The sequence below is a fragment of the Kitasatospora sp. NPDC004615 genome (genome assembly GCF_042873545.1).
Classification (GTDB): Bacteria; Actinomycetota; Actinomycetes; order Streptomycetales; family Streptomycetaceae; genus Kitasatospora.
In genome coordinates this window covers 55,381-113,051 of record NZ_JBIALQ010000015.1, presented here as the reverse complement: position 1 = coordinate 113,051, position 57,671 = coordinate 55,381, and the positions used below count along the sequence as shown (strand labels likewise).

The following is a 57,671-nucleotide window of genomic DNA, read 5'->3' as shown; positions in this document are numbered from 1 at the left end:
ACACCAACGCGTTCCAGGTGATGTCCGTGAACGGTGTGCCGCAGCCCTACACGCACCGCGAGGACACCGCCGTGGTGCCCGCCTCGTCCGGCGGGGTGCCGGGGAAGATCGTGATCCGGATCCCGTTCGCCGACTACCCGGGCAAGTGGATGTTCCACTGCCACATCGCGGCCCACGAGGACCTCGGGATGATGAGCTACCTCGACGTCGTGCGCTGAGGTCCCGTCAAAAAGACAACCGCCGCCCGGCCCGTGGGAGGTTCCACGGGCCGGGCGGCGGGCGTCCACGGGGGTTCAGGTCTTCTGCGGGTCCGCGGTCTTCAGGAGCGGGGGCACCGCCTCGTCGGAGTCGGCGCTCTCGGCGCCGGTGCCGGGCGGCACCGAGCGGAGCAGCAGGGGCGCCATCAGGACGGCCAGCGCGGTGAGCACCAGGCAGATGGTGCTGACGTACTGGAGCGCGTGGGTGAAGGCCTCGCGGGCGGTGGACAGCGCCTGGGCGCCGACCTCCTGCGGCAGGCGGGAGACCTCGGCGACGGCGGAACCGATGGTGTCGCGGATGGCGGACTCCGACTCCGGGGAGAGCCCGTCGGACGCGAGGCCGTCGGCGACCTGGGTGCGGTAGACGGCCGTGCCGACGCTGCCGAGGATCGCGATGCCGGTGCCGAGGCCGATCTCCTGGAGCGTCTCGGAGACGGCGGAGATCGCGCCGGCCCGTTCCGGCGGTGCGGAGGCGATCATCATGTCGGTGCCGAGCGCGATGGTGGGCGCCACGCCGAAGTTGAGCAGTCCGAGCGCGACCATGACGGTGACCAGGCCGCTCCCGGCGGAGACCTGGGTCAGCACGCCGAAGCCGGCCAGGGCGATCGCCAGGCCGATGGTCATCACGTACGCCGAGCGCATCCGGGTCAGCGCGAGCGGGGCGAGCAGCGAGCCGACCACGCCACCGATGCTGGCGGGCAGCGAGCTCAGGCCGGCCTTCAGCGGGGACAGTCCGACGACCATCTGCAGGTACTGGGCGACGAACAGCTGCGAGCCCGACATCACGAACAGGGCGATGCCCATGGTGGTCATGGAGGCGGAGAAGCTGCGTTCGCGGAACAGCTTCAGGTCGATCAGCGGGTGGCTCAGCCGGCGCTGCCGGACGGCGAACACCGTGCCGGTGGCGAGGCCGAGGAGGAGCGCCGCGACGGACAGCGGCGCGAAGCCGTCGGCGGCGAGCTTCTTCAGGCCGAAGACGGTGGCCAGCAGGGCGAGGGTCAGCAGGCCGACGCTGGCGAGGTCGATCCGGCCGGGGTTCGGGTCGCGGTACTCGGGCAGCAGGATCGGGCCGAGGATCAGCAGCAGGACCATCGCGGGCACGCCCAGCAGGAAGACCGAGCCCCACCAGAAGTGTTCCAGCAGCGCGCCGCCGACCAGCGGGCCGATCGCGCCGCCGACCAGGAAGCAGGCGATCCAGATGCTGAAGGCCAGGGCGCGCTGCTTGGCGTCGAAGAACATGTTGCGGATCAGCGACATCGACGACGGCATCAGGGTCGCCCCGGCGATGCCCAGCAGGGCCCGGCTGAGGATCAGCATCTCGGTGTTCCGGGAGAACGCCGTGAGCAGCGAGGCGGCGCCGAAGCCGGCGGCGCCGAGGAGGAGCAGGCGACGGCGGCCGATGCGGTCGCCGAGGGTGCCTGCGACGATCAGCAGGCCGGCTATCAGGAAGCTGTAGATGTCGACGATCCACAGCAGTTGGAGTCCGCTGGGGTGGATGTCGGCGCTGAGGTGCGGCACCGCGAGGTGGAGCACGGTGTTGTCGAGGGTGATGAGCAGCGCGGGTAAGGCGAGGACGCCGAGGGCCGTCCACTCGCGCATTCCGGCACGCTTCACGGGCGGCTGGGATGTCGAAACGGGAGTCATATGAGCAGCCTATTCACTCGTGAACCACGTCATGTCCGGTTGAGCCCGAAGTGGCTGAGGAACGGCCCCGACCCGTCGATCGTCGGTAAATGTGGTGAAAAGTCCAGCACAAGGCACCGTCTTTTGAAAGGATCGTGGCGTCATTGGCCGGCCCGTCGATGACGGACGCGGGCCTGGTTGTTCTAATGGACGAGGAAGTCAATGGAACTCGACACATCGGCACCGGACCTTCACGGAAAAATCGCGTTGGTCGCGGGTGCCACCCGGGGAGCCGGGCGGGCCATCGCCGTTCAGCTCGGCGCGGCGGGCGCGACGGTCTACGTCACCGGCCGCACCACCCGGGAGAAGCAGTCGGAGTACAAGCGCTCCGAGACGATCGAGGACACCGCGGACCTGGTCACCGCGGCGGGCGGCAAGGGCATCGCGGTGCCCACCGACCACCTGGTGCACGAGCAGGTCCGGGCGCTGGCCGAGCGCATCGACGCCGAGCAGGGGCGGCTCGACGTGCTGGTCAACGACGTCTGGGGCGGGGAGAAGCTGTTCACCTTCGACCAGTCGGTCTGGGAGCAGAACCTGGACAACGGGCGGCGGCTGTTCGAGCTGGGCGTGCAGACCCACGCGATCACCAGCCACTTCATACTGCCGTTGCTGGTGCGCAACCCGGGCGGACTCGTGGTCGAGATGACCGACGGGACGGCCGAGTACAACGAGACGCACTACCGCAATTCGTTCTTCTACGACATGGTCAAGAACGCCGTGGTGCGGATGGCCTTCGCGCTCGCGCACGAGCTGAAGCCGCACGGCGGGACGGCGGTGGCGCTCACCCCGGGCTGGATGCGTTCGGAAATGATGCTCGAAACCTTCGGCGTCACCGAGGAGAACTGGCGCGACGCGCTGGCGGTGGAACCGCATTTCTGCATTTCGGAGAGCCCGGCGTTCGTCGGCCGTGCGGTCGCCGCGCTGGCCGGTGACCCGGACGTCGCCCGCCGGAACGGCAAGTCCGTCTCCAGTGGGCAGCTGGCCCGCGAGTACGGCTTCACCGACCTCGACGGCTCGCAGCCCGACTGCTGGCGGTACCTGGTCGAGGTCCAGGAGGCCGGCAAGCCGGCCGACCCGGCCGGCTACCGGTAACCGGCAGGCGGCACCGGTAACCGCCACGCGGGGCCGGTGCCGCCCAACTCCCGCCGTCAGGAAGGGAGTCGGGCGGCACCGGCTCGGCAGCACCGAATCAGGCGCCGCGCGTCGCGACGATCACCAGGTACCCGATGTCCGGGCTGGCCGCCGCGCGTCGCATCAGGTCGATGTACTGGTCGACCGGTTCCGGGCCGTCGATCCGGGCGAGTTCCTCGCGCCGGGCCGCAACGGCGTCGGCCATGATCGACCCGGTCCGGACCACCTTGTCGCTGATGTCGCGGATCTCGACGTCGACGAACCCGTTGCCGGCCAGCAGCCCGGCGTACTCGTCCGCCGTGGCGTACGGGCTGACGTGGTAGGCGGCGCGGATCTCGTCCAGCACCTTGCGGCCCTCGGGGCTCATCGGCGGGCGCTCGACGGTGTCGGCGATCACCAGCCGCCCGCCGGGGCGCAGCACCCGGGCGGTCTCGGCGAGGGCCCGGTTCCGGTCCGGCACGTGGAGCAGCGATTCGAGCGCCCACGCGCCGTCGAACGAGCCGTCCTCGAACGGAAGGTCCGTCACGTCGGCGTTGCGGAAAGTGGCCACGTCCGAGCGGCCGGCCTCCTTGGCGCGTTCGTTGGCCTGCTCCACCTCGACGTCGGCGATGGCGATGCCGGTGACGCGCACGTCCCTGGCCGCGACGAGCTGGAGCGCGGGCTTGCCGACGCCGCAGCCGATGTCGAGGATCGCGGCGCCGGGGGCGGGGTCGAGCAGGGTGACCATCAGGTCGTTCAGCCGGGCGGTGGCGACCTCGACGGTGCTGGTGTCGGCGTCGTCCTCCCAGTAGCCGTAGTGCAGGTTCTCGCCCCACACGTTGTTGAGAACCTGGGCGAGCCCTTCGTAGAAGCTCGCGACGCCTTCAACACCCGATAATTCCGCAGCCATCTTGGTCTCCCTGTCGTATCTGCGGCACTGTGCCCCCGGAAATTTCGAACCGGCCGGTAACACCGCGGCGGCCGTGGCGGTCCGCGGTGGAAGAACGGCCGGGAAGCTCCCCCCGGGGTTGATCGGAATCCTGCCCTCGCGCAGGAGCAAACTCAAGACCCGGACAGTGCCGGTGCCGATCAGACGGGTCGGATCGACAGGGCGTGGCGGAACACATTGCGCGGATCATAGGTGTTCTTGACCTGTTGCAGACGTGCGTAGTTCGAGCCGTAGTACAGCGTGGACCACGGGGTGCCGGAGGTGTTCCACGCCGGGTCGGCGAGGTCGGAGTCCGCGTAGTTGATGTATGCCCCGGCGTTGATGGCGTTGGGCGCCGGAACGCCGCCGGTCGTGGCGTAGACGTCCCGGTAGATGTTGCGGATCCACGCCGTGTGGACGGCGTCCTCCGCCGCGGTACGCCAGATGCCGGGGGTGAAGTAGACGCGCAGGATCGAGTCGCGGTGCGAGTAGGCGGTGGCGTCCGTGGCGACGCTGTTGATCTTCCCGCCGACGGCGGCCAGGTTCACCTGGGCGCCCGGGTTACTGATCGAACTGTCCGTCAGGTACTGGTAGATCGTTCCTATCTGCGCGTCGGTGTAGCTCTTCTTCAGGTCCGCGGTCTTGTCCTTCTGCCGCCCGGCGCCGCCCCAGTACCAGTTGTCCCGGTCGAGCCACGCCAGCGAGTACTTCTCGTCCGAGGCGACCGTGAGGGCGGCGCCCGCGGTGACGGTCGCGAAGAACGCGTCGAGCATGGCCTCGCCGCCCACGACGGTGTCCTCGATGCCGGCCATCAGGCCGATCACGCCGGCCGCCTGGTGCGAGGCGGAGAGCGACGCCCAGATCTGGACGCCCGGCGTCCCGGGGGCGCTGTTGTACTCGAACCACTGGCTGTAGTTGCGGACGAGGGTGGTGAACGCCTGCTTCGACAGGTTGTTCCACGACCACTGCACGTTCCGGACCTTCTGGTTCCCGGCCCGGGGCATGATCTTGCTCGGGTCGGTGGAGGTCACGCCCGGCGAGCGCAGCCAATACCGCGTCACCACACCGAAGTTGCCGCCGCCACCGCCGGTGTGCGCCCACCACAGGTCCCGGTTCGGGTCGTTGGCCTCACGCGTCGCCACGATGGTGCGGGGCAGCCCGTCGGCGCCGACCACGACCACCTCGACGGCGTAGAGGTGGTCGACGGCGATCCCGTGGATCCGGGAGTAGAAGTTGTAGCCGCCGCCGAGGATGTGCCCGCCGAGGCCCACGTCCGAGCAGCCCGCGGACGGGATCTGCACGCCCCATCCCATGAAGAGGGTGTGCTGTGTCGGCGACACGATCGCGCCCGGTCCCACGCAGAACGCGTTGCGCGAGGCGTCGTAGTAGACGTCCGACATCTGGGAGAGATCAATCAATTCCTTGATGTCGGAGTTCGCCGTGAAGTTCTCCAGGCAGTGGCCCCCGGAGCGCACCGCGACCCGCCGGCCGGCCGCGACGGCGTTGCCGAGCGCGGTGGCGACGTGGTCCTTGGTGGTCGCGATGGTCACCCGGTCCGGCTGGCCGACGAACCGGGTGTTGTGCGCGCGCAGGAAGCTGTCGTACCGGGCGTCCCCGGGCTGAACGAGGGTGGACCCGAACGGCGGTGTGCAGGCTCCCGCGGCGGCTGCGGGCCCGGCGCCGGCGACGAGGTCCGCCGTGACCAGGCCGGCCCCGGCGATGGCGGCGGCACCGGTGAGCAGTCCCCGGCGGCTCAATCCAGACATGGCTGCGACTCCTTGCTGTGTGGTGACGTTCCTGTGTGGTGACGTTCCTGTGTGGTGACGTTCGTCGTGACGTTCGTGGTGACGTTCGTGATGGCGGATGAGAGGTGCGGCGGAGGTCAGCGCCGGCGGGCCGTGATCACGGCCATGCCGCTGGGCAGGACCTTCGTCTCCTCGGCCTCCAGTCCGGCGTCGGCGAGCAGTGCGGCGAAGGCGGCGCGGGTGCGTTCGCGCCCTCCGGAGGCGCCGAAGAGGGAGAGCATGTAGAGGTCCATGACGGCGGGCAGCCGGTGCGGTACGGACTGCCCGGTGCCCGGGTCGACCGTGGTGGCGTCGGTGACGAGGTCGACGACCATCAGGCGGCCGTGGTCGGGCATCGCGGCGGCGCAGGTGCGCAGGATGTCCGTCGCCCGGTCCTGGCCCCAGTCGTGCAGGATGTGGCTGAGGATGTACAGGTCCGCGCCCGGCGTGACGTGCGCGAAGAAGTCCCCGGCGACGGCCGTGCAGCGGCGGGTGAGGCCCTCCTCGGCGATCCGCTTCTCAGCGAGCGGGACGGTGCCGGGCAGGTCGAGGACGGTGCCGGTGCTTCCCGGGGTGCGCTTGAGGAGTTCGCACAGCAGGTGGCCGTTGCCGCCGCCCACGTCGACGATCCACGGGTAGCGTTCGAAGCCGACCGCGTCGAAGACCTCGTCCAACTCCAGCCGCAGGCCCGCCTCCTGGGAGCGGTCGAACACCTCGCGGCGGTCGGGCCGCTGTTCCAGGTGGTCGAAGAGGTCGCGGTCGAAGTGCCGGCGGAACGCCGAATCGCCGGTCCGGACGGTGTGTTCGAGGTCGGTCCAGGTCAGGCCGACCTCCTGCGCGAGCAGCAGGGCGGTGGGCTGCGCGGTGCCGGGGGTGGTCGGCAGCAGGGTGGCGCCGAAGGGCGTCAGGGAGTAGCTGCCGTCGGTCTCCTCGGCGAGGACGCCGAACGGCACCAGGCCGCGCAGCAGGCGGTCCAACGCGACCGGGTGGGCGCCGAGTTGGTCGGCCAGCTGCTCGGCGGAGCGGGCCCGGCCGGCCAGCGCCTCGGGGACGCCGAGGCTGACGGCCGTGCAGAGCGTGCGCGACACGAGCTGGCCGTAGAGCAGCATGCGCATCCGGGTGGCGTTGTCGTGCGTCGTGGGGTCGAGCATGCCGTCACCTCGATCAGGGGGATGGGGACTTGGGTACGGCCGGGCCGGGGCCGCCCCGGGAGGGCGGCCCCGACGGATCCGGGCTTCGGGCGGGCGGTGGCTACTTGGTCGCCACGATGACGCCGTGCGGGGTCCAGCCCGGGAACGCGATGCGCTCGACGGTGCTGAAACCGGCGTCGAGCAGGCACTTCTCGTGCTGCGCCCAGGAGTAGATCATCCCGCCCTCGGCCGGGATCGCGGCGAAGTAGACGCTGTCCAGGGCGGCGACCACGGGGCCGTCACCTTCGTCGTTGGACATCGAGTTGAAGATCACCAGCTGGCCGCCCGCGGGCAGGGCGTCGTAGGCGCGGCGGAGCAGCTCGGTGTTCTCGTCCAGCGTCCAGATGACCAGCTGGTGGGCGAACATCACCACGTCGCAGCCGGTGGGCAGCGCGTCGACGAACATGTCGCCGGTGATCACCGAGACCTGGTCGCTGACGCCGGCCTGGGCGATCTTCTTCTCCGCGATGGTGCCGGAGGCGGGGATCTCGAAGACCGTGACCTTCAGGTCCGGGTTGGCCTTGGCCAGCGCGATCGCGTTGACCGCGTCGCCGCCGCCGCAGTCCAGCAGGTGCTTGCGGCCGGACAGGTCGAGCTCGGTCACCAGGTGCTTGTTCGCCAGCTCCGACCAGGACCGCATGTACTTGTAGAAGACCTGCTCCATGTGCGGGTTCTCGGCCAGCCGGTGGTACAGGTCGCGACCGGAACCGCGCACCCGGCGCAGGCCGACGTTGCGGTTCTCGCGCAGCGAGTCGGTGAAGTCGAGCTGGCCTTCGTAGACGATGTACTGCTCGAACGCGACGGTGTCCTTGAAGCGCTCCCAGTCGCCCTCGTCCATCAGGTCCAGGACGACCTGGGCGAGGCGGTAGCGGCCGTTCTCCTTGACGACGATGCCGAGGGAGGTGCAGCCGAGCAGCAGGATCTCGACCGCGCGGTCCTGGAGTTCGAGCGCGTCGCGGATCTCCTCGCGGGTGAGGTCCGTCCGCTCGGCGAGCAGGTCGGGCAGGCCCAGCTCGCAGGCGGCGTTGAGGTACTGGAAGGCCGCGTGGCCGAAGAGGATCCGGGACAGGCCGTCCATGTCCAGTGCGGGGACGGAGGTGGTGCCGTGCGTTTCGGGCGCGGTGGTGGTCATGGATACCTTGCCTTTCGGGGACGGGTCGGAACTGCTCGGGTCTTGTTGATCGGATCGGGTCGGGTCACGCGTCCGGGGCGTCCGGGAGCGAGCCCGCCCGGAGGCGGTGGAACTGCTCGATGACGCCCACCGCGGGGCGGCTCGAGCGGCTGGTGGCGAGGAGACTCGGCGACTGGCGGCCCACGAAGTGCTCGCACACGCCCTTGTGCGCGTCGTAGGTGTCGTCCAGCGCCGACCGGAAGTCCGCCAGGGTCTCCGGGCGGCGGGCGGCCAGCCAGGACCACGCGTCCCGGGAGTCCGTCAGGTCGGCCACCAGGGCCTCGTGGTCGCGCCAGCGCAGTCCGCTCATCTGCGGGGGTGCGACCGGCGGCATCAGGGTGGGCCGGATCTCGGCCTGGTACTGGTCCGCCGTGGCGTCCCCCGCGAAGCGCAGGGCGGCCCGGCAGGCCCGCATCACCCGGGTCGCCACGGCGGCTGCGGTGGCGGCGAGTTCCTCGTCGCCGGCGTCCGCGGCGGCCCGCAGGCTGCGCAGGGCGATGGTGCCGCCCTGCGCGAACACCATGAACACGTGGTGTCCGCGCACCCAGCGCCGCAGGCCGTCCAGCGGCGCCGGCTCGCCCGAACTGTCGGGCTCGGGCGTGGCGAGCTGCGCGGGGAGGCGGGCCGGGTCGGCCAGCCAGCCGTGCAGGACGTCGAAGCCGTCGAGCAGCTCGCCCCAGTCGGGTGCGTCGAGGTTGGTGCCCCGCTCGTCGGCCAGTTCCAGGACGCCGAGTTGGGCGTTCAGCAGCGCGGCGGAGAGCAGCGCGACCGGCTCGCCGTGGTGACGTTCGATGCCGAACGCCAGGTCGTTGTCCCGGTTCGGCCGCGACTCGCGCGGGTCGTCGCCGACCGGGTCGCTCGGCACCGTGCCGAGCAGTTCCCGGGCCGCCCGGGCGGCGGCGTGCAGCCCCGCCGACCCGGCCCGGTTCGCCGGGTCCGCCAGCCGGGCGGCAACCTCGGCCAGCACGGCCGGGCGGGCGGCCACGAGGGCCGGCGCCGAGTCGGGAAGCTCCTCCGGGCAGGCCATCGGGAACGGGACGGTGGCGACCTCGGGCAGGTAGTCCGTCATCGGTTCACCGGGACTTGAGCAGCGGCTTGCCGAGCGGGAGGCGCTTGGCACCGGTCGCGCTGTGCATGGCGCTCGCGAAGATGTACATGCCGAGCGCGATGAACAGGAACATGGTCCCGATGCCGATGTAGACCAGCCACGGGTCGCTGGGCTTCAGCGGGTGGTTGATGGTCTGGTCGATGGCCTGCTCGATGGCGCCAAAGATGACCATCAGCGTGAGCGAGACGACGATGAAGAGGAAGGTGAACGCCCGCGGCAGGCGCAGCGTCGTCACCGTCAACAGGATGATCACGATCGCCCAGACCAGCACGAAGTTGGCTGTCGCCTGGCGCTGTTCGACGTTCTCGAAGGTGCCCATCCAGTTGTTGTTCAGCGCGATGCTGAGCACCGAGAAGCTCAGCCAGAACGTCCCGAACAGGCCGTAGACCGCGGCGAACACACCGTCGCCCAGGCGCATCGACCAGGCGGCGGCCATCAGCAGAAGGATCGCGCTGCTGAACACCATGGTCGGCAGCGAGGCCACCAGGGAGTTGGCCGGGATGCTGACGTCCTTCAGGTAGAACGCGAGGGAGAGCGAGCCCAGCAGGAAGCCGCCGAAGCCGATCATCGCGGCCTGGGGCGAACGGGGGCCGGTCGACGACTCGTCCTCCGGTGCGGGGGCGGGCGTCATAGCGGCGGAAACGGAGGCGGAGGCGGATACGACCGCCTCGAGGGTCGGGTTTTCCTGCTTCATCGTCGGTTGTCTCCTGGTCGTGGTCGTCTGGTCGTGGTTCGTCGGGACCGCGGACGTGGTCGAAGCCGCCGGGTGGCAGCAGGTCAGCCGGCGCTGCCGCCGAGGACCCGGCGCACCCGCGGGATCGCCGCCGGGGCCTGCCAGGACGCCGGCTCCGGTAGTCGGCGGGCCAGTTCGGCGAGGACGGGGTGCTCGAAGATCAGGTCGAGCGGGACGTCCGTGCCGGTGCGTGCGGAGAGCCTGGAGGCGACCCGGGTGGCGAGGAGGGAGTGGCCGCCGAGGTCGAAGAAGTCGTCCTCGGCACCGACCTCGGGGACGCCGAGCAGCTCGCGCCAGATGTCGGCGACCAGCTGTTCGGACGGCGTCTGCGGTGAACGGCCGCTCCGCCTGAGGGAGTTGTGGTCTATGGCCGGGAGTGCGCCGCGGTCGATCTTGCCGTTGGGGAGGAGGGGGAACTCGGGCAGCTCGACGAAGCTGCCCGGGACCATGAACTGGGGAAGCCAGGTACGCGCGTGGGCGGCAAGGGCGGCCCGGTCCAGCTCGCCGGTACCGGGCACCAGGTAGGCGACCAGGCCGAGGACGCCGGAGGCGTCCTCGCGCGCCACCACCACCGCGCCCGCGACGTCGGGGTGACGGCGCAGCACCTCCTCCACCTCGCCGAGTTCGACGCGGTGGCCGCGCACCTTCACCTGGCCGTCGGCGCGGCCGAGGTAGTCGAGCTTTCCGTCCGGACGCCAGCGGACGAGGTCGCCCGTGCGGTAGAGCCGGCCACCGTCCGACGCGGGCAGATATCGCTCCGCCGTCAGGCCCGGACGGCCGAGGTAGCCCCGGGTCACACCCGCGCCAGAGAGGTACAACTCCCCCACCGCGCCCAGCGGCACCGGCCGGAGAGCCGCATCGAGCACCAGCGCCGAGGTGCCGTCGACCGGCACGCCGATCGGGGTGCGAGCATCGGCCGGGTCCGTCGCCGTCCAGGTCGAGTAGGTCGTGTCCTCGCTGGGGCCGTAGAGGTTGTTGACCTTCTCCACGCCCGGGAGTGCGTACAAGTCCCTTACCAGGCCCGGCGCCAGAGCCTCACCGGCGAGGTTCACCCACCGCACCGACGCCGGCATCGCACCCGCCAGAGCCAGCTCACGCGCGGCCGACGGCACGGTGTTCACCAGCGTCAGCCCCGCGTAGCGGGAAGGGTCCGTCACCAGGTCCAGCACCCCGGTGGGTGCCAGCACCGCACACCCGCCCACCGTCAACGGCGCGAAGATCTCGAACACCGACAGGTCGAAGGAGACCGACGTCGCCGCCAGAGTCCCGGCCAGGATCTCCGCCGGGAACACCCGCCCCGCCCACGACAGCATCGCCGCCACCTGCCGGTGCTCGATCACCACCCCCTTCGGCCGACCCGTCGAACCCGACGTGTAGATCACGTACGCCACATCGTCGATCGAGCCCACCTGTGAGGGCCTGGCCGCGCCGGCCGGCGAAAGCTCGTCCAGCGAACGCAGCACCACCGAGGCACCGGAGTCCGCCACCATGAACGCCACCCGCTCGTCCGGGTAGCCGGGATCCACGGGCACGTAACCCGCGCCGGACTTCAGCACACCCAGCAGCGCCACGATCAGGTCGGACGTCCGGGGCAGGCACACGCACACCAGATCCCCGGGGCCAACTCCCTGCGCCCGCAGCGCGTTCGCGACCCTGTTCGCCCGCGCCTCCAGCTCGCCGTACGTCAGCTCACCGTCAACGGCACGCACCGCCACCGCACCCGGCGAACGATCGACCTGCGCCTCCACCAACTCCTGCACGCGGCAGCCGCGTTCGGGAGTCGTCGACGCCGTGGTCCAGCCCTGGCGGCGTGCCGTCTCCACCTCGCCCGCCACGTCCAGCTCGGCCAGCGGCGTCCCCGGGCGAGCGGCCAGGGCCTCGATCACGACCGCCAGGCGGTCCGCGATCAGCTGGGCGGTGGACGGCTCGAACAGGTCGGTGTTGAAGACCAGGTGCCCGATGATCCGGCCGTCCCGCTCCTCCGCCTGAACCACCAGGTCGTACGGCGTGGTGCGGATCGGCATCGGCGCGGGCTCCATCCGCAGGCCCGACAGTTCGTAGCGCGGCGGTGTGCCGTTGACCGCGAGCAGCACCTGGAACAGCGGGCTGCGGCTCCGGTCGCGCGGCGGGCGGACGGCCCGGATCAGCTCCTCGAACGGGATCCGCTGGTGCTCCCGGATTCCGTCGACAGCCTCGCGCGCCGCGCCGAGAGCGTCGGCCAGCGTGCCGTCCGGGGCCAGCGTCAGGCGCAGCGGCACGGTGTCGACCAGGTAGCCGACCACGTCCGCGGTGGCGGGGTGGTCGCGGCCGGCGGCCGGGGTGCCGATGGTGACATCACACTGACCGACCGCCTTGGCGAGGACGACGGCCAGGGCCGTCGCCAGGACGGTGAAGGCGGTCGTCCCGCCGGCCCGGCACGCGGTTGCAAGGGCGTCGTCGGGCAGCGCCAGAGCAACCCCGGCGCCGTCGTAGGTCTGCTTCGCCGGGCGCGGCCGGTCGGTGGGCAGGTCGAGCGCCGGCGCGCCGGCCAACTGACCGCGCCAGAAGTCGAGTTCGGCCGGGGCCTCGGCCCGCTGCCAGTCGGCGACGTCCGCGTACTGAACAGCCGGGAGGACGGTGGGCGCGGCGGGCACGGAGCCGTACAGCGCGGCGATCTCGCGCAGCAGGAGGTCCAGCGACCAGCCGTCGGCGATGACGTGATGCAGGCTCATCACCAGGACGTGGTGTTGCCGCTCAGTACGCACCAGCGTCACGTGCCACAGCGGCCCGGAGGTGGGATCGAAGGCCCGCCGGCTCTCCGCCTCGATCACCGAGCGCCAGTCGGCGGTGTCGACGCTGGTGAGCGGGACCTCCACGGTGGGCGAGACCACCTGGCGCACCTCGCCGTCCACCTCGCGCAGCGACGTCCGCAGCACCTCGTGGCGGCGGGCGAGTTGCTCGAGGGCCGCACGGAACGCCTCCGCGTCCAGGTCGCCGTCGATGTGGACGGCGCCGCGCACGTGATAGGCGAGGTTCGCCGCCGCGTCCAGGCGGCACAGGACCCACAGGCGTTCCTGGCCGAGGGAGGCCGGGAGAACAAAGGTGCCGTCGGGGCCCGGGATCCGCGGGACGACCGGGATGGCCTCGCGCTTTCCGCCGGAGACCGGGAGGTGGCCGGCGAGATCGGCGAGGACGGGGTGCTCGAAGACCAGGTGCAGCGGGACGTGGGCGTCCAGGGCCTCGCCGAGGCGGTGGGTGAGGCGGGTGGCGAGCAGGGAGTGGCCGCCGAGCTCGAAGAAGTCGTCCTCGGCACCGACCTCCGGGACGCCGAGCAGCTCGCGCCAGATCTCGGCGACCAGCTGTTCGGACGGCGTCTGCGGTGAACGGCCGCTCTGCCGAACGGAGTTGGGGTCTATGGCCGGGAGCGCGCCGCGGTCGATCTTGCCATTGGGGAGAAGCGGGAACTCGGGCAGCTCGACGAAAGCACCCGGCACCATGAACTGGGGTAGCTGCCCACGGACGAACGCCGCGAGCGCAGCGGGGTCGAACTCCTCGTCGCTGAGCACGACGTAGGCGACCAGACCCAGCGAACCGGAGGCATCCTCGCGCGCCACCACCACCGCACCCGCCACATCGGGGTGACGGCGCAGCACCTCCTCCACCTCGCCGAGTTCGACCCGGTGGCCACGCACCTTCACCTGACCATCGGCCCGGCCCAGGTAGTCCAACTTGCCGTCCGGACGCCACCGCACCAGATCACCCGTGCGGTAGAGCCGGCCACCGTCGGACGCGGGAAGATACCGCTCCGCCGTCAGGCCCGGACGACCCAGATAGCCCCGGGTCACACCCGCGCCGGACAGGTACAACTCCCCCACCGCACCCAGCGGCACCGGCCGCAGACCAGCGTCCAGCACCAACGCCGACGTACCATCCACCGGCACACCGATCGGCGTCCGCACATCGGCCGGATCCGTCGCCGTCCACGTCGAGTAGGTCGTGTCCTCGCTCGGACCGTAGAGATTGTTGACCTTCTCCACACCCGAGAGCAGATACAAGTCCCGCACCAGACCGGGCGCCAGAGCCTCACCGGCGAGGTTCACCCACCGCACCGACGCCGGCATCGCACCCGCCAGCACCAGCTCACGCGCCGCCGACGGCACCGTGTTCACCAGCGTCAGCCCCGCATACCGCGACGGATCCGTCACCAGATCCAACACCCCGGTCGGCGCCAGCACCACACACCCACCCACCGTCAACGGCGCGAAGATCTCAAACACCGACAGATCGAACGACACCGACGTCGCCGCCAGAGTCCCGGCCAGCACCTCCGCCGGAAACACCCGCCCCGCCCACGACAGCATCGCCGCCACCTGCCGGTGCTCGATCACCACACCCTTCGGCCGACCCGTCGAACCCGACGTGTAAATCACGTACGCCACATCGTCGATCGAGCCCACCCGCCCGGGCCGCGAAGCACCCGCCGGCGAAAGGTCGTCCAGCGAACGCAGCACCACCGAGGCACCGGAGTCCGCCACCATGAACGCCACGCGCTCGTCCGGGTAGCCGGGATCCACCGGCACGTAACCCGCGCCGGACTTCAGCACACCCAGCAGCGCCACGATCAGGTCGGACGTCCGGGGCAGGCACACGCACACCAGATCCCCGGCACCGACACCCTGCGCCCGCAGCGCGTTCGCGACCCGGTTCGCCCGTGCCTCCAACTCCCCGTACGTCAGTTCACCGTCAACGGCACGCACCGCCACCGCACCCGGCGAACGATCGACCTGCGCCTCCACCAACTCCTGCACGCACAACGGCGATCCGGCCACGGCGGGCGCAGCCGCCAGCGCCTCGCGCCGCGCCGCCTCCACCGCGCCGGCCACGTCCAGTTCGGCGACCGACAGGTCGGGGCAGTCGGCCAGTGCGGCCACGGCGGCGGCCAGCCGTTCCGGGAACAGTTCGGCGGTGGAAACGGAATACAGGTCGGTGTTGTAGGTGAGGTGGCCGGTGATGGCGGCCTCCCCGCGCTCCAGGTGCAGCGAGATCTCGAACTGGGTCTCTGCAGGCGGGAGTTCGATCCGGTCGACGCGCAGGCCGGGGAGGTCCAGCGCGCGGGCCGGGGTCTCGTTGACGGCCAGCATGACCTGGAAGAGCGGGCTGCGCCCCTGGCCGTGCGAGGCGGCTCGAGTAGTCCGGACGATCTCCTCGAACGGCGTCCCGGCGTGCCGGTGCGCCGTCATGAGGGCTTGGTGGGTGTCGCGCAGAGCAGTGCCGAGGGTGGCGGCGGGGTCCAGCGAGCAGCGCAGCGGGAGGGTGTTGGTGAAGAAGCCGAGGAGTGCCGCGGTGTCCGGGTGGGTGCGTCCGCTGGTCGGGATGCCGATGGTCAGGTCGCGGTTGCCGGAGACGGCGCTCAGGACGAGCGTGACGGCGGTCGCGACGACTGCGAAGGCTGTGGTGCCGGTGGTCCGGGCGAGCCGGTCGACGGTGTCGGCGGGCAGGATGACGGGCACAGCAGCGCCGTGGTGGGTCGTGCGGGCGGAGCGGGGGCGGTCGGTCGGGAGGTCGAGGTCCCGGGCCCCGGCGAGGTGTTCGCGCCAGTGGGCGAGCCCGGCATCGTCCGGGGGTGCGGCGTTCTCCCACGTGGTGAAGTCGCCGTACTGGAGGGCGGGCAGCGCGCGGCCGGACGGGTCCTGGTACTCGGCGGCGATCTCGCGCAGCAGGAGGTCCAGCGACCAGCCGTCGGCGATGGCGTGGTGGAGAGAGAGCAGGAGGAGGTGTTCGCCGGCGGCGCGGCGCACGATGCGGGCGCGGAAGAGCGGTCCTTCGGCGAGTTCCACGGTGGAGTGGCGCCACTGGTCGAGCAGTTCGGCCTCGGTCTGATCCGGGGTGTCCGGCTCCACCGTCGGGTCCCACTGCCAGGTGGGGTGCACGACCTGGACGATGTCGCCGCTCTCCTCGCGCAGGGTGGTGCGCAGGATCTCGTGCCGCCCGGCGACCGAGCGGACGGCCTCCGCCATCCGTTCGGCGTCGAGCGGGCCGGTGATCCGGGCGCCGCCGTTGAGCAGGTAGGCGAGGTTGGCGCTCGGGTCCAGGGAGCAGAGCAGCCAGAGGCGCTTCTGGCCGGACGACGCGGGGAAGACGAGGGTGCCGTCGGGGCCCGGGATGCGGGGGACGACGGGGATGGCCTCGCGTTTCCCGCCGGAGACCGGGAGGTGGTCGGCGAGATCGGCGAGGACGGGGTGCTCGAAGACCAGGTGCAGCGGGACGTGGGCGTCCAGGGCCTCGCCGAGGCGGTGGGTGAGGCGGGTGGCGAGCAGGGAGTGGCCTCCGAGCTCGAAGAAGTCGTCCTCCGCGCCGGCCTCCGGGACGCCGAGCAGCTCGCGCCAGATGTCGGCGACCAGGTTCTCGGACGGCGTCTGCGGTGAACGGCCGCTCTGCCGAACGGAGTTGGGGTCTATGGCCGGGAGTGCACCGCGGTCGATCTTGCCATTGGGGAGAAGCGGGAACTCGGGCAGCTCGACGAAAGCACCCGGCACCATGAACTGCGGAAGCCGACCACGGACGAACGCCGCGAGCGCAGCGGGGTCGAACTCCTCGTCGCTGAGCACGACGTAGGCGACCAGACCGAGGACGCCGGAGGCGTCCTCGCGGGCCACCACCACCGCGCCCGCCACATCGGGGTGACGGCGCAGCACCTCCTCCACCTCGCCGAGTTCGACCCGGTGGCCACGCACCTTCACCTGACCATCGGCCCGGCCCAGGTAGTCCAACTTGCCGTCCGGACGCCACCGCACCAGGTCACCCGTGCGGTAGAGCCGGCCACCGCCGGACGCGGGCAGATACCGCTCCGCCGTCAGGCCCGGACGACCCAGATAACCCCGGGTCACACCCGCACCCGACAGGTACAACTCCCCCACCGCACCCAGCGGCACCGGCCGCAGACCAGCGTCCAGCACCAACGCCGACGTACCGTCCACCGGCACACCGATCGGCGTCCGCACATCGGCCGGATCCGTCGCCGTCCACGTCGAGTAGGTCGTGTCCTCGCTCGGACCGTAGAGGTTGTTGACCTTCTCCACACCCGACAGCAGATACAAGTCCCGCACCAGGCCCGGCGCCAGAGCCTCACCCGCCAGGTTCACCCACCGCACCGACGCCGGCATCGCACCCGCCAACACCAGCTCACGCGCCGCCGACGGCACCGTGTTCACCAACGTGACCCCCGCATACCGCGACGGATCCGTCACCAGATCCAACACACCAGTGGGCGCCAGCACCACGCACCCGCCCACCGTCAACGGCGCGAAGATCTCGAACACCGACAGATCGAACGACACCGACGTCGCCGCCAAAGTGCCCGCTAGCACCTCCGCCGGGAACACCCGCCCCGCCCACGACAGCATCGCCGCCACCTGACGGTGCTCGATCACCACACCCTTCGGCCGACCCGTCGAACCCGACGTGTAAATCACGTACGCGACGTCATCGACCGAACCGGCAACCGAGGGCCGGTCGGCTACGGGCGCATCAGGAACTTCAAGAACATCCGCCAGAGACCGAATGACCAGTGCCGCATCCGCGTCCTCCACCATGAACGCCACCCGCTCATCGGGGTAGCCAGGGTCCACCGGCACGTAACCCGCGCCGGACTTCAACACGCCCAGCAGCGCCACCACCAGGTCGGAGGTCCGCGGCAGACACACCCCCACCAGATCCCCGGCACCGACTCCCCGCGCCCGCAAGGCATTCGCCACCCGGTTCGCCCGCGCCTCCAGCTCCCCGTACGTCAGCTCACCGTCAACGGCACGCACCGCCACCGCACCCGGCGAACGATCGACCTGCGCCTCCACCAACTCCTGCACACACAGCGGCAGTTCACCCACCGCAGGCGCGACGGCCCAAGCCTCGCGCCGCGCCGCCTCCACCGCGCCGGCCACGTCCAGCTCGGCGAGCGGCGCGTCCGGCCGCGTCACCACGGCCGCCAGGGCGGTGCCGAATCGCGCCGCGAGCAGCTCGGCGGTGTCGGGCTCGAAGAGGTCGGTGTCGTAGCCGAGGAAGCCGGTGATGGCGTCCTCGCCCTGCCAGAGGTAGAGCTCCAGGTCGTTGCGCGCCGTTCCGGGCGCGGTGACCAGGGGGCGCAGGGGCAGCTCGCCGAGGCGGAGTTCGGGGAGTTGCGGCTGGAGCACGAACAGCACGTCGAACAGCGAGCCGCCGCCCTGCCCGACCTGTTCCGCGACGGTTTCGAACGGCACGTGGGAGCGCCCGTAGGCGTCGAGGCAGGTGTCGCGGACGGCGCGCAGGACGTCGCGGGCGGTGTGCGCGGCGGAGGTGTCGGTGCGCAGCGCGAGCATCGTGGCGAGCGGGCCGACGGCGCCGGGGGCGCGGTGGCGTTCGCGGGTCGCGATGGGTGAGCCGACGGTGATGTCGTGCTGTCCGGCGGTGCGGGCGAGGGTGAGGTGCAGTGCCGCGAGCAGGACCATGAACGGCGTGGCATGCTCGGCCTCGGCGAGGCGCCGGACTTCGCGCAGCTGGTCCGCTTCGACGCTCAGGCCGACGTGGGCGGAGCGGAAGCGGCGGGCGGCGGGGCGGGGCCGGTCGGTGGGCAGGGAGAGCGGTTGGGCGCCGGCCAGGCGTTCGCGCCAGGCGGCCAGGTCGGCCGGGTCGGCGGTGGCGGGGACGGCGGGCAGCGGCGTGGCCGGGCCCGGGGGACGACCGGTGTAGAGGGCGTCGAGTTCGGCGAGGGCGACGCCGAGGGACCAGCCGTCGGCGACGATGTGGTGGGCGAGCAGCTGGAGTCGGGCCGTGCCGTCGGGCAGTTGCCAGAGGGCGGTGCGCCAGAGCGGCCCGGTGGCGAGGTCCATGGGGGTGGCGGCGCGGGTGTCGGCCTGGGCGCGGGCGGTGCGGCGGGCGGTGGCCGGGTCGTCCGGGGTGAGGTCGACGACGGTCAGGTCGGGGCGGGCCTCGGTGGCGACGGTGGCGCGGTCGACGGCCGGGAAGGTGGTGCGCAGGGCGGCGTGGCGGCGGGCGAGTTCGGTGAGGGCTGCGGCGAGCCGGTCGGGGTCGACGGTGCCGGCGATCTCGGCGTCGAAGCGGAGGACGTTGGCGGCGGTGCCGGGGTGGATCTCCTCGAAGAGGCGCAGTCCGTGCCGGATCGGGCCGATCTCCGTCCCGGTGTCCGCTTCGGCCGGGAGGGCCCGCCACTTGGCGAGCAGGGTGCGGCCGAGGTCGGCGGGAATCCGGGAGCTGTCGGACACGGTCGGGGCCTCCGTCTCGTCACCATGGCGGGCGGGCGTGCGAAGCATTCGCGGCGTGCGGTTCGTTCAAGGGGGGCTGTGAGGGTCAGCTACCAGCGAGCAGGGCCTTCGCCCGGTCGACGGCGTCGGAGGGTCGCATCCCGCCCTCGGTCCAGCGTTCGTTCAGCCGGGCGGTCAGTTCGCGGGGGGTCTGCGCGAGCAGGACGTCCTCGACGGGCACGGGCAGGGTGAGCGCGTCCTCGGCGACGGCCGCGATCTCGGCGGCGCGCAGCGAGTCGCCGCCCATCGTGGTGAGGGCGTCGTCGGGGCCGCAGTCGGAGACCTGGCAGACGGCGGCGAAGACGGAGGAGAAGAAGGCGGTGAGCGCGCCGGCCTCTTCCGCGCCGATGGCGGCCCGGTCGGGGGTGACGGTGCGGCCGGCGAGTTCGCCGGCGAGGTGGCGGGTGCGGGCGAGGCCGTGCTGGATCTTGCCGCTGGTGGTGCGCGGGATGGTGCGCGGCGGGCAGAGCACGACGGTGTGCACGCGGGCGCCGGTGGCGGCCAGGACGCGGGCGCGGAGGTCGGCGGCGAGGCGCTCGGGGTCGTGGTCGTGTCCGGCGACCTCGACGGCGAGGACGATCTCGTCGTCGGCGCCGTGGAAGGCGGCGGCGGTGGGCCGGACGGCGGGGTTGTCGCGGACGGCGGCGGCGCACAGGTCGTGGGCGTGGTGGTTGACGCCGTTCTGGATGAGCACCTCTTTGCGGCGGCCGGTGACGGTGAGCCGGCCGTCGCGGAGTCGGCCGAGGTCGCCGGTGCGCAGGTGGCGGGTGCCGTCGAGGTGGCCGTAGCCGTCGGTCGGGGTGCCGGTCTGCCAGGTGTCCCAGTAGCCGTCGCTGATGCTCGGTCCGGCGAGCCAGATTTCGCCCTCGGCGCCGTCGGGCACGGCCGTGCCGGTATCGGGGTCGACCAGGGCGAGCCGGTGGCCGTCGACGACCGGCCCGCAGTCGACCCGGCCGTCCGCGTCGGTGTCGTCGTGTCCGGTCCAGTGGCGGCCGGTGACGATGAGGGTGGCCTCCGCGAGTCCGTAGCAGGGCAGGAAGGACTCGGGGCGGAAGCCGTACGGGGCGAACCGTTCGGCGAAGCCGGTGATCGTCGCGGGGCGGATGGGCTCGGCGCCGTTGAAGGCGAGCCGCCAGGTGCCGAGGTCGAGGCCGGTGAGGTCGGCGCGGTCGGCGCGGCGGACACAGAGGTCGTAGGCGAAATTCGGTCCGCCGGTGTGGGTGATGCCGAGTTCGCTGATCTGCCGGAGCCAGCCGATCGGGTCCTTGAGGAAATGCACGGGCGACATCAGGCGTACCGGGAATCCGCCGTGGATCGGGGTGAGAATGAATCCGATGAGCCCCATGTCGTGATAGGGCGGCAGCCAGGAGACCACCCGCGCGGTTTCGTCCAGACGGAAAACCTCGGTAATGGACCGAATGTTGGCCAGGATATTCCGGTGGCGCAGTACGACGCCTTTCGGCTTTCCGGTGCTGCCCGAGGTGTACTGGATGAGCGCGACGTCCTCGGGGTCCGGCGCGTCGGCCAGCAGGCGCTCGGGGTCGGCGGGGGCGGCGCCGGTGGCGTCGTCGAGGGTGACCACCGGGGGCAGGTCCTCGGGGCGCAGTCCGGCGGTGAGCAGGCCGAGCACGGCGGGGTCGGCGAGCAGGGTGGTGGCCCGGGAGTCCTCGAGGATGCGGGCGAAGCGGGCGGTGATCCGCTCGGTGGAGCCGAAGATCGGCGGGTAGGCGGGCACCGCGGGGACGCCGGCCAGGAAGCAGGCCCACAGCGCGGTGACGAAGTCCAGGCCGGGCGGGAAGAGCAGCAGCGCGGGGCCGCCGCGTCCGTCCGCGCCGCGCAGCAGCGGGGCGAGGGCCGCGGCCCGGTCGAGCAGCTCGCGGTAGCCGATGGTGTCGACCCGGCCGTCGTCGTGCAGGTACTCGTAGGCCTGCCGGCCGCCGCGGGCGAGGGCCTGCTCGACGAGCGTGTGGACGAGCGTGGGGCGGGCGGGGATCGACATCGGCGAGCTCTCCATTTCCCTGGTCCGGCCGGTCGTTCGGCATTCCGGTGGGTACGGCTGCGGGCTGCACCGGCGGCCAAGAGAAATTAAAGATGTTCGGTCTCTCAGCCAGGTCTCACTTCCTTATCCGCCGCCTCTCACGCCGAACGGTTGTCATTGACGGGCCCTGCGGCATAAATGGTAGGTATTGAGGGCCGCGCGGTGGCCGGGCCGGATTCGACGGTCCGGCGGAGTGCCGCCGGCGCTTTTCCGCGGCCGCTTTTCCGGGCCGTACCGTTCCAGGCCCCGCCGGCCCGAAGCATGCCGGTCAAGCCCGCCGTTCCCACGGCCCGCCGTTTCTTCGAAGTTCTCCGAGTTCCGCCGTCCCCGAGGGAGGTACGGGTGCGCCCGGTCCGACCAAGTTCCAGCTGGTTCACGTCGTTCGGCGCGCCGGCCGATCCGGAGTGCGAAGTGGTGTGCTTCCCGCATGCCGGCGGGGCGTCGGCGCTGTTCCGGAACTGGCAGCGGCACACGGCGGCGCTGGCCGTCACGGCCGCGCGCCTGCCGGGCCGGGAGGGGCGGCTCGGGGAGCCGCCGCTGCGGGAGATGTCGGCGCTGGTCGACGGCGCGGTGGCGGGCCTGCGGGCGCCGCGCACCGGGCGGCGGTACGCGCTGTACGGGCACAGCATGGGCGCCCTGGTGGCGTTCGAGCTGGTGCGGCGGGTGCGGGAGCTCGGGCTGCCGCTGCCGGTGGCGCTGTTCGTCTCGGGCCGGGACGCCCCGCAGTACGGCGACGCGGAGCAGGTGCACCGGCTGCCGGACGGCGAGCTGCTCGACCGGCTGCGGGAGTGGGACGGCATGGAGTCCCAGGAGCTGCCGCAGTACGACGAGTTGGTGCGGCTGATGCTGCCGACGATCCGGGCGGACCTGACGCTGGCGGAGACGTACCGGTATGTGCCGGGGCCGCCGTTGCCGGTGCCGATCCGGGTGTTGCGCGGCTCGCACGATCCGCTGGTGCGGCCGGGGAACGCCGGCTGGGACCGGCAGTCCTCGGTGGACTGCGCGGTGCGGGAGTTCACCGGCGGTCATTTCTTCGTGCAGGACCACGAGAGGAGCGTCGTGGAGTTCGTGGAGACCTCGCTCGCCGGGTTGCCGGTGCGGGAGCCGGCCAGGAAGGGGAGCGGGGCCCGATGAGCAGTTCGTCCTATGTCGGCGGCGTCGGCGGCGGGGAGGCCCGCGACTACGGCGACCACTTCGTGCTGCCGGCCGCGCCCGCCCAGCGGAGTCTGTGGTTCGTGTGCCAGCTCGATCCGTCGAGCAACGCCGCGTACAACGTGTGCAGTGCGGTGCGGCTGGTCGGTGAGCTGGATGTGGTGCTGCTCCAGCGGGCCGTCAACGCGGTGGTGGCGCGGCACGAGAGTCTGCGCACCGGTGTCGGTCTGGTCGACGGGGATCCGCGCCAGGTGGTGCTGCCGGAGGCGCTGGTGCCGCTGCCGGTGGTGGACTGCTCGGGGCTGCCGGAGGACGGGGCGCGGGCCCGGGTGACGGTCCTGGCCCGGGAGCAGGCGGCGATGCCGTTCGCGCTGGACGCCCCGCCGCTGCTGCGCCTGGTGCTGGTGAAGGAGTCGGAGCGCCGGCACACGCTGCTGGTGACGATTCATCACCTGGTGTGCGACAGCTGGTCGATGGACGTGTTCTACGCCGATCTCGCCGCCGCCTACCGCGGTCTGTGTGCGGGCGGCGACGCCGGTCTGGTCGAGCCGCCGGTGCAGTACGCGGACTATGTCGGCTGGCTGGAGCGGCAGTTGACCGGGGAGCGGATGGAGAGTCTGCTCGAGTACTGGCGCACCGCGCTGGCCGGGACGGCCCCGCTGGAGCTGCCCGTGGACCGTCCGCGCGAGCAGCGCGGCGGTGCCGGCGGCCGGTTGGAGGAGCGGCTGGACGCGGCGACGGTGGCCGGTCTGGAGGGGCTGGCGAAGGATTCCGGCGGGACGCTGTTCATGACCCTGCTGACCGGGTTCATGGCCGCGCTGTCCCGGGTGACCGGTCAGGAGGACGTCGCGGTGGGCACGCCGGTCGCGGGCCGCCACCACCCGGATGCCGAGCAGCTGGTCGGTTTCTTCGCCAACACGCTGGTGCTGCGCGCCCGCCTGGCGCCGCACCAGGGGTTCGCGCGGGCCGCCGAGGTGGTCCGGGACGCCTGTGTCGGCGCGTTCTCGCACGACCGGATGCCGTTCGACCGGCTGGTGCAGGAGGTGCGGCGGGCGGGTGCGCTCGACCGCAACCCGCTGTTCGACGTGATGTTCTCGATGCCGGGCCCGCCCGCGCCGGGCGCCGAACTGGCGGGCCTGACCATGACGCAGGTCGAACTGCCCGTCACCGCCGCCAAGTTCGACCTGTGGCTGACGGTGCTGCCGGACGGCGACGGGCTGCGCCTGCAGCTCGACTACGACCGGGGCCTGTACGACGAGCCGACCGCGGCCGGCGTCCTGGAGCTGTACCGCCGGATCCTGCTGGAGGCGCTGGCCGCGCCGGGCACCCCGGTCGGCGCGCTGCCGGCCGGCCCGTCCGGCGGCCCGGGGTCGGTCCCGACCGCCGCGCCCGCCGATGGCTGTACGGTCCCGCAGCTGCTGGACGTCCGGGGCGCGGACGACGTGGTGCTGTCCTCGGCGGACGCCGTGCTCACCCTGGGCGAGCTGCGCGAGTGGTCGGCCGCGCTGGCCCGGCGGCTGCGCGCCGAGGGGATCGCCGGGCCGGGCGTGCGGGTGACGACGCCGCCGGTGCCGTCGGCGGGGCTGCTCGCCGTCGTCCTCGCGGTGTTCGAGGTGGGCGCGTCGGTCGGGTACGGCCAGCGGCACGACCGGGCGGGCGCGTTCGTCCGGCGGGCCGAGGACGAGCCGGGCGGCTGGCTGATCACCACCGGCCCGCGCTTCGACCCGGCCACCCCCGCCGTCCCGGGCCCCGACGACCCGGCGTGGCAGCCCGCCGACGGCGGCCCCGCGCTGACCCACCGGGCGCTGGTCGCCGGGCTGACGGCCGTCGCCGAACGGCTCGGGGTGACCGCGGACGACGACGTCCTGCTGCTCGACGGCGGCACGCCGCCCTCCCCCGTGCACCTGCTGATGCCGCTGGTGCACGCGCGGAGCCTGATGCTGTCCGGGCTCGACCCGGCGCCGGCCGGGCCGCCCTCGGCCTTCGTCCTGGCCGACCCGCCGACCTGGCGCCGGGCGCTCACCGATGGCTGGGCGCCGCCCGCCGGGACCAGGCTGGTGTGCGTGGGCGAGGTCCTCGAGCCCGACCTGGTCGACATGCTCGCCCGCACCGGCCTCCCGGTGGTGCTGGGCCGCCCCGCCCCCGCGCCGCTGGCCGTCCCGCCCGCGCTGGCGCCGCTGGACGCGTGGCGCGGCAGGCGCCTCGGGCCGCCGCTGCCGGGCACCGCCCACCTGCTGCTGGACGCCCTGGGCGGGCCGGTGCCGGACGGCGTGGTCGGCGAACTGCACCTGGCCACCGCCGCCGGGCCCGGGGTGCCGGTCGGGCTGCGCTGCCGGCGGACCCGGGACGGCGCGCTGGAGGTGGTCGGCCCGGGCGCCGGGTGGCTTTCGGTCGGCGACCGGGGGGTCCGCGCGGCGGAGGTCGAGCAGGCGCTGCGGGCCGTGCCGGGCGTGCGGGACGCGGCGGTCACCACCGACGCCGACCGCCGTCTGATCGCCTGGCTGGTCCCGGACCCGACCGTCCCCGCGGGCACCGAGCGCGAGCGCGACGCGTTCGCGGCCATGGTGCGCGCCCGCGCCGGAACAGCTCTGCCCGGGTCCGCCGCGCGGGCCGTGCTGGGCGTCCTGGACGCGCTGCCGACGGCCCCCGACGGCACGCCGGACCGCGGCGCGCTGCCGCCGCCGCCCGCACAGGTGCCGAGCGGCCCCGTCGAGAAGACCCCGCCGCGCAACGGGGAGGAGCGCCGCACCCTGGCGATCTTCCAGGAGGTGCTGGGCCGGCCCGCGGTCGGCGTGCACGACGACTTCTTCGGCCTCGGCGGGTACTCGCTGCTCGCCGCGAAGCTGCTGAGCCGGGTGCGCGCCGAGTTCGGCATCCAGGTGCCGGTGCGCGACTTCTTCCGCCGCCCGACCCCGGCCGGGCTGGCCGAGGCCCTGGCGGAGCTGGAACGCGCCCGCGACCGGCGGCCCACCTCGGACCAGGCGGTGCTGGCCCAGCTGGCCGACATGTCCGACGAGGAGATCGACCAGCTCTTGCGCCACCTGAACTGAACCACCTCATACCGGAACCACCACCGGAACCCACCACCACGAGGAGCCAGCGATGGGAATCGACGACGCCGACACGGTCTTCCAGGTCGTCACCAACGAACAGGACCAGTACTCGATCTGGTTCGCCGACCGCGCCCTGCCCGCGGGCTGGGCCACCACCGGAACGACCGGGACCAAGCAGGAGTGCCTCAAGCACATCGAGCGGGTCTGGACGGACATGCGGCCGCGGTCGGTCCGCGAACGCTCCGCCTGACCACCGCCGGCAGCGCCACCGACCGGTCACCGACAGCGCCACCGACACCGAGGACGGGAGTCCCCCCACATGAGCACACACGACGGCACCGCCGCCCTGACGCCCGACGAGAAGCGCGCGGTCCTGGCCGGCCTGCTCGACGGCTCGGCCAACGCCTTCACCAGCAACCTGACCCTGGAGCAGCGCCGGCTGTGGCTGCTCGTCCAGCTCGACGAGAAGCGCCCCTGGCAGACCAGTGACGCCGTCCGGCTCACCGGCCGGACCGACCCGGCGGTGCTGCAGCAGGCGCTCGCGGCCGCCGTCCAGCACCACGCGGTGCTGCGCACCACCTTCCGCACGGTGGACGGCAACCCGCTGGCGACCGTCAAGCCGGTGGCCTCGCTGCGCCTGCCGGTGGTCGAGCTCGACCCGGAGCGGCTCGACGAGGAGCTGGCCCGGGTCGCGGCCGCCGAGAGCCGCCGCCGCTTCGACCTGGCGCAGGGCCCGCTGGTGCGGGCCAGCCTGCTGCGGCTCGGCGCCGAGGACCACGTCCTGCTGCTGACCGTCCACCAGCTGGTCGCCGACCGCCCGTCGGTGCGCCGGCTCACCGACGAGGTGCTGACCCGGTACGCGGCGCTGCTGGACGGCGCCGACGCTCCGGCCACCGCCGCCGCCGTCGACCTGCCCGCCGTGTTCGCGGCCCAGCGTGCCTGGCTGGAGAGCGACGACGCCGAGAAGGACATCGAGTTCTGGCGGGCCCGGACGGCCGCGCTGACCACGCTGGAGCTGCCCACCGACCGGCCGCGCCCGCCGGTGAAGACCATCGAGGCCGACGCGGTGTCGGTGCCGGTGCCGGCCGCCCTGCACACCGTGCTGGGCGACTTCGCCGCCACGACCGGCACCACCCTGCCGGAGCTGCTGCTCAGCGGGTACGTGACGGCGCTCGCCCGGCACGCCCAGCAGCAGGACTTCGCCGTCGGTGTGCCGGTGCCGCCGGCCTGGCAGGACAGTGACGGCGGCCTGGTCGGGCCGCTGGAGAACACCCTGCCGCTGCGTTTCGAGCTGGAGGCCGGCGAGTCGCTGACCGGCCTGCTGCGCCGGTCCGAGTCGGTGCTGGCGGAGGCGCTGGTGCACGCCAGGCTGCCGTTCGAGCAGATCGTCGAGGCGGCCCGGCCGACCCGCGACCTGAGCCACACCCCGCTGTTCCAGGTGCTGTTCGGCTTCGAGGAGCAGTGGGCTTCGCGCGAGCTGCCCGGCGCGGTCGCCCGCCCGCTCGACCTGCCGACCACCTGGACGCCGCACGACATCGACCTGTACGCGGTGCGCAGGGACGGCGAGTTGACGCTGCGCGCGCAGTTCAACACCGCGCTGTTCGACCGCGACACCGTCACCCGGCTGCTGGAGCGCACCCTGCTGCTCCTGGAGTCGGCGCTCGCCGAGCCCGACCGCCCGCTCGCGGACTTCCCGCTGCTGAGCCGGGAGGAGCGCGACCACCTGGCCGCCTGGAACGCCACCCGTACCGAGCACGACGCCCCGCAGCTGCTGCACGAGCTGGTGGAGCAGGCCGCCGCCGCCCACCCGGACGCGGTCGCGCTCACCTCCAGCACCGCGGAACTCTCCTACGCCTCGCTGGACCTGCGCGCCGAGGCGCTGGCCGCCGAGCTCACCGCGCAGGGCGTCGGGGTGGAGACCCCGGTCGGTGTGCTCGCCGACCGCTCGGTGCACACCATGGTCGCCCTGCTGGGCGTGCTGAAGGCCGGCGCCGCGTACGTCCCGCTCGACCCGTCGTACCCGGCGGACCGGATCGCGACCATCGCCACGGACGCCGGGATCGGCCTGGTCACCGGTGACGCGGAGGCGCTCGCCGCGCTGGCGGCGAAGGTGCCCGCGCTGCGCACGCTGCCCGTCCCGACCGCCGACCCGGCGGGCCCGGTCACCCGGCCCGCCGTGCGCCCGGCCCCCGACAGCCTGGCGTACGTCATCTACACCTCGGGCTCCACGGGCCGCCCCAAGGGCGTGGCCGTCGAGCACCGGCAGATCGTGCACTCCACCCTGGCCCGCTCCGCCTGCGAGGGCCCGGGCCTGCCCGAGCGCTACCTGGTGCTCGCGCCGTTCACCTTCGACGCCTCCGGCGGCGGCCTGTACTGGACGCTGCGCCGCGGCGGGACGGTCGTGGTGCCGAACGAGGCCGAGGTGCTCGACCCGCGGCTGCTCGGCGCGCTGATCCAGGACAAGCAGGTCACCCACGTCGACGGCGTGCCCTCGCAGTACTCGGTGCTGCTGGAGTCCGCGCCGGAGGCGTTCGCGTCGGTGCGCACCACCGTGCTGGCCGGCGAGGTGCTGCCGCCCGGACTGGTCGGGGAGCACTTCCGCCGCTCGCCCGGCGTCGCGCTGTTCAACGAGTACGGCCCGACCGAGGCGACCGTCTGGGCGTCGGTGCACCCGGTGACCGCGAAGGACGGCGAGAGCGGCCGGGTGCCGATCGGCCGGCCCATCCCGAACACCCGGATCCACCTGCTGGACAAGCGCCTCAACCCGGTGCCGCCCGGCGTGCCCGGCGAGCTGTGGATCGGCGGCGACGGCGTGGTGCGCGGCTACGTCAACCGCCCCGGCATGACGGCGGCGGCCTTCCTGCCCGACCCGTTCTCCGAGCAGCCCGGTGCCCGCCTGTACCGCACCGGTGACCTCGCCCGTTACCGGGCGGACGGCACCATCGAGTTCCTCGGCCGGGCCGACACCCAGGTGAAGATCCGCGGCTTCCGGATCGAGCTCTCCGAGATCGAGAACGTCCTGCTGCGCCACCCGCTGGTCGCCGAGACCGCGGTGATCGCGCGGGAGGACCAGCCGGGCGTGCCGCGGCTGGTGGCGTACGCGGTGCCCGTGGTCGGCCGGGTGCTGACCAAGGAGGCGCTGGTCAAGCACGTGCTGGCGCAGGTGCCGGACTACATGGTGCCGAGCGCGTTCGTCACGCTGGAGAAGATGCCGCTCACCCGCAACGGCAAGATCGACACCGCCGCGCTGCCCGCGCCGGACCTCGGCACCGAGGACTTCGTCGAGCCGGGCAGCGAGCTCGAGGCGGAGATCGCCGAGACGTTCTGCGCGCTGCTCGGGCTGTCCCAGATCAGCGCCACCGCGGACTTCTTCGAGCTCGGCGGCAACTCGCTGCTGGTGGCGCGGCTGACCGCGCAGCTGTCCCGCGAGCACGACGTGACCCTGCCGGTCGAGCAGATCTTCCGGGTGCCCACCGTGGCCGGCATCGCGCAGGCCATCGAGGAGGACCGCCGCCAGCGCGACAACATCGACAGCGAGGTGCTGTACGCGCAGCAGCTCGCCGAGCTGCACGCGGAGATCACGCTGCCCGAGGAGATCGCCCCCGGCGACCTCCCGCACGCGGAGTGGTTCGCGCCCCGGCACGTCCTGGTCACCGGTGCCACCGGCTACCTGGGCGCGTTCCTCGCCGTGGAGCTGATCCTGCGCACCGAGGCCACCGTGCACTGCCTGATCCGCGCCGAGAACGAGGACGCGGCCTGGGAGCGGATGGAGCAGACCCTGCGCACCTACTCCGCGTGGGACGAGTCCTACCGTTCCCGGATGCGGATGGTCGTCGGTGACCTCGCCAAGCCCCGGCTCGGCCTGGACCAGCACGAGTTCGCGGCCTACGCGGGCCTGCTCGACGCGATCTACCACAGCGGCGCGGTGGTCAACTTCACCTACCCGTACGAGGCGGCGCGTCCGGCCAACGTCGAGGGCACCAAGGAGGTGCTGCGGCTCGCCACCACCACGACGCTCAAGTCCGTCCACTTCGTCTCCAGCGTGGACGTGTTCATGGGCACCGGCGCCGAGCGTCCGTTCACCGAGGAGGACCTGGACGGCCGGCCGATCCGCATCCCGACCGGCTACCCGCGCAGCAAGTGGCTCGCCGAGAAGATCGTCTACCTGGCGCGCGACCGCGGCATCCCGGTCACCGTCCAGCGCCCGTGGATGATCACCGGCCACACCCAGACCGGCGCCTCGCACCACACCGACTACCTGTACGTGTACCTGCGGGGCTTCCTCGACCTGGGCGTCCTGCCGCTCTACAACGACGTCATCAACGCCGTGCCCGTGGACTTCACGGCGCAGGCCATCGTCTACACCTCGCTGCGGGCGGAGAACTTCGGCAAGAACTTCAACATCACCAACCCGGCGCCCACCACCATGACCCAGTGCTACCAGTGGCTGCGGTCCTTCGGCTACGACCTCAACGTCGTCGACGAGGAGGACGCCCGCCAGCGGGCGCTGGGCGTCGACGAGGACCACATCCTGTTCCCGATGACGCCGCTGCTGCGGGTCGCCTCGATGCGGCACGCCGCGCTCGACCCGGAGCTGCAGAAGCAGATCAACCCGCAGGACGAGTGCCGGGTGCTCACCGAGGCGCTGGAGGGCTCCGGCATCGCCTGCCCGCCGGTCAACGAGGAGTGGGCGCACGACTGCTTCCGCTTCCTGGTCGAGGGCGGCTACCTGCCCGCGCCCGAGGACGTGGTGGTGCCGCCGGCGAGTGAGCGCCCGTGATCCGCCGCCTGGACATCGCTCCGGCCGACGGCGCGGCGCTCGCCACGCTCAGCCGGTCCGTGCTGCACGAGTACGGGTCCAGTACCGCTCCAGCCCTGCTCGACGACCTGCCCGCGCTGGCGCAGCAGTTGCCGGCGCGGCTGGTCCGGGAGCTGCGGGCGTTCCGGACCGCCGAGTCGGCGTCGGCGCTGGTGGTGCGCGGGCTCAAGGTGGACAACACCTCGATCGGCCCGACGCCGCTGGACTGGCGCGAGACGGAGCGGCCGGCCGCGGTCGCCGCGCACGAGGTGTTCCTGGTGCTCGCCACCGCGCACCTCGGCGACATCTTCGGCTGGTCGACCCTGCAGGACGGCCGCCTGGTCCACGACGTGCTGCCGATCCCGCAGCACGAGAAGGACCAGAGCGGGCACGGGACGGTGGAGCTGGCCTGGCACACCGAGGACGGCTTCCACCCGTACCGCTGCGACTACCTGCTGCTGCTCGGACTGCGCAACCACGACGCGGTGCCGACCGTGGTGTCCGGGATCGAGGACGTGGAGCTGACGCCGCGCCACCGCGCGGTGCTGGCCGAACGGCGGTTCCTCATCCGCCCGGACACCGAGCACCTCAAGTACGCGCGGTCGCTCACCGAGAGCACCGGGCGGCTCCACCCGATCCAGCGGATGGAGGAGGACCCGGAGCCGTGCGCCGTGCTGTTCGGCGACCCGGACCGCCCGTACCTGCGGGTGGACCCGGCGTTCATGTCGCCGGTGCCGGGCGACCGGGAGGCGGCGGCGGCGCTCACCGCGCTGACCGGCGAACTGGAACGGCACCTGGTCGGGGTCGCGCTGGGCGCCGGGGACCTGCTGGTGGTCGACAACTACCGGGCGGTGCACGGGCGCAGCGCGTTCGAGGCGCGCTTCGACGGCACCGACCGGTGGCTGAAGAAGGCGGTCGTCACGCGGGACCTCCGCAAGTCCCGCGACCACCGGAACGCTCCCGAGGAGCGCATCCTGCGGTGACGGCGGCCCGACCCCGCTGAATCCCCTCACGATCAGGAGGAACCGTGTCCGACCACCCCGCCCTCGCCATCGGCACGTGGCTCGTCACCGGCCCGCCGGACGTCCGCGCCCTGCGGGCCCGGATCGCCGGGCTGCGGCCGCCGGTGCGGCTCACCGTGCACGACCCGGCGGCGGGCGGGGAGACGGACGCGTGGGGCGAGCTCGTCCGCGACGAGCTCGCCGCCTCCCGCGCGGACGACGGCGAGGCCCGGGTGCTGCTGGCCCGGCTCGCCGCGGACCGGTTCCTCCTGATCGTGGTCGCTCCGGAGCCGGAGCGGTTGCTGCGATGGCTGCTGGACCCGTCCGAGACGGCGGCTCCGGAGCTGGCAGCTGCCGATCCGGCCGGGTTCGGTGAACTTCCCACCGTCCTGCGCACTGGTTCCGCGCCCTCCGGGTACGCGGCGACCGTGCACGTCGAAGCGGGACACCTCGCGTCCCGGCTGCGGGCCGCCGGGGTGTCCGCCGAGGCGGCGCTGGCCGCCGCCTCGGCGATCCTGCTGGCCCGCTGCGGCGGACCGGCCGAGGCCGACCTGCTGGTCGCGGGCCCGGAGCCGGTGGCCGTGCGGCTGGCGGTGGACGAGGCGGGCTCCGGTTCCGCCGCGCTCCGGGCCGCCGTGCGGGCCGTCGCCGCCGGCACACCGGCCGGACCGGAAACCCGGGCGGCGCTCGCGGTGGCCGCCGCCCCGCGGCGCGTGCCGGCGCGGATCGGCGCGTTCGAGGTGACGCCCGTCCGGGTCGCCGACGGCGTGAGCCGGCACGAGCTGCTGGTGCTGCTCGGCCCCGACGGGCTCGAACTCGACTACGACACCGGCCTGTTCGAGGAGGAGGCGGCGGCGGCGTTCGCCCACCGGCTGCTCGCCGTCCTCGCCGCGCTCCTCGACGACCGTCCGGTGCGCACCGTCACCGGTCTCGCGGAGCGCGAGCACGCCGAGCTCGGCGCCTGGTCGCGCGGCGCGGACCTCCCGTTCGAGGACACCTGTCTGCACACCCTCGTCGGGCGCCACGCGCAGCGGTCCCCGGACGCCGTCGCGGTCGTCTGCGGGGAGCGGGAACTGACGCACCGGGAACTCGACACCCGGGCCGCCCGCCTGGCCGCGCTGCTGCACCGCCACGGCATCGGCCGCGGTTCGCTGGTGGCGCTGATGGCCGGGCGCAGCGCCGATTCGGTGGTCGCGATGCTCGGCGCGCTGAAGGCCGGCGCCGCGTACCTCCCGATCGAGCCGACCCACCCGGCGGAGCGTATCCGCCACATCCTGCGCGACTCCGGCGCCCTGGCGCTGATCGCGGACGAACCCCCTGGCTTCGACCTGCCGGTGCCGCTGCTCCGCCCGGCCGACGCCGCCGGGCTTCCGGCCCGTTCCCCGCTGGTGCGGGTGACGCCGGACGACACCGCGTACGTCATCTACACCTCCGGTTCGACCGGCGCGCCGAAGGGCATCGCCGTCCACCACGGGGCGATCGTCGCCTCCACGGCCGCCCGGGCCGCGGCCGGTCCGGCTCCCGGGCGGGATCTGGTGCTGCCGCCGCTGTGCTTCGACGGCGCGGCGGGCGGCATGTTCTGGGCGCTGGCCAACGGCGGCGCGGTCGTGCTGCCGACCGAGACCGAGGCGCACGATCCGCACGCCCTGCGCGGCCTGCTGGAGCGGGCCGCCGTCACCCACGTGCATGCCGTGCCCTCGCACTACCGGATCCTGCTGCAGGTCGCGGACCCGGCGGCGCTGGCCCGCCTGGTGATGGTCGCGGTCGGCGGCGAGCCGCTCACCGCGGACCTGGTGGCCGAGCACCTGCGGTGCTGTCCGGGTGCCCCGCTGTTCAACGACTACGGGCCGACGGAGTGCGCGGTGTGGGCCACCACGCACCGGTGCGGGCCCGCCGAGGCGGCGGGGGCGGCGATCCCGATCGGCCGCCCGGTGCCCAACTACCGCGTCCATGTGCTCGATTCGCAGCTGCGGCCGGTGCCGCCGGGGGTGGCCGGGGAGATCTTCCTCGGCGGCCCGGGGGTGGCTCTCGGTTACCACGGCCGGCCCGCGCTCACCGCGGAGCGGTTCCTGCCGGACCCGTTCGCGCCGGGCCGCCGTCTCTACCGGACCGGGGACCGCGGTCTGTGGTCGCCCACCGGCCGGCTGCTCATCCTCGGGCGGGTCGACCACCAGGTGAAGGTGCGCGGGTACCGGATCGAGCTGGGCGAGGTCGAGTCCGCGGTGGGCCGGCATCCGGCGGTCGCCGAGTGTGCCGTGCGGCTGCACGGGCAGGGCGCGGCGGAGCGGCTGGTGGCGTTCGTGGCCCTGCGGCCCGCGGCGCCGGACGGCGGGGCGTCGGGCGCCGCCGGTGCGGCCGCCCTGCTGCGCCGGGCGCTCGCCGAGTCGCTGCCCGCGCCGATGCGGCCGGACCACATCGTGGTGCTGCCCGCACTGCCCCGGACTCCGGGCGGAAAGATTGACTCACAGGCGCTTCGGGGCATGGCGATCTCCGGCACGCGGAATTGACATCCGACCGATTCGAACAAACGAACAACCAGCGGCGCCGCAGGCAGCTGGAAGGTAAAGTGATGGATCAGGACGAGCAAAGCCGGAGAGCCACGGCCATCGACCTACCCCACGCCAACCTGCTTCATGCAGGGAACCTCACTGATCGTTGACACTACGTCAGTTGACGGAGTCAGGTGCCAACCCGGGTATGGACATGACAGCTTGTCCATTCTAGGATCCCTTTTCGGCCGTGTATCCCACGCACCCGTGGAGGATTGGCTCCGATGCAGCAAAAGGCTCTCTCCCCGACGTCCGGCCTTTTCACCGAGGAAACCCATCGCAATGGCCGCGACATATCATTTCGAATTCTCGGCCCCTTACAGGTCGTCATTGGCGGAAACACCGTCCGGGTCGGACGGAACCGCCAGCTGACCGTCCTCGCCGTACTCCTGCTCAACGCCAACAAGATCGTCCCGGTCAGCTCGCTGATCGACGCCGTCTGGCGCGCCGAACCACCGGCCACCGCCGACAAGCAGATCCAGACCTGCGTCTGGCGGCTGCGCAACGCCTTCGCCGCCGCCGGCGCCCCGGTCGACCTGATCGAGACCGAACAGGGCGGCTACCGCATCCGGCTCGGCGCCGAGGACCTCGACGCGGACGCCTTCGAGAAGACCGTCCGGCGGGCCCGCGACCTCGCCGCCGCCGGCCACCTGGAGGACGCCGCCGACGAGTACCAGAGCGCCCTCGCGCTCTTCCGCGGCCAGCCGCTCGCCGACCTCTCCGGCCCGCTCACCTACACCGTGGCCGCGCACTGGGAGGAACGCCGGTTCGCCGTCCTGGAGGAATGGCTGGACGTCGGGCTCGCGCTCGGCCGGCACGCCGAGCTGATCAGCGAACTCAAGCCGCTGGTCGCCGAGTTCCCGATGCGCGAGCGGCTCTGCGCGCAGCTGATGACGGCGCTCTACCAGTCCCAGCGGCGGGCCGAGGCGCTGCACGTCTACCGGGCCGGCCGGCACGCGCTGATCACCAAGCTCGGCCTCGAACCCGGCGCCCGGCTCCAGGAACTGCACCAGCAGATCCTGGCCGGCGAGGGCGTGGCGCCCCCGCCCACCGCCCACCGGACCCCGCGGCCCGACAAGACCCCCGCCCAACTTCCGCCCCGGGTCACCGACTTCGCGGGCCGAAGCGACATCTCCGAACGGATCGGCTGGGACTTACAGGCCGTCGGCGCCCCCCGGGTGATCGCCCTGGTGGGCTGCGCCGGTTCCGGCAAGACCGCGCTCGCCGTGCACGTCGGGCACAGCCTCCAGCAGCACTTCCCCGACGGCCAGCTCTACGCGGACCTGCGCGGCCAGTCCGAGCCGGTGCCCCCGCAGGAGGTGCTGCGCGGCTTCCTCGACGCCCTCGGCGTCCCCGTCCAGCGGATCCCCGCCGGACTCGCCGCCCGTGCCGCGCTGTTCCGCAGCGTCACCGCCTCCAAGCGGCTGCTGATCGTGCTCGACGACGTCTCCGAGAGCACCCGCTACGAGGCGCTGCTGCCGAGCGGCGAGAGCGCCGTCCTGTGCACCGGCCGCACCAGCCTGCTCAAGATCCCCGGCCTCACCGAGTACTGCCTCGACGGCCTGCCCGGCAACGAGGCGGTGGACCTGCTCGCCTCGCTCGTCGGCGTGGAACGGGTCTTCGCCGAGGTGGACAGCGCCCGGCGGATCGTCGACCTGTGCGGCCGCCTGCCGCTCGCCATCCGGGCCGCGGGCGCCCGGCTGCGCGCCCGCCCCCGGCACAGCCTGCGCAGCTTCGTCGACCGGCTCACCGGCAGCCGCGACCGGATCGCCGAACTCTCCATCGGTTCCCTGGACATGGGCGCCCGGCTGGCCTCCACCCTCGACCAGCTGCCGCTCGGCGGCTACCGGCTCTGGCTGCGGCTCAGCCTGTGCGAACTCGCCTCCATCCCGGAGTACGTGGCCTACGCCGTCGCCGACCGGCCGGAGGAGGACACCCAGCGGCTGCTCGACCAGCTGGTCGGCCAGCACCTGCTGACCGTCGCCCCCGGCGAGGTCGCCGACGGCCCCCAGTACGCGTTCAACCCGCTCGTCCGCGACCACGCCCGGCAGCGCGCCGAGGCCGAACTCGGCGCCGCGATCGGCCGGGACGTCGCCGAGCAGATCGCCGACGCCGTGTTCCACCGGCGCGAGCCCGCCCATGACAGCCACCGACCGTACCGCCGCCGCGAGGAGCCCACCGTCTATGACAGTCAAGCGGTCTGACCTCACGCCGGTCGAACCCGTCACCCCCACCGGGGCGCCGCCCGGCCCGCCCCGCCGCGGCTCGCCCGCGCCGGCCGCCCGCTGGGCCTTCCCCGTCACCGTCCTGGTCCTCGCCGCGCTCTGCGCGGCCCTGACCGCCTGGCAGGACCGGCTGCCCGCCCCGCGCGACGAGAACGCGCCCGCCCTGAGCTTCTCCGCCGCCCGCGCCGTCGACCAGGTCCGCGCGATCGCCACCGAGCCGCGCCCCAGCGGCTCCCCCGCCCACACCCAGGTCCGCGCGGACCTGGTCCGCAAGCTCACCGAACTCGGCCTGGAGACCCGGGTGCAGACCGGCTCGTCCGTCGCCCACATGCCCGACCTCTCCCCCACCGGCGCCGACTCCCGCTACGCCGGACTGCGGGTGGACAACGTGGTCGCCCGGCTGCCGGGCTCCGCGAACACCCGGCCCATCGCCCTGGTCACCCACTACGACTCCACCGAGGCCGGCCCCGGCGCCAACGACGCCGGGGTCCCGGTCGCGGTCCTGCTGGAGACCGCCCGCGCGCTGCGCGCCGGACCGGCGCCCCGCAACGACGTCCTGTTCGTCTTCACCGACGCCGAGGAGAGCGGCCTGCTCGGCTCCCGGGCCCTGGTGGACGCCCCGGAGTTCCTGCCGCCCGACGCGCTGGTGCTCAACTTCGAGGCCCGCGGCAGCCGCGGCCCCAGTCTGATGTTCGAGACCGGCCCAGACGCCGCCTGGCTGGTCGACACGCTCGCCGGCCACGTGCCGTCCGCCCGCACCAGCTCGCTGCTCGACGCCGCCTACGGCTACCTGCCCAACCTCACCGACTTCACCGTCTTCAAGCAGGCCGGCCACCAGGGCCTCAACCTGGCCTACCTGGACGGCTACACGGCGTACCACAGCGCCGACGACACCCCCGACCGGGTCGACCCGGCGACCGTCCAGCACCAGGGCGAACAGGCGCTCGGCCTGGCCCGCGCCCTCGGCTCCGCCGACCTCGCACACCCGCCCTCCGGCGACTCCGTCTACTTCCAGGCGGCCGGCCTGTACCTCGCCTACCCGGCCGGCTCCGCACTGCCCGCCGCGCTCGCCACCGCGGCCCTCGGGCTGTTCCTGCTGCTGCGGCTGCGCGCCCGGGCAGGCCTCTCGCTCGCCCGGACCGCCGCCGGGCTGGCGCTGGCCCTCGGCCAGCTGCTGCTCGCCGCCGGCGCCGCGTTCGCGCTGGCACCCCTGGTGGCCTCCCGGCACGCCGAGTTCGGCGCCTACGGCGACATCGCGGACCACGGCCTGGCGCTCGCCGGGTTCCTGCTGCTCACCCTCGCCCTGGGCGCGGCCGCCGCGCTGCTCGCCCGGCGCCGGATCGACGCCCGCCACCAGGCCGCCGGGGCGATCGCGCTCTGGGTGCTGCTGGCCTGCGCCTCCGCCGTCGTCCTGCCGGGCGGCAGCCACGTGTTCACCTGGCCCGCGCTCGGGCTGGTCGCGGCCGCCGCCCTGCTCACCTCCCGCGCCGGTGCGACGGTGGCCGGACGGGTGGCGGGCGCCGCGCTCGCCGTCCTCCCGCTCGGCCTGCTGGTGGTCCCGCTCGTGCCGCTGCTCACCGACGCCCTCGGGCTCGGCCTGGTGGCCGTTCCGGTGGCGGTCGCGGCCCTGATGACGGCCCTGCTGCCGCCCGTCCTGCCGCCGCTGCCCCGGCGCACGCGGCCGCTGGTTCCGGCCGCGGCGGCGCTCGTCGCCGCCGCCGTCCTCGCGGCCGGTGCGCTGATCCCGCCGCCGCAGCCGTACCGGGAACGGGCGAACGCGCTGTACCTGCTGGACGCCGACCGGGGCACCGCCACCTGGCTGAGCGACTCGCCGCCGGACGCCTGGAGCGACCGGCTGCTGCCGGACCCCGATCCGGTCTCCGTCGCCGACCTCTGGCCCGGCTGGCGCGTCCCCGTCCGGCGGGCCGGGGCGCCGGTGCTGCCGCTCGCGGCGCCGGAGGTCACCGTGACGCCCGTCCCGGGCGGGCCGGGGGACGGGCGGCGGGTCTCCGTCCGGGCGGTGTCGAAGCGCGGCGCCCCCGAGCTGGTGCTGCTGGTGACGGGCGCGGCGGTGCGCGGCTACGCGCTCGACGGCGTGCCGGGGTGGCACGCGGACACCCCGGCCGGGAACCCGCCGTGGGAACTGTGGATCCACCGGGTACCGGCGGACGGCGCCGGGCTGCTGCTCGACCTCGGGCCCGGCCCGGCCACGCTGAAGGTCATCGACCGCACCCCGGGCCTGCCCGCACCGGACGGCACACCGCTCGCCGGGCCGCGCCCGCCGGCCCTCGGCGTGGCCGCGTTCGGCGAGGCGGCGATGGTGTCCGTCACCCGCTCGCTGGACTGAGCCCCCGAAACACACCGTGGCCCGGCCGCCGACTTCGGCGACCGGGCCACGGTGTACCCGCGGGTCAGGAAACGGCGCCCGGCAGCCGGGCGGCGACCTTCTCGGCCGCCGTCTTCACGTCGGTGCACACCTGCGGCGTCATCGCGGTGGTGCGCCCGAGGCGCAGCTCGATGCTGGAGTGCTCGCCGCTGTCCAGGAACACCTTGCAGACGCCGTTCAGGGCGCCCATCAGCATCACCGCGGATTTGCCGTGGAACTGCAGTTCCGTCCGGGTGCCGTCGCCGGTGGCGGCGTCGGCGAGCGGGCGGTCGTCCAGCATCAGGGTGAGGGTGCCGAAGCGGTACTTGTAGGAGGAACAGCCGCGGTCGCTCAGCCCGCTCACCGAGGGTTCGCCGAGGCCGAGTTCGACGGAGACGGGCCGCAGCATCTTGCAGGCCGGTGGCTCGTCGGGGTGTGCCTGGTCGGTGGCGGGCGTGGCGGTCGAGCAGGAGGCCAGGGTCAGGGTGGCGGCGGCGACGGCTGCCGCGGTGAGGACGTTCCGGGCGCGGGGACGGTCCATGGGGTGGTTCGCTCCGATCTGTCCGGTGAGCGGGTGGGAGGTTCGTGCGGGTCAGCGTTCGAGGACGGCGCAGGCCCAGTGCATCCCCCGGCCGTTGGCCGCGAGCGCGACGAGGTCGCCGGGCGCGAGTGCGCCCGTCTCCTCCAGCCTGGCCAGGCAGAACAGGTGGTCGGCCGCGCCGAAGTGCCCGTTCTCGGCGGCGGTTTCGGCGTTGGTGCGCTCCAGCGGCACGCCGATCAGTGCGGCCTGTGCGGCGAGCACGCGGGCGTTGTCGTTGAGCAGGACGAGCCGCGCGAGGTCCTCCTCGGCGCAGCCGGCCCGGCGGCAGGCGCGGTGCACGGCGCGGGCGGTGCGTTCGTCGATCTCCTCGGCGAACGCGGCGACTTCCTCGGCGTCGTTGCCGAAGTGCTCGACGACGTCCCACGCGTCGCGCACGGCGGGTGTCTCGGTGCCGGGCGCGAAGGGCCGGCGGGCGCCGCCGATGTCCATCCGGAAGAAGTCGGCGTAGCGGCCGTCGCTCTCCGCGTAGGAGGCCCGCCAGCGAAGGCCGGGCGCGCCGCGCACGGCGACGGCCGCGGCGGCGCCGTCGGAGAACAGCAGCGAGTGGGTGTCGAGCCGGTTCCAGTAGGCGTCGACGGTGCGGTTGGCGCCGATCACCAGCGCGGTGCGGTAGTCGGGGTGGGTGGCGAAGCGTCCGGCCACGGTGTCCAGGGCGGTGACGCCGCCGACGCAGCCCTGGTCGACCAGCACGGCCTCGGCCCGGCTCAGACCGAGGGCCCACTGGACCCGGGCCGCCGCGTCCCAGTACAGGTGGTCGGCCAGGTCGGTGAGGGCGACGACGAGCAGGTCCACGTCGCGCGGCTCGACACCCGCGAGGGCCTTCGCGCCCGCCTCGATCGCCAGGTCGGTGACGCTCACCTCGGGCCGGGCCCGGTGGATGTGCCGGTAGCCGTAGCCGAGGACGCGCTCGACGTCCTCGGTGTATTCGGCGACGACGTCCCGGACGGCGGCCTTCTCCCCGGTGGCGACGCCGAAGGCGGTCAACCCGTAGTCCACTGGCACTCCTCTCCTGGTCTGGTTCATTCGGTGAGTTTGGCGAGTTGCTGGGGGTCGCTCAGGCCCTCGGCGACAGTGCGCAGGAACGCGACGGCGTCCCGGCCGTTGACCACCCGGTGGTCGTGGGCGAGGCCGAGCGTGACGACGTTCGCGGCCACCGGCCCGTCGTCGGACGGGACGAGGCGGCGCACCGGGCCGGCGATCGAGACCATGCACAGCTGGGGCCACATCACGATCGGCCGGACCAGCAGCACGCCGGGTTCGAGGTTCAGCGAGACGGTGAGGGCGCCGCCGGAGAGCTCGCCGGCGGTGAACTCGCCCCGGTAGGCCTTGAGCCTGAACTCCATGAGGTCGTCGGCGAGTTCGGCGAGCGGTCGGGCGGCGCAGTCGCGCAGGACGGGCGTGTAGAGGCCGTTCCCTGTGTCGACGGTGACGGCGATGTCGGCGCGTTCGGCGAGTTCCACGGTCCGCTCGTCCAGCAGGGTGCCGAACAGGTGCGGGAAGGCGGGCCGGGCGGCGGCCACCGCCCGGACCAGCAGTTCGGGCAGGCCTACCTCGGCGTCGGTCTCCTCGGACACCGCCCGGAGCCGTTCCAGCGCCGCGTCCACCCGCACCTCGACGGCGGCGAACGCGGCGGGCACCTCGCGGTGGGCCCGGGTGACGACGGCCGCGGTGCCCTGCTGGACCCGGTCCAGCCGGTAGGTGCGGTCGGCGGGCGCGGCCGACTCCGGTTCCTCGGCCGGGAGTTCGGCCGGAGCCGGTTCGTCCTGCGGCGCGGCGAACAGTTCGGCCAGCGGCTCCGCCACCCCGAGTTCGCTGCCGGTCTGCGCGAGCACCCGCAGGTACCCCGACGCGGGGGCGGTGATCTCCTCGACGGCCTTGGAGGTCTCCACGTCCAGCAGTGGCTCGCCCTCCTCGACGTACCCGCCGTCGGGGACGTGCCACTCCAGGACCAGGTAGGCGGTGTCGTTGTTGTTGAGCTTCGGCATCACCACCGGCACCCCGGCGAGCCGCCCGGCTTCCTCAACAGCCTCCGGCCTCAACGGAGTTGGCGTGACCTCGGGCAGCGCCCGGCCCAGCTCCGCCGCGATCCGCGCCGCCCCGAGCAGCACCTCGGCCTCCAGGTGCGGCGCGGTCGGCACCACCGAGTCGGCCGAGGAGAGCAGCAGCACGGGGGCGCGCAGCTCCGCCCACGCCTGCCGGTGGATCCGGGCCGCGACGTCGGCGCCCCAGGTGCCGCCCTCGGTGCTCTCCTCCGCCACGGCAACCAGCCGGGCGCCGGTGATCAGCGGCAGCACCGGCTCCAGGTCCAGCGGGTGCAGCCGTGCCGGGACCAGCAGGTGGACGGTGGCGCCGCGCTCGCGCAGCAGGTGCGCGGCCTCGATGGCCCGGTGCGCCATGCCGCCCGGACAGAGCAGCACGACGTCGGCGGGGCCGCCGTCCGCAGGCGCGACGTGCGCCCATCCGGCCGGGCCGCCGAGCAGTTGGAAGGCGAAGTGCCCGTCCACCACGCCGTCGCGGTACAGCCGGCGGGTGTAGAGGACCTTGTCCTCGAACAGCATCGACGGGCCCCGGTCGAGGCCCTCCTTCAGCAGCGCGTACGGGTCGTGGAACGGCGTCGTCTCGTACAGCGCCAGGTTCGGGATGCCGAGGAAGTGCTTCTGCACGCTCTGGCTGTGCGTCGGCCCGTAGCCGCGGTTGCCGCCGACCGGGCAGCGGACCACGACCGGCATCGGCACCCGCTCGCCGTACATGGTCACCGACTTGGAGATCAGGTTGAGCACCGGGTCGAAGGCGAGCGCGGCGAAGTCGCCGAACATCATCTCGACCACGGCCTCGTCGCCCGCGAGGGCCAGCCCGCCGGCGACGCCCGCGATGCCGCCCTCGCTCAGCGGTGTGGTCAGCACCCGGTCGGGGTGGCGGGTGGACAGGCCGCGGGTCGCCTTGAAGGCGCCGCCGTAGGGGTCGAGGACGTCCTCGCCGAGCAGGTGGAGGGTGGGCCGTTCGTCGAAGAGCCGGTGCAGGGCCCGGTTGAGCGCCTCCACTACGCGGGGTGCGGGCCCGGTCATGACGCCTTCTCCCGTCCGTCGCGGGCGAGCACGTCGCGCAGCGCGCGGACGGAGCGGCAGGCCCGCGCCTCCCGGGCGGTGAGCCGCAGGCCGTACTCCTGTTCCACCCGGGCGACGATCTGCACCTGGGTCAGGCTGGTCCAGGCCGCGGTGGTCGCGGCGCCGGTCTCCTCGGTCACCTCGGTGGCCGGGATCCGGAGCACGTCGGCCACCAGGTCGGTCAGTTCGGTCATCGGTACCACCCAGCTCCTCGTGTCCGGTGTCATGCCTGCGCGTCGGCCGTGCCGGGGCCCGCCGCGGTCCACACGGACGGTGGCCGCGCCTCGACTTCGCGGGCCATCTGCTCCAGGTCGGCGCGGATCAGCTCGTCGAGTTCCCGGAACGGCTCGCCGAGCCGTTCGGCCAGCTCCCGGTGCCAGTCGTCGACCCACAGCGCGGCCACGTCCGCGTCCGGCCGGGTGTCGTCGCCCTTGCTGTGCGGGCCGAGCCGGCGGGTGGTGAACTGCACGACGGCGGGCCGGTGTTGCTCCCGTACGCGGCGGACCAGCGGGGCCAGTCGAGCGCGGATCGCGGGGATGTCGTGGCCGGTGATCTCCAGGAAGTCCAGCCCGAACGCGGCGGCGCGGTCGGCGATGCTGCCCGCCAACTGGAGCTCGGTGGGCGTGGATTGGGCGATCCCGTTGTGCTCGACGATCACCAGCACCGGCACCTGCCACAGCACGGCCATGTTGAGCGCCTCGTACACCGCGCCCTCGCCCCAGGTGCCGTCGCCGGTGAACACGGCGGCGATCCGGCCGTCCCCCACCCGCTTGCAGTGCAGGCCGAGCCCGACGGCGAGCGGCAGGCTCTCGCCCTGCACGCCCGTCGACAGGTAGCGTCCGCGCCGGATGTGCTGGCTGCCGCCGACGCCCGAACACACCGCGCCCGCACGGCCGGTGATCTCCGCGAGCAGGCCGGCCGGGTCGCGGAACAGCGCCAGGTAGTGGCCGTGGCCGCGGTGGTTGCTCAGCACGAAGTCCTCGGCCAGCAGCGGCGCGAGGGCCACCGGGACGTACTCCTGGCCGAGGCAGGTGTGGGTGGTCCCGTTCAGCCGGCCCTCGGAGAACATCCGCAGCAGCAGCGTCTCGAAGTGCCGGATGCCCAGCAGCGCTTCGAGGTCCTCGGCGTCCGGCACACCCGCCGGCGACGACGTTTCAGCGGTCATGGCGCGACAACTCCCGCGAACTGGGCGGCCCGGACGCCCGGACGGCCTCGACGACATGCACTCCACCTGCGCACCACTTGATCGGCCGCCACGCTAACGGCCGCCGTTCTCAATCCGGTTCACGAACCGCTCTCACCGTGCCGACCCCGGCTCTCCGGCAACTCTCACCCCGATCTCAGCCCGTTGCGCCCGCCGTGAGCGGCCGCCTTAACTGATCGGGCGGCGGCGCGCCGGCAGCGGTCCCACCTGCCGGCGCGCCGCCGCCTCCGGTCCGCCCCGCCGATCCGTAGGAGTCAGCAGATGCCGCCCTCCCCCCAGGTGCTCGTCGTCGGCGCCGGCCCCACCGGACTGGCGCTCGCGGCGGAGCTCGCCGCCTTCGGCATCTCCTGCCACGTCGTCGACAAGCGCGCCGGCCGCAGCCCGCTGTCCCGGGCCTGCACCGTCGAGCCGCGCACGCTGGAGCTGCTGGACATGCGCGGGCGCGCCGACGACGTGCTGAAGTGGGGCCGGGAGTGCCCGCACCCGCCGCTCGGCAACGAGGACGGCCACCTCGACTACGGCCTGCTCGACACGACTTTCCCGTTCAGCCTGTCCATCCCGCAGACCCGGACCGAGGAGGCCCTGCAGCTCGCCGCCGAGAAGGCCGGCGCGGTGCTGCTGCCCGGCACCGAGCTGACGGGGCTGCGCCAGGACGACACCGGCGTCGAGGTGGAGCTGACCGGCCCGCACGGCCCGCGGGTCGAACGGGCGCGGTACGTCGTCGGCTGCGACGGCGTCAACAGCACCGTCCGGCAGGTGATCGGCGTCGAGTACGACGGCTGGCACTACGACGAGTCGCTGATGATGGGCGACGCCCGGCTGTCGAACCCGCCGGGCCCGGCCGAGTACGCGCGGATCACCCGGCGCGGGATGGCGGCGCTGTTCCCGTTCCAGGACGGCACCTACCGGGTGATCGTGCTCGACCGGCAGAAGTTCTCCGTTCCCGCGGACGAGCCGCTGACCCTGGAGGACCTGAGCGAGAGCTGCGCGGCCGTCCTCGGGACGGACATCGGCCTGCACAGCCCGCTGTGGCTGTCGCGTTTCCGCAGTTCGCAGCGGCACGCGAAGCGCTACCGGGTCGGCCGGGTGCTGCTCGCGGGGGACGCGGCGCACACCCACATCCCGTCCGGCGGGCAGGGGTTGCAGACCGGTATCCAGGACGCGTTCAACCTCGGCTGGAAGCTGCGGGCCGTCCTCGCCGGGTGGGCGCCGGAGGAGCTGATCGACAGTTACGAGGCGGAGCGGCACCCGATCGCGGCGGAGACGCTGCGCAAGACCGACCTGTCGTTCCGGTTCGAGACCTCGGACAGCGCGACGGCCCGCCTGATGCGCCGGGCCGCCATGTGGTCGATGCGGATCCGCCCGGTGCACCGGCTCAACGTCGAACACCTGTCGGGCCTGCGCCTGCGCTACCCGTCCGGCGGGCAGGGCCGGTGGGCCGGCCGGCGCGTCCCGGACCGGCCGCTCGCCTCGCCGCAGGGCCCCCTCTACGGGCTGTTCCGCGACGGCGGGTTCGTCCTGCTCGGCACCGACAGCTGCCCGCCGGCCGCCGCCCCGTGGGCGGACCGGCTGCGCACGGGCGTGCTCGCCGAACCGCTCGGCGGCGGGTGGCCCCGGTACGTCCTGGTGCGGCCGGACGGCTACGTCGCCTGGGCCGGGCCGGTGGCGGACAACGGGCTGGCCGCGGCACTGCGCCGCTGGTGCGGTACGCCGGCGCCGGCCGCCCGCTGATCCGGGCCGGGAGTCCGCCGTGTCCTCCGCGCTCTTCACCGCCCTCGTGGTCCCCGCCCTCGCCGCCGTCCACTACTGGGTGTGGCGGCGCGTCGTCCGCGACACCACCGCCCCCCGCGGCTGGCCGCGCCGGGCCGGGACGGCGCTGCTGGTGCTGCTCGGCCTGCTGCTGGTGGCCGCGCCGCCGGCCGACGGCGCGCTGCCGAAGCCGCTGGCGCAGGCCGTCGGCTGGCCGGGCTTCGTGTGGATGGCCGGGATCCTGTACCTGGGCTTCGCGCTGCTGGTCGCCGAGGCCGTCCGCCCGCTGCTGCTGCGCGCCGCCCGCCGCGGCGCCCCCGGCCTGGACCCGTCCCGCCGGCTGTTCGTCAACCGCTCGCTCGCGCTGGCCGCCGGCGCCGCCGCGGCCGCGACCGTCGGCTACGGCGCGGCCACCGCCCTCGGCCCGCCCACCATCAAGCGGCTGACCGTTCCGCTGGCCCGGCTCGACCCGCGGGCCGACGGTTTCCGGATCGCGGTCGTCAGCGACATCCACCTCAACAGCCTGGTCGGCCGCGCCCGCGCCCGGCAGATCGCCGACCTGGTCAACGGCACCCGGCCCGACCTGATCGCCGTCGTCGGCGACCTGGTCGAGGACGCCGGCGTGGCCGAGTTCGGGCCGGAGGTGGCGCCGCTCGCCCGGCTCAGCGCGCCGTACGGCGCGTACTTCGTCACCGGCAACCACGAGCACTACTCGGGCGCCCGGCAGTGGATCGACTTCGTCCGCGGCCTCGGGCTGCGCCCGCTGGTGAACGAACGCGTCGCACTGCCCGGCTTCGACCTCGCGGGCGTGAACGACGCCAGCGGCACCGACGAGGGACTCGGCCCCGACTACGCGGCCGCGCTCGACGGCCGCGACCCGGGCCGGGCCGTGGTGCTGCTCGCCCATCAGCCGGTGCAGGTCCACGAGGCGGTGAAGCACGGCGTCGACCTTCAGCTGTCCGGCCACACCCACGGCGGCCAGCTGTGGCCGTTCAACCACCTGTCGCGGCTGGCCAATCCGGCCGTCGCCGGGCTGCACCGGTTCGGTGACACCCTGCTCTACGTCACCCGCGGCACCGGCTTCTGGGGCCCGCCGGTGCGCCTGGGCGCGGAGCCGGACATCACCGTCATCACGCTGACCGTTCCCCGCCCCTGACCGGCCGGGCCCGGCGGCGCCGGAGCCGCCGAGCCCGCCCGCTCCGCTCAGCCCAGCAGCGGCTCACCGGCCATGTACCGGCGGAAGAAGCCCGCCGTCGGCGTGTCGGCCCGCGCGACGTCCTCCGGCGCGCCCTCCGCCACCACGGCCCCGCCGGCCGGGCCCGCGCCCGGCCCGAGGTCGATCACCCAGTCCGCCGACGCGGCCACCGGGATGTCGTGCTCGGCGACGACCACGGTGTTGCCGGAGTCCAGCAGGACGTCGAACGCGTCCACCATCCGCTGGATGTCGGACGGGTGCAGGCCCGAGACCGGCTCGTCGAGCACCACCAGACCGGCCTTGCCCTTCGCCGAGCCGCGCTGGATCGCGGACGCCAGCTTCAGCCGCTGCGCCTCACCGCCCGACAACTCGGTCGCGCTCTGGCCGAGTTGCAGGTAGCCGAGGCCGACCCGCTCCAGGGCCTCCAGCGTCTCGGCGAGCTGCTTGGGGCCGGTCAGCCGCTTGACCGCCTCGGCGATGGTCAGCTCCAGCACGCCGTCGATGGTCAGGCCCTGGTAGGTGATCTCCAGCGCCTCCGGCTTGTACCGGCGGCCGTCGCACTCGTCGCACACCACCCACACGTCCGGCAGGAAGTGCATGTCGACGAGCTTGCGCCCGTACCCCGTGCACACCTCGCAGCGGCCGCCGTTCGCGGTGTTGAACGAGAACCAGGAGGCGTTGACCTTGCGCCGGCGGGCCTCCTCGGTCTCCGCGAACAGCTTGCGCACCAGGTCGAAGGCCTTGCTGTAGGTGGCCGGGTTGGAGCGCGGGGTGCGGCCGATCGGCTCCTGGTCGACCACGGCGACCCAGCTGAACGCGTCGGTGCCGCTCACCGTGCGCACGGTCTCGGCCGCCTCGCCGCTCAGCGCCGCCTCGACGCCCGCGCCGAGCGCGCCGAGCAGGCTGCTCTTCCCGCTGCCGCTGACGCCGGTCAGGCAGGTGAGCCGCCCGACCGGGAACCGGACCCGCTCCGCCGTCACGTTGTGCGCGCGCAGCCCGTGCAGCTCGACCCAGCCCGACCGTTCGCCGACCGGACGGCGCTCGCGCCGCAGCCGAGGACCGTCCCCGGCCAGGTAGCGGCCGGTCAGCGACAACGGGTGCGCGGCCGCCTCGGCGGGCTTGCCCGACACGATCACCTCGCCGCCGAGCCGGCCCGCGCCCGGACCCATGTCCACCACCCAGTCGGCCCGGGCGATCAGCTCCGGGTCGTGCTCGACCAGCAGCACGGTGTTCCCGGCCTCGCGCAACTCCAGTGCGATGTCCAGCAGATGCGCCTTGTCGGCCGGGTGCAGGCCGGTACCCGGCTCGTCCAGGACGAAGATGATCCCGCTCAGCTCGGTGCTCAACTGCGCGGCCAGCCGCGTCCGCTGGAGTTCGCCGCCGGACAGCGTGGCCGCGCTCCGGGTCAGCTGGAGGTGCGAGAGGCCGAGCCGGTCCAGCACGCCCAGCCGACGGACCAGGTCCAGCAGCAGCGGCTCGCCCACCTCCCGCTGCGCCGCGCCCAGTTGGGCCACCACGTCACCGGCCCACTGACGGACCGCCCGCACGTCCACCTCCAGCAGCTCGGGGTAGGTGAGCCCGCCCAGCCGGATCGTCCGCGCCGCGTCGCCGTACCCGGTGCCGCCGCAGGCCTCGCACGCGACCTTGCGCATGTACGGCAGATACCGCTGCTTGGCGCTCGGCGTACTGGCGTTCGCGAAGACCCGCTCCACCTCCGCGAGGGCGCCGCGCAGCGGCTGGGTGGAGGTGTACGTCCACGACGCCGACTCGTTCTTGTTCGGCATGTCGACGGTCGCCTCGATCACCTCGTCACCCGTGCCGTACAGCACGCAGTGCCGGAACTCCTCCGGCAGCTCCCGCCACGGCTGCTTGAGGTCCACCCCGCGCTTCTCGGCCAGCGCCGGGACGAACGCGTGCTCGCCGGAGCGCCACTTGGCGTACCAGGGCGACGCCCCGTCGAACAGCGGCCGGTCCGGATCGGTGATGACCAGCTCCACCTGCGCCTGCCAGCGCCCGCCCACACCATGGCAGTTGGGGCAGTTTCCCTCCGGCGAGTGACGGTCGAAGTGCGCGGTCGACAGGTGCTCGGGCAGCCCCGCCGCATCCGGCCCGATCCCCGGCAGCCGCGAGTACAGCAGCCCGAGGTGACCGTCGATCCCGGTGATCGTCGCCACCGTGGACCGCGGATTGCGGTTCAGCCGCCGCTGATCGACCGCCAGGGTCGCGCCGAGCCCCAGGATCCGGTCCACCTTCGGCCGGTTCCGCTGCGTGATGTACTGCCGCACGAACGGCGAAAGACCCTCCAGGTAGCGCAGTTGCGCCTCGCTGTGGATGGTGTCGATCGCCAGCGAGGTCTTCCCGCTGCCGCTCACGCCCGTGAAGGCGACCACCTGCCCCTTGGGGATTCTCACCGTGACATCGCGGAGGTTGTTGGTACGCGCGCCCACCACGTCGATGGTGTCGTTCTGCCGTGCGGATCCAGTCATCGTTGCTGCCTCATCTCGCAGCGGTGACTTTTCCGTGTGGCGAAGTCACCGCAATCGGAAATCCCGGGGATGCTCGCCCCGAACGCCCCGGGCGCGCCGAAGGGCGCCTACCGGTCAAGGCACTCACTCTACCCAAGACTTGGCAAAGCCCCGCCACCTCACTCTGCGGGCCAACTGCCTTGATCCACACCACCACTGACGTCGCGTCAGCCGCCGGGCAGGAAGCGGGCACCCGGGCCGGGAGAGCGCTGGACCTCGCCGGGCGGCAGCCGGGTGTGGCCGGCCGCGCAGGCCAGAACGAGGGTGACCGGCTCGCCGCACCCGTCCCCCTCGGCGCCGCGGTGCCGGACGACGACCGACGGCCCCTGCTCGTCGGCGAGGTACTTGTCCCCCCACTCCAGCAGGGCGATCACGGTGGGCCGCAGATCCGCCCCCTTCGCGGTGAGCCGGTACTCGAACCGCTGCCGGTCACCGGGCTCCCGGTACGGCACGCGCTCCAGCACGCCCGCCTCGACCAGGCCGTCGAGCCGGGTGGAGAGCAGGTTGCTGGCGATGCCGAGCCGGGCCCGGAAGTCCCCGAACCGACTCGCCCCGTCGAGGGCCTCGCGCACGATGAGCAGCGACCAGCGTTCGCCGACCACCGCCAGGGCGCGCCCCATCGAGCAGTTCGCCGGGTCGATCCGCCGCTGTTCCTGCTGCTCCCGCTGCTCCTGGTGCTCCTGGTGCTCCGTCATCCCTCGATCCTAGCCCTCCGCGCCCACCTGGGTTGACAATCTCCAGCCAGCTCCGACTAGGCTCCGAGCCACCTGAGTTGAGAAAATAAATCCAGGAGGCCATGGCCATGCCGATGCTCGATGTCCACATCCCGCAGGGCGCGCTGCGCCCGGAGGCCGAGGCAACGCTGCTCGACCGGATCACCGAAATCCTGATCCGCCACGAGGGCTTCGACCCCGCCGACCCGGTCACCCGCTCCGCGTCCTGGCTCTTCCTGCACCGCCCCGCCGCCGTCTACATCGGCGGCCGGCCCGCGGACGCCCCGCACTACAAGGTCGTCCCGTCCGTCCCCGAGGGACAACTCGACGCCGCCAAGCGCGCGGGCGTCGTCGCCGACGTCACCGAGGCCATCCTCGACGCCGAGGACGGCGCCTGGCCCCGCGACCCCGCGCGGATCTGGGTCTTCCCCACCGAAATCCCCGAAGGCCACTGGGGCGGCTTCGGCCGGATCAGGCCCCTCGCCACCATCCTCGCCCGCCTGACCGGCAACGACCCCGCCCGGGCCCGCGCCCTGGCCGCCGAGCGCATCACGGCCAGCCGCACCGAGCGGTCCTCAACGCCCGCGCCGTAGGTCACCCGTGGGCCGTCCCGGCATCGGCCGTCCCGACTCGCCGCCGCTCGCGCGCGATGCCGGTGCGGTGGGAGCGTTCGACGGCCTGGCCCCAGTACGTTCCGGCGATCATGAGCACGGCGCCGAGGGCGGCCCACACGGTGAGCCGTTCGCCGCCGAGACCGATCCCGATCACGACGGCCCAGACCGGTTCGGTGCCCAGCAGGAGGCTGGCCCGACCGGGGGAGGTACGCTGCACCGCCCAGGTCTGGGCGAGGAAGGCGAACACGCTGCAGAACAGGGCGAGATAGACCAGCTGCGACCAGGTGCCGACGCTGCCGCCGGCCAGTTCGGGCAGCTGGGTGGCGGCGGGCACCAGGAACAACGCCGAGCCGACGACGGTCTGAACGGTCGTCAGGTGGAGCGGGTCCATCGGGCTCCGGGCGGTCAGCCGCCCGACGAGCACCACGTGCCCGGCCCGCACCACAGCGGCGGCGAGCACCAGGGCGTCACCGGACCGCAGGGCGTGCAGCCCGGTGCCGGCGGTGAGCAGCCCGACGGCAAGCACGCACAGGCCGGCGGCGACGAAGAACGTCCAGGGCAGCCCGCGACTGCCCGTCGTCCGGTCCAGCAGCGGTGTCAGCACGATGGTCAGACTGATGATCAGTCCGGCGTTCGCGGCGCTGGTGTACGCGACGCCGTAGGTCTCCAACACCAGGACCGCCGCCTGTGTGACTCCCAGCAACGCCCCGGCACGGACCTCCGCGCGGGTCCAACGGCGCGCCCCGCGACGGGCGGTGAGCAGCAGAGCTGCACAGGCGAGTGCCGAGATCGCGTACCGCGCGAACAGCACGCCGGTGACGGGGAGCGCACCGGTGGTCGTCTTGGCCACCAGGTAGCTGGAACCCCAGACCAGCGCGATCAGGAACAGCACCACATCGACACGGCGTGCAGAAGGCATGCCCTCACGCTGCACCACCAGGACGTTGAAGACCATCACGAGCTCCTCAAACGAAGCTGTAGCAGCCCTACACTGTCTGTCCATGGACGAGCGGCAACTCCGGATCCTGCGCGAACTGGGAGAACTCGGCAGCGTCAGTGCGGTCGCCGCGGCCCTGCACGTGACGCCGTCCGCGATCTCCCAGCAACTGCGCCTGCTGCAACGCTCGTTGCCCGTCCCGCTCACCGAACGCGCCGGACGCCGGGTGGTGCTGACCGAAGCCGGCAAGGCCCTGGCCCGCGCGGCCGTCGAGGTGGAGACGGCCCTGGCCCGGGCCCGGCACAGCGTCGACGAGTTCGCCGACCAGCCCGACGGCAACGTCTCGCTGGCGGCGTTCCACAGCGCGGCCACCACCTTCTTCCCCCTGCTGCTGCGCAGCTTCGCCGGGCCGGGCCGGCCACGGCTCCGCCTCGCCGACGAGGACGTCGCCCAGGAACGCTTCCCCGTCCTCACCCGCGACTACGACCTCGTCCTCGCCCACCGCCTCGACCACGGCCCGCCCTGGCCCCGCACCGTCACCGCGAACACCCTGCTCCAGGAACCACTCGACGTCGCCCTGCCGGCCGGCCACCCGCTCGCCGCCAAGACCGTCCTCACCCCGCAGGACGTCGCCGACCAGCCCTGGATCACCGTCCACGACGGCTTCCCGCTCATGTCCACCGTCGAAGCCATCGCCGCCGTCGCCAACCGCCGCCTCGACATCGTCCACCGCGTCAACGAATTCACCGTGGTCGCCGAACTCGTCGCCGCCGGCGGCGGCCTGGCCCTGCTGCCACGCTGGACCACCCGCAAACACCCCGACGTCGCCCTGCGACCACTTACCGCAGTGCACGCCCGCCGCCGCATCGACGTCCTCCACCGCCCGGAACGCACCGCACGCCGGGCCGTCCGCACCGTCCTCGCCGAACTCCACCGCGCCGCCACGGAAATCCGCACCCACGACGCCCAGCCACCGCGGCCCGGCACCGGACCGCGCTCCGGCTGACTCGTGCACTGCCGGTGCAGCAGAACCCGTTGCCCACGGTCCGGCCCCCGTGAGAGCATCAAGATCCAGCCGCGTAAACGACTTCACGCAATCCACCAAGACGCGTGGAGGCCGCGAACGAATAGACCGTTCGGAAGTTCATGGAATGGGCCGGACAGGTGGGCAGGCCATCTGGTCGGCCCTGCCGGTTCGTGCCTCGGGGTGAGAAATGGCAGGTACGGCTTGATGGACGCGACAGGGCCGGAAGAAGCCTGCATCGACGATTCGGGCAACACCTTGGTTGCGCCGTCGACCTTGCAGGATCATGAATTGGTCCGGGACTTCTTCGGGTCCACGATCACGCCGGAGGAGCTCGCTTCCGGTTCACCCGACCTCGCCCGGAAGACCGTCTACCTGTGCGGCGACGTATCCGGGATCGGCGCCCACCGACTGCGGGCGGCGGCCCGGGTGTTCGTCGTCCGGGAGCTGTCACACGGTTACCAGGAGGACCCCGACGGGCCTTGGCCCCTCGTCGGCCTCGGCCGGGTTCCCATCCGCGTACACGGCACCGGCGTGTACTACCGCCGCTTCTTCGACGTCGACACCGATCACTTCGGACGAATCCGCGCAGAGCACGATTTCCAGTCCCTGACGGAGTCCACCAAACCCGGAACGGCCCATCGCAGCGGAATCTATCTGACGCCCGTCACCCGAGACGGTGAGGAACTGCATTTCCGTCTGCTCCGGTGCTCCACGAACCTCTCGGGGCCGACCGAGAACTTTCGCCCGACCGACACGCGCATCGTCGAGGCTCTGAACCGCGAGGCCGCCGCCGTCTTCCGGAACCAGGCAGCGCTGAATCACGTCCTCGCTCAGATCTACCACAACGCCGGCGCCACGGCCGAGCGCAAGCAGTCAAAGGCCAGGATCTCGGCCCATGCCGACAAGACCAAGGACATGCCCGTCAATGGCATTATGGCCTTCTGCACCTTCTACGACCGGCTCGACAAGCTGCACCCCCTGACCGAGAACGAATTCGACTACGGCGTGGGGGGCACCAGCGGGCTGACCAGACTCCGCTTTCGACTCAAGGAATCGGCCGAGAAGCGCAACGAAGTCGCACTCCCCCTGCAATTCAGCCTGACCCTCTACCCCGGCTCCGTGTTCTTCATGCCGCTGTCCACCAATCGCCTGTACACCCATGAGATCCAGCCTCCGCCACTGGACGCCGAGTTGCTGCCGACCCGCCTGGGATACGTGGTGCGCTGTTCGAACTCCGAAGCCGTTCACAAGAACGGCCGCACGTTCCTCAAAGCGGCCGGAGATCTGGTGGAAATGGAGCCGCCCACGCCGGCAGGCATGGAAGAACTGCGAAGGCTGTACGCCGAGGAGAACAGGACCTCATCCTTCATCGATTACGGCGACGAGCTTCTCTTCAGCATGAACACGGGAGACTACCTTGCCCCTCGAGCCTAGGATCTCGGACGAGATCCTCTCGTGCACCCTGCGCACCGAGGAGAATCTCTTCACAGAGCTTTCCGCGTCGGCCCGCCTGGAAGAGGTGGGAAGGGGTCGACGAGGTGCCGTGGTCACGAAGGTCCATGAGGCGCACGGCGTGCCCCTCGTACGGACCACCACTCGATACGGCAGCCCGGCGCAGCACTTCGGTGACGTGCACGAACGCCTGGCACAGCAGATTCAGGAAGCCGCGGCGCTTTCGGTCGGATTCAACAACGCTCTCATGGAGATCTACACGAACTCCTGCACGACGATGGGAAGCCACTCCGACCAAGCCCTCGATCTGGCCGACGATTCGTTCATCGCCGTCTTCTCCTGTTATCAGCACCCCGAAGTGAGCCCGCCGAGAAAGCTGATCTTTGAATCGAAGGGCGCCAGTGGCGAGAAGGTCGAGATCCCGCTCACTCACAACAGCGTCGTCATATTCTCCGTCGAATCGAATCGGCGGCTCAGGCACAAGATCGTACTGGACAAACCCGTCCCGGCGGCGGACAACCAATGGCTGGGGGTGACATTTCGAACGTCAAAGACCTTCGTGCGGTTTCACGACGGACACCCATACCTCGCGCAGGGTACGCGGCTCGTGCCGGCCGACGATGAGCAGGAACGCGAATTCTTCCAACTACGACGGCGTGAGAACCACGAAACGGATTTCACCTACCCCGTACTGAGGTACACCATCAGCGAGAGCGATCTGACGCCGCCCGTCCGGCCTTGAGGGCCTTCACCCGGCGGGCGGAGAGCCCGCAGAGCCCGGTCTCCAGCCGTGCGTGGTCCGTGCGCATCCCGGCCCCTGGCACCCGTGCCGATGGGTGCGCGGCCGGCCGTAATGGGTGCGCGGCCGGCCGTACCCGTCGCTTCCGGACGTGTTCCTGACGCTTCATCGGACGTCGACCACGTCCGGCCGGTACCGGTGGTCCGCGTACCAGGACAGCGTGTTGCGCAGCCCGAACGCGCGCAGCCGCCGCACCGAACCGTGGACCGTCATCCCCGGGACCTGCCCGTAGGCCCCGGTGAGCTTGCGCACCCGGTTCACCAGAGCGCGGTCCTCGTGCGTCTCCTCGATCGCGGTGCGCGGGAAGCCACCGCAGCGCTGATAGAGGTCGGCGGTGATGGCCAGGTTGCAGCCGGGGCACATCAAGTACCGGCCGAGGTACTGCGGGTCCTGGTTGCCGGGCCGGAACCTGCCGAACCACGCCGCTACCGCGACCACCGCCGGCAGCAGCCGCCGCTCCCACAGTTTGAGCCGGAACTCGTCGGTGCGCGGCCTCAGTTGGCCGGTGACCAGTTCCAGCCCACCGGCCAGTCCGCGGCGCACGGCCGCCGTCCAGCCGGGTACCGGGAGGCAGTCGGCGTCGGTGCGGGCCAGGTACCGGGCACCGGCCTCGATCGCGAACCGCATCCCGGTGTCCGCCGCCGCGCCGGTGCCTTTGCGCGCCTCGGTGATCAGGTGCAGCGGGAAGCCGGCGGTGACGGCGAACTCCCGGACCACCTCGGCGGTCCGGTCGGTCGAGGTGTTGTCCACGACCACGCACTCGAAGTCCGCGTCGCTCTGCTCCGCCAGCGCGCGCAAAGTGGCAGGCAGCGAGGCCTCCTCGTTGTAGGCCGGCACGACCACCCACAGGTCGGTCACTGATGCCCCCTCTCGACCACGTTCACCACTGCGCGAGGAGGACGCCGAACGAGACTCCGCCGGCCGGTCCGATCAGCGCCACCGGTCGCCTCTGCGGCCATCACCGCCCGTGTCCCGCCGCCTTGCCCGACCAGCTGCCAGCTCCCCCGGCACCGCACCCTTGACTCCCCCAAGTCGCTTGAATCATAGGGGATTTCAGGGATCGGCCACGGTACGGTTCCTCGAACGGACAACGGGGGCGGCAGCGGGGGCGGCGATGCGCGCGACAACGGCGGCACAGCACGAGAGCAGACTGCTGCGGTCCAGCCGGCCCGCCCTGTGGGCACTGACCAGGATCGCCATGGCACCGCCCTTCGGAGCGATCCGACGGGTGCCCCGACTCGGCTGGGTGGCGAGCGAACCCACCCTGATCCGGGCCGTCCTCAACGACCACGAACACTTCACCCTGCTCGGCGAGGGCGGCGTGGGCCACCTGTGGGAACAGATCCTCGGGCCGTACGTCACCCGGCTCTTCGACGGCCCCGGGCACGCGGACCTGCGCAGACGCGCCCGGGACCTGTTCACCGAAAAGAACTCCGCCGCCCTGGTCGAGCGGGCCGCCGGACCGGTCTACACCGATGTCACGGCGCGCCTTGCCGCCGGAGGGCAGGTCGACGTGGCCAAGGCGGCCCGGCTCGTCGTCGGCCGCCTGATGACCGACCTGCTGGGCCTTCAACTCCCTTCGGACAGCCCGGATTCCGCCTACCTCGAGACCTTCGCCGCCGGCGAGCGGCTGGCGGCGCTCGCGCTCGACACGGCCGCCTCCACCGAGCTGCCGCCCGAGCGGATCGAAGCGGCCAGGGAAATCGTCAAGTCGCTGACCAGCGGCGTCCCGGCGGCCTATGCCGGTGCCGAACCCGACACCCTGCTCGGCCGCTGCCGCGAAGCCGGGATCACGCTGGAGGAGGCCGGCGGCCTCGCCTCGCTGCTGCTCGTCGCGGGCACCGAGACCGCCGCGAGCGCAATGGCCCGCACGGTCGCACTGATCCACGACACCGAGCAGCAGGAACCGCTCCTGACCGACCCCGGGCTGATCCCCGACGCGGTCCGCGAGGGACTGCGGGTGACCACACCCGCACCGGTGATCGGACGGCACGTCAGCGCGGACGTCACCATCGCCGGCCGCCGACTGCGCAAGGACGCGCGGATACTCCTCGTCACCTACGCAGCCGACAACCTGGCCGGCGGTTTCGACCTGGCCCGCCCGTACGACCCGCGCTCGCGCCAGCTCTGGTTCGGTGCCGGCCGACACCTGTGCCTGGGCGCACCCGTCGCGCGGGCCGAGATCGCCCGGATGGTCGAGGCGGTCTGCACGGCGGGGCGCCCGTACCGGATCGTTTCGCGCAGCTACGCCCGGAAGGTGATGATCCCGTCCTACGCCTCACTTGTCGTCGAGCTCGAATGACAGGACGTCATCCGACCCGCCACCGCCCCGACTGACCGACTGACCGGCTACCGGGAATTCGCACCTCGGTGATGAGCGATCAGGTCCCGGTACCACCCGTACGACGCCTTCGGCGTGCGCTTCTGGGTCGCGAAGTCGACGTGGACCAGGCCGAAGCGCTCGCCGAATCCTTCTCCCCATTCGAAGTTGTCGAGCAGGGACCAGGTGCAGTAGCCGCGGACGTCGATGCCGTCGGCGGCGGCGCGGGCCAGGGCGTCGAGGTGGCCGGCGAGGTAGTCGATGCGGAAGGTGTCGTCGAGGGTGTCGTCGGTGGAGCAGCCGCTCTCGGTGATGGTGATCGGGGGCAGCGCGGCGCCGTAGCGGTCCCGGAGGAGCAGCAGGAGTTCGCGCAGGCCGTCCGGGACCACGGGCCAGCCGAAGTGGGTGCGGGGGACGCCGTCGATGGGGGCTTCGGCGAACGGGAGCCCCGGGTCGGTGGGGGCGGCGATGCGGGTGGGGTTGTAGTAGTTGACGCCCAGTCCGTCGAGACCGGGGCCGGCGATCAGCGCGAGATCGCCGTCGCGGACGCTGCCGTGCAGGTCGGGGCCGACGCCGTACGCGGACAGGTCGGGGTATCGGCCGAGCAGCAGCGGATCCGTGAACAGCCGGTTGTGCAGGGCGTCGTAGGCGTCGGCGGCGGCCCGGTCCTCGGCCGAATCGGTCGCGGCCCGGACGGGCGTCAGGTTGTTGGCGATCAGGACGTCGAGGCCGCGGGAGCGCAGCTCGGCGGCGGCCAGGCCGTGGGCGAGCAGCTGGTGGTGGGCGGCCGGGAGGGCGTCGAGCATCATGCTGTGGCCGGGTGCGTGAATGCCCAGGGCGTAGCCGTAGACCATGTGCACGAAGGGCTCGTTGAGGGTGATCCAGGCGGGGACGCGGTCGCCGAGCCGGTCTGCCACCACGGACGCGTACTCGGCGAAACGGAAAGCGGTTTCCCGTTGCATCCAGCCGCCCTCGTCCTCCAGCGCCTGCGGCAGGTCCCAGTGGAACAGGGTG

The 57,671-nt window shown here is 72.8% G+C and carries 36 protein-coding genes (2 of these 36 only partly in view); 17 read left to right on the top strand and 19 right to left on the bottom strand.

Annotated elements, in window-relative coordinates; all coding sequences use genetic code 11:
• Positions 1–218 carry the 3' portion of a multicopper oxidase family protein gene (locus ACFYS8_RS34770; protein WP_387649165.1) on the top strand. 1,384 nt of this gene lie to the left of the window's left edge, so 218 of the gene's 1,602 nt are visible here — the last part of the coding sequence; the start codon falls outside the window, past its left edge; its stop codon occupies positions 216–218.
• Positions 219–293: 75 nt separating this feature from the next.
• On the opposite strand, the gene ACFYS8_RS34765 is transcribed toward ACFYS8_RS34770, so the two are convergent.
• Positions 294–1,856, bottom strand: coding sequence for an MFS transporter (locus ACFYS8_RS34765; RefSeq protein WP_387649162.1), 1,563 nt, complete (start codon positions 1,854–1,856; stop codon positions 294–296).
• Between the two features lie 246 nt (positions 1,857–2,102).
• Between ACFYS8_RS34765 and ACFYS8_RS34760 the strand changes: the two genes are divergently transcribed.
• Positions 2,103–3,032, top strand: coding sequence for an SDR family oxidoreductase (locus tag ACFYS8_RS34760; RefSeq protein ID WP_387649159.1), 930 nt, complete (start codon positions 2,103–2,105; stop codon positions 3,030–3,032).
• Positions 3,033–3,129: 97 nt separating this feature from the next.
• Here ACFYS8_RS34760 and ACFYS8_RS34755 read toward each other — a convergent pair whose 3' ends face one another.
• The 8 genes from ACFYS8_RS34755 to ACFYS8_RS34720 all read right to left on the bottom strand — a co-directional run bounded on the left by ACFYS8_RS34755 (position 3,130) and on the right by ACFYS8_RS34720 (position 21,235).
• Positions 3,130–3,960: a methyltransferase domain-containing protein gene (locus ACFYS8_RS34755; RefSeq protein WP_387649156.1), complete on the bottom strand. Its 831-nt coding sequence runs from the start codon at positions 3,958–3,960 to the stop codon at positions 3,130–3,132.
• A 179-nt stretch (positions 3,961–4,139) separates the two neighbouring features.
• Positions 4,140–5,744, bottom strand: coding sequence for an FAD-binding oxidoreductase (locus tag ACFYS8_RS34750; protein WP_387649154.1), 1,605 nt, complete (start codon positions 5,742–5,744; stop codon positions 4,140–4,142).
• Positions 5,745–5,860: 116 nt separating this feature from the next.
• Positions 5,861–6,913 carry a methyltransferase gene (locus ACFYS8_RS34745; RefSeq protein WP_387649151.1) on the bottom strand — a complete coding sequence of 351 codons (1,053 nt, stop codon included), beginning with the start codon at positions 6,911–6,913 and terminating at the stop codon, positions 5,861–5,863.
• Positions 6,914–7,013: 100 nt separating this feature from the next.
• Positions 7,014–8,084 carry a methyltransferase gene (locus ACFYS8_RS34740; protein ID WP_387649148.1) on the bottom strand — a complete coding sequence of 357 codons (1,071 nt, stop codon included), beginning with the start codon at positions 8,082–8,084 and terminating at the stop codon, positions 7,014–7,016.
• 64 nt (positions 8,085–8,148) lie between these two features.
• Positions 8,149–9,192, bottom strand: coding sequence for a hypothetical protein (locus ACFYS8_RS34735; RefSeq protein ID WP_387649146.1), 1,044 nt, complete (start codon positions 9,190–9,192; stop codon positions 8,149–8,151).
• A 4-nt stretch (positions 9,193–9,196) separates the two neighbouring features.
• Positions 9,197–9,925 carry a GPR1/FUN34/YaaH family transporter gene (locus ACFYS8_RS34730; protein WP_387649144.1) on the bottom strand — a complete coding sequence of 243 codons (729 nt, stop codon included), beginning with the start codon at positions 9,923–9,925 and terminating at the stop codon, positions 9,197–9,199.
• Positions 9,926–10,008: 83 nt separating this feature from the next.
• The gene (locus tag ACFYS8_RS34725) at positions 10,009–19,197 is read right to left on the bottom strand and encodes an amino acid adenylation domain-containing protein (RefSeq protein ID WP_387649142.1); all 9,189 of its coding nucleotides are present in this window, start codon (positions 19,195–19,197) and stop codon (positions 10,009–10,011) included.
• Between the two features lie 85 nt (positions 19,198–19,282).
• Positions 19,283–21,235: an AMP-binding protein gene (locus tag ACFYS8_RS34720; protein ID WP_387649140.1), complete on the bottom strand. Its 1,953-nt coding sequence runs from the start codon at positions 21,233–21,235 to the stop codon at positions 19,283–19,285.
• Between the two features lie 453 nt (positions 21,236–21,688).
• On the opposite strand from ACFYS8_RS34720, the gene ACFYS8_RS34715 reads away from it, so the two are divergent.
• The 8 genes from ACFYS8_RS34715 (at position 21,689) to ACFYS8_RS34680 (ending at position 38,399) form a co-directional block, all read left to right on the top strand.
• Positions 21,689–22,408 carry a thioesterase II family protein gene (locus ACFYS8_RS34715; RefSeq protein ID WP_387649138.1) on the top strand — a complete coding sequence of 240 codons (720 nt, stop codon included), beginning with the start codon at positions 21,689–21,691 and terminating at the stop codon, positions 22,406–22,408.
• On the top strand, positions 22,405–25,476 hold the full coding sequence (locus ACFYS8_RS34710; protein ID WP_387649136.1) for a condensation domain-containing protein: 3,072 nt from the start codon (positions 22,405–22,407) through the stop codon (positions 25,474–25,476). The genes ACFYS8_RS34715 and ACFYS8_RS34710 overlap by 4 nt, the downstream gene beginning before the upstream one ends.
• Positions 25,477–25,528: 52 nt before the next feature.
• Entirely contained in the window at positions 25,529–25,729 is a 201-nt protein-coding gene (locus ACFYS8_RS34705; protein ID WP_387649134.1) for an MbtH family protein, read from the top strand.
• A gap of 69 nt (positions 25,730–25,798) precedes the next feature.
• The gene (locus ACFYS8_RS34700; RefSeq protein ID WP_387649133.1) at positions 25,799–30,259 is read left to right on the top strand and encodes an amino acid adenylation domain-containing protein; all 4,461 of its coding nucleotides are present in this window, start codon (positions 25,799–25,801) and stop codon (positions 30,257–30,259) included.
• Positions 30,256–31,260 carry a guanitoxin biosynthesis L-enduracididine beta-hydroxylase GntD gene (gene gntD / locus ACFYS8_RS34695; RefSeq protein WP_387649130.1) on the top strand — a complete coding sequence of 335 codons (1,005 nt, stop codon included), beginning with the start codon at positions 30,256–30,258 and terminating at the stop codon, positions 31,258–31,260. Before ACFYS8_RS34700 ends, gntD begins: the two co-directional genes overlap by 4 nt.
• 44 nt (positions 31,261–31,304) lie before the next feature.
• A complete protein-coding gene (locus ACFYS8_RS34690) occupies positions 31,305–33,785 on the top strand; it encodes an amino acid adenylation domain-containing protein (protein ID WP_387649127.1) in 2,481 nt (826 codons plus the stop codon).
• 266 nt (positions 33,786–34,051) lie between these two features.
• Positions 34,052–36,031: a BTAD domain-containing putative transcriptional regulator gene (locus ACFYS8_RS34685; protein WP_387649125.1), complete on the top strand. Its 1,980-nt coding sequence runs from the start codon at positions 34,052–34,054 to the stop codon at positions 36,029–36,031.
• Positions 36,012–38,399 carry a M28 family peptidase gene (locus ACFYS8_RS34680; RefSeq protein ID WP_387649122.1) on the top strand — a complete coding sequence of 796 codons (2,388 nt, stop codon included), beginning with the start codon at positions 36,012–36,014 and terminating at the stop codon, positions 38,397–38,399. The genes ACFYS8_RS34685 and ACFYS8_RS34680 overlap by 20 nt, the downstream gene beginning before the upstream one ends.
• 64 nt (positions 38,400–38,463) lie before the next feature.
• Here ACFYS8_RS34680 and ACFYS8_RS34675 read toward each other — a convergent pair whose 3' ends face one another.
• Genes ACFYS8_RS34675 through ACFYS8_RS34655 form a run of 5 tightly spaced genes read right to left on the bottom strand, consistent with a single transcriptional unit; the run spans position 38,464 to position 43,287 of the window.
• A complete protein-coding gene (locus tag ACFYS8_RS34675) occupies positions 38,464–38,958 on the bottom strand; it encodes a hypothetical protein (protein WP_387649119.1) in 495 nt (164 codons plus the stop codon).
• Between the two features lie 51 nt (positions 38,959–39,009).
• Positions 39,010–40,041, bottom strand: a complete 1,032-nt coding sequence (locus ACFYS8_RS34670) for a 3-oxoacyl-ACP synthase III family protein (RefSeq protein WP_387649116.1) — start codon at positions 40,039–40,041, stop codon at positions 39,010–39,012.
• Positions 40,038–42,083 (bottom strand): 2-oxo acid dehydrogenase subunit E2, encoded by a 2,046-nt coding sequence (locus tag ACFYS8_RS34665; protein WP_387649114.1) that lies wholly within the window; start codon positions 42,081–42,083, stop codon positions 40,038–40,040. Before ACFYS8_RS34665 ends, ACFYS8_RS34670 begins: the two co-directional genes overlap by 4 nt.
• The gene (locus ACFYS8_RS34660; protein WP_387649111.1) at positions 42,080–42,316 is read right to left on the bottom strand and encodes an acyl carrier protein; all 237 of its coding nucleotides are present in this window, start codon (positions 42,314–42,316) and stop codon (positions 42,080–42,082) included. The genes ACFYS8_RS34665 and ACFYS8_RS34660 overlap by 4 nt, the downstream gene beginning before the upstream one ends.
• A gap of 29 nt (positions 42,317–42,345) precedes the next feature.
• Entirely contained in the window at positions 42,346–43,287 is a 942-nt protein-coding gene (locus tag ACFYS8_RS34655) for a thiamine pyrophosphate-dependent dehydrogenase E1 component subunit alpha (RefSeq protein WP_387649108.1), read from the bottom strand.
• A 300-nt stretch (positions 43,288–43,587) separates the two neighbouring features.
• On the opposite strand from ACFYS8_RS34655, the gene ACFYS8_RS34650 reads away from it, so the two are divergent.
• Together ACFYS8_RS34650 and ACFYS8_RS34645 are read left to right on the top strand one after the other, a co-directional pair.
• Complete coding sequence (locus ACFYS8_RS34650) at positions 43,588–45,057, top strand: FAD-dependent monooxygenase (protein WP_387649105.1); 1,470 nt, start codon at positions 43,588–43,590, stop codon at positions 45,055–45,057.
• A gap of 19 nt (positions 45,058–45,076) precedes the next feature.
• Positions 45,077–46,231, top strand: coding sequence for a metallophosphoesterase (locus tag ACFYS8_RS34645; protein ID WP_387649102.1), 1,155 nt, complete (start codon positions 45,077–45,079; stop codon positions 46,229–46,231).
• A 47-nt stretch (positions 46,232–46,278) separates the two neighbouring features.
• Here the strand turns inward: ACFYS8_RS34645 and ACFYS8_RS34640 are convergent, their stop codons facing one another.
• The gene (locus ACFYS8_RS34640; protein ID WP_387649100.1) at positions 46,279–48,756 is read right to left on the bottom strand and encodes an excinuclease ABC subunit UvrA; all 2,478 of its coding nucleotides are present in this window, start codon (positions 48,754–48,756) and stop codon (positions 46,279–46,281) included.
• Between the two features lie 206 nt (positions 48,757–48,962).
• Complete coding sequence (locus ACFYS8_RS34635; protein WP_387649098.1) at positions 48,963–49,490, bottom strand: winged helix-turn-helix transcriptional regulator; 528 nt, start codon at positions 49,488–49,490, stop codon at positions 48,963–48,965.
• Positions 49,491–49,597: 107 nt separating this feature from the next.
• Between ACFYS8_RS34635 and ACFYS8_RS34630 the strand changes: the two genes are divergently transcribed.
• The gene (locus ACFYS8_RS34630; RefSeq protein WP_387649095.1) at positions 49,598–50,101 is read left to right on the top strand and encodes a hypothetical protein; all 504 of its coding nucleotides are present in this window, start codon (positions 49,598–49,600) and stop codon (positions 50,099–50,101) included.
• A gap of 1 nt (position 50,102) precedes the next feature.
• Here ACFYS8_RS34630 and ACFYS8_RS34625 read toward each other — a convergent pair whose 3' ends face one another.
• A complete protein-coding gene (locus ACFYS8_RS34625) occupies positions 50,103–51,041 on the bottom strand; it encodes a DMT family transporter (RefSeq protein ID WP_387649180.1) in 939 nt (312 codons plus the stop codon).
• Between the two features lie 82 nt (positions 51,042–51,123).
• Between ACFYS8_RS34625 and ACFYS8_RS34620 the strand changes: the two genes are divergently transcribed.
• The 3 genes from ACFYS8_RS34620 to ACFYS8_RS34610 all read left to right on the top strand — a co-directional run bounded on the left by ACFYS8_RS34620 (position 51,124) and on the right by ACFYS8_RS34610 (position 54,280).
• Positions 51,124–52,065 (top strand): LysR family transcriptional regulator, encoded by a 942-nt coding sequence (locus ACFYS8_RS34620; protein ID WP_387649093.1) that lies wholly within the window; start codon positions 51,124–51,126, stop codon positions 52,063–52,065.
• Positions 52,066–52,290: 225 nt separating this feature from the next.
• Positions 52,291–53,520, top strand: coding sequence for a hypothetical protein (locus ACFYS8_RS34615; RefSeq protein ID WP_387649090.1), 1,230 nt, complete (start codon positions 52,291–52,293; stop codon positions 53,518–53,520).
• The gene (locus tag ACFYS8_RS34610; protein ID WP_387649087.1) at positions 53,504–54,280 is read left to right on the top strand and encodes an alpha-ketoglutarate-dependent dioxygenase AlkB; all 777 of its coding nucleotides are present in this window, start codon (positions 53,504–53,506) and stop codon (positions 54,278–54,280) included. Before ACFYS8_RS34615 ends, ACFYS8_RS34610 begins: the two co-directional genes overlap by 17 nt.
• A gap of 162 nt (positions 54,281–54,442) precedes the next feature.
• On the opposite strand, the gene ACFYS8_RS34605 is transcribed toward ACFYS8_RS34610, so the two are convergent.
• Positions 54,443–55,195: a glycosyltransferase family 2 protein gene (locus tag ACFYS8_RS34605; protein WP_387649085.1), complete on the bottom strand. Its 753-nt coding sequence runs from the start codon at positions 55,193–55,195 to the stop codon at positions 54,443–54,445.
• 340 nt (positions 55,196–55,535) lie between these two features.
• Between ACFYS8_RS34605 and ACFYS8_RS34600 the strand changes: the two genes are divergently transcribed.
• Positions 55,536–56,639 (top strand): cytochrome P450, encoded by a 1,104-nt coding sequence (locus tag ACFYS8_RS34600; RefSeq protein ID WP_387649083.1) that lies wholly within the window; start codon positions 55,536–55,538, stop codon positions 56,637–56,639.
• A 47-nt stretch (positions 56,640–56,686) separates the two neighbouring features.
• Here the strand turns inward: ACFYS8_RS34600 and ACFYS8_RS34595 are convergent, their stop codons facing one another.
• A protein-coding gene (locus tag ACFYS8_RS34595) for a GH1 family beta-glucosidase (protein ID WP_387649080.1) crosses the window boundary here: on the bottom strand, positions 56,687–57,671 show its 3' portion. The gene runs 353 nt beyond the window's last position; only the last 985 of its 1,338 coding nucleotides appear in the window; its start codon lies beyond the right edge, outside the window; it ends in the stop codon at positions 56,687–56,689.

What these genes read in the sequence shown, in the direction of transcription:
- ACFYS8_RS34615 (WP_387649090.1), top strand. Translation starts at nt 52,291, where the DNA reads ATGGACGCGACAGGGCCGGAAGAAGCCTGCATCGACGATTCGGGCAAC.
- ACFYS8_RS34670 (WP_387649116.1), bottom strand. Translation starts at nt 40,041, where the DNA reads ATGAACCAGACCAGGAGAGGAGTGCCAGTGGACTACGGGTTGACCGCC.
- ACFYS8_RS34650 (WP_387649105.1), top strand. Translation starts at nt 43,588, where the DNA reads ATGCCGCCCTCCCCCCAGGTGCTCGTCGTCGGCGCCGGCCCCACCGGA.
- ACFYS8_RS34665 (WP_387649114.1), bottom strand. Translation starts at nt 42,083, where the DNA reads ATGACCGGGCCCGCACCCCGCGTAGTGGAGGCGCTCAACCGGGCCCTG.
- ACFYS8_RS34655 (WP_387649108.1), bottom strand. Translation starts at nt 43,287, where the DNA reads ATGACCGCTGAAACGTCGTCGCCGGCGGGTGTGCCGGACGCCGAGGAC.
- ACFYS8_RS34750 (WP_387649154.1), bottom strand. Translation starts at nt 5,744, where the DNA reads ATGTCTGGATTGAGCCGCCGGGGACTGCTCACCGGTGCCGCCGCCATC.
- ACFYS8_RS34755 (WP_387649156.1), bottom strand. Translation starts at nt 3,960, where the DNA reads ATGGCTGCGGAATTATCGGGTGTTGAAGGCGTCGCGAGCTTCTACGAA.
- ACFYS8_RS34760 (WP_387649159.1), top strand. Translation starts at nt 2,103, where the DNA reads ATGGAACTCGACACATCGGCACCGGACCTTCACGGAAAAATCGCGTTG.
- ACFYS8_RS34685 (WP_387649125.1), top strand. Translation starts at nt 34,052, where the DNA reads ATGCAGCAAAAGGCTCTCTCCCCGACGTCCGGCCTTTTCACCGAGGAA.
- ACFYS8_RS34740 (WP_387649148.1), bottom strand. Translation starts at nt 8,084, where the DNA reads ATGACCACCACCGCGCCCGAAACGCACGGCACCACCTCCGTCCCCGCA.
- ACFYS8_RS34730 (WP_387649144.1), bottom strand. Translation starts at nt 9,925, where the DNA reads ATGAAGCAGGAAAACCCGACCCTCGAGGCGGTCGTATCCGCCTCCGCC.
- ACFYS8_RS34640 (WP_387649100.1), bottom strand. Translation starts at nt 48,756, where the DNA reads ATGACTGGATCCGCACGGCAGAACGACACCATCGACGTGGTGGGCGCG.
- ACFYS8_RS34620 (WP_387649093.1), top strand. Translation starts at nt 51,124, where the DNA reads ATGGACGAGCGGCAACTCCGGATCCTGCGCGAACTGGGAGAACTCGGC.
- ACFYS8_RS34660 (WP_387649111.1), bottom strand. Translation starts at nt 42,316, where the DNA reads ATGACCGAACTGACCGACCTGGTGGCCGACGTGCTCCGGATCCCGGCC.
- ACFYS8_RS34765 (WP_387649162.1), bottom strand. Translation starts at nt 1,856, where the DNA reads ATGCGCGAGTGGACGGCCCTCGGCGTCCTCGCCTTACCCGCGCTGCTC.
- ACFYS8_RS34710 (WP_387649136.1), top strand. Translation starts at nt 22,405, where the DNA reads ATGAGCAGTTCGTCCTATGTCGGCGGCGTCGGCGGCGGGGAGGCCCGC.
- ACFYS8_RS34700 (WP_387649133.1), top strand. Translation starts at nt 25,799, where the DNA reads ATGAGCACACACGACGGCACCGCCGCCCTGACGCCCGACGAGAAGCGC.
- ACFYS8_RS34635 (WP_387649098.1), bottom strand. Translation starts at nt 49,490, where the DNA reads ATGACGGAGCACCAGGAGCACCAGGAGCAGCGGGAGCAGCAGGAACAG.
- ACFYS8_RS34600 (WP_387649083.1), top strand. Translation starts at nt 55,536, where the DNA reads ATGGCACCGCCCTTCGGAGCGATCCGACGGGTGCCCCGACTCGGCTGG.
- ACFYS8_RS34680 (WP_387649122.1), top strand. Translation starts at nt 36,012, where the DNA reads ATGACAGTCAAGCGGTCTGACCTCACGCCGGTCGAACCCGTCACCCCC.
- ACFYS8_RS34745 (WP_387649151.1), bottom strand. Translation starts at nt 6,913, where the DNA reads ATGCTCGACCCCACGACGCACGACAACGCCACCCGGATGCGCATGCTG.
- ACFYS8_RS34720 (WP_387649140.1), bottom strand. Translation starts at nt 21,235, where the DNA reads ATGTCGATCCCCGCCCGCCCCACGCTCGTCCACACGCTCGTCGAGCAG.
- ACFYS8_RS34630 (WP_387649095.1), top strand. Translation starts at nt 49,598, where the DNA reads ATGCCGATGCTCGATGTCCACATCCCGCAGGGCGCGCTGCGCCCGGAG.
- ACFYS8_RS34705 (WP_387649134.1), top strand. Translation starts at nt 25,529, where the DNA reads ATGGGAATCGACGACGCCGACACGGTCTTCCAGGTCGTCACCAACGAA.
- ACFYS8_RS34735 (WP_387649146.1), bottom strand. Translation starts at nt 9,192, where the DNA reads ATGACGGACTACCTGCCCGAGGTCGCCACCGTCCCGTTCCCGATGGCC.
- ACFYS8_RS34625 (WP_387649180.1), bottom strand. Translation starts at nt 51,041, where the DNA reads ATGCCTTCTGCACGCCGTGTCGATGTGGTGCTGTTCCTGATCGCGCTG.
- ACFYS8_RS34675 (WP_387649119.1), bottom strand. Translation starts at nt 38,958, where the DNA reads ATGGACCGTCCCCGCGCCCGGAACGTCCTCACCGCGGCAGCCGTCGCC.